The organism is Pseudomonas sp. GM55, assembly GCF_000282395.1.
Taxonomy (GTDB): Bacteria; Pseudomonadota; Gammaproteobacteria; order Pseudomonadales; family Pseudomonadaceae; genus Aquipseudomonas; species Aquipseudomonas fluorescens_CC.
On sequence record NZ_AKJJ01000009.1, the window covers coordinates 1 to 55,956 of the forward strand.

General features: G+C 59.1%; 59 protein-coding genes, 3 tRNA genes and 1 pseudogene (1 of these 63 only partly in view). 26 read left to right on the plus strand and 37 right to left on the minus strand.

What is annotated here, in order from left to right; genetic code table 11:
- From PMI31_RS01855 to merR, 6 genes are all read right to left on the minus strand, one after another.
- Positions 1-188 (minus strand): hypothetical protein (locus tag PMI31_RS01855; RefSeq protein ID WP_008015852.1); only part of this gene is annotated, 188 nt, incomplete at its 3' end.
- Positions 179-2,260 (minus strand): phage terminase large subunit family protein, encoded by a 2,082-nt coding sequence (locus tag PMI31_RS01860; RefSeq protein ID WP_008015853.1) that lies wholly within the window; start codon positions 2,258-2,260, stop codon positions 179-181. The genes PMI31_RS01855 and PMI31_RS01860, both read right to left, overlap by 10 nt.
- Positions 2,223-2,777 carry a terminase small subunit gene (locus PMI31_RS01865; protein ID WP_008015854.1) on the minus strand — a complete coding sequence of 185 codons (555 nt, stop codon included), beginning with the start codon at positions 2,775-2,777 and terminating at the stop codon, positions 2,223-2,225. The genes PMI31_RS01860 and PMI31_RS01865 overlap by 38 nt, the downstream gene beginning before the upstream one ends.
- Positions 2,778-2,938: 161 nt before the next feature.
- Positions 2,939-3,679, minus strand: a complete 741-nt coding sequence (locus PMI31_RS01870; RefSeq protein WP_008015855.1) for a hypothetical protein — start codon at positions 3,677-3,679, stop codon at positions 2,939-2,941.
- Between the two features lie 70 nt (positions 3,680-3,749).
- Positions 3,750-4,073, minus strand: a complete 324-nt coding sequence (locus PMI31_RS01875; protein ID WP_008015856.1) for a phage holin family protein — start codon at positions 4,071-4,073, stop codon at positions 3,750-3,752.
- 465 nt (positions 4,074-4,538) lie between these two features.
- Positions 4,539-4,937 carry an Hg(II)-responsive transcriptional regulator gene (gene merR / locus PMI31_RS01880; RefSeq protein WP_008015857.1) on the minus strand — a complete coding sequence of 133 codons (399 nt, stop codon included), beginning with the start codon at positions 4,935-4,937 and terminating at the stop codon, positions 4,539-4,541.
- Between the two features lie 165 nt (positions 4,938-5,102).
- Between merR and PMI31_RS01885 the strand changes: the two genes are divergently transcribed.
- Both PMI31_RS01885 and PMI31_RS29625 read left to right on the plus strand, forming a co-directional pair.
- Entirely contained in the window at positions 5,103-5,321 is a 219-nt protein-coding gene (locus tag PMI31_RS01885; protein ID WP_008015858.1) for a GDCCVxC domain-containing (seleno)protein, read from the plus strand.
- A 435-nt stretch (positions 5,322-5,756) separates the two neighbouring features.
- Complete coding sequence (locus PMI31_RS29625) at positions 5,757-6,119, plus strand: NUDIX hydrolase (protein WP_081500269.1); 363 nt, start codon at positions 5,757-5,759, stop codon at positions 6,117-6,119.
- 201 nt (positions 6,120-6,320) lie between these two features.
- On the opposite strand, the gene PMI31_RS01895 is transcribed toward PMI31_RS29625, so the two are convergent.
- The 10 genes from PMI31_RS01895 to PMI31_RS29635 form a co-directional block, all read right to left on the minus strand.
- Positions 6,321-6,686, minus strand: coding sequence for a histone-like nucleoid-structuring protein, MvaT/MvaU family (locus PMI31_RS01895; protein ID WP_008015862.1), 366 nt, complete (start codon positions 6,684-6,686; stop codon positions 6,321-6,323).
- Between the two features lie 198 nt (positions 6,687-6,884).
- Entirely contained in the window at positions 6,885-7,274 is a 390-nt protein-coding gene (locus tag PMI31_RS01900) for an antiterminator Q family protein (RefSeq protein ID WP_177323545.1), read from the minus strand.
- A gap of 4 nt (positions 7,275-7,278) precedes the next feature.
- Positions 7,279-7,599 (minus strand): hypothetical protein, encoded by a 321-nt coding sequence (locus tag PMI31_RS01905; RefSeq protein ID WP_008015863.1) that lies wholly within the window; start codon positions 7,597-7,599, stop codon positions 7,279-7,281.
- 39 nt (positions 7,600-7,638) lie between these two features.
- Positions 7,639-8,916, minus strand: a complete 1,278-nt coding sequence (locus PMI31_RS01910; RefSeq protein ID WP_008015865.1) for a tyrosine-type recombinase/integrase — start codon at positions 8,914-8,916, stop codon at positions 7,639-7,641.
- Positions 8,913-9,122 carry a hypothetical protein gene (locus PMI31_RS01915; RefSeq protein ID WP_043302143.1) on the minus strand — a complete coding sequence of 70 codons (210 nt, stop codon included), beginning with the start codon at positions 9,120-9,122 and terminating at the stop codon, positions 8,913-8,915. The genes PMI31_RS01910 and PMI31_RS01915 overlap by 4 nt, the downstream gene beginning before the upstream one ends.
- A 29-nt stretch (positions 9,123-9,151) precedes the next feature.
- Positions 9,152-9,652 (minus strand): hypothetical protein, encoded by a 501-nt coding sequence (locus PMI31_RS01920; protein ID WP_008015867.1) that lies wholly within the window; start codon positions 9,650-9,652, stop codon positions 9,152-9,154.
- On the minus strand, positions 9,652-10,434 hold the full coding sequence (locus PMI31_RS01925) for an ATP-binding protein (RefSeq protein ID WP_008015869.1): 783 nt from the start codon (positions 10,432-10,434) through the stop codon (positions 9,652-9,654). Before PMI31_RS01925 ends, PMI31_RS01920 begins: the two co-directional genes overlap by 1 nt.
- Positions 10,415-11,266 carry a hypothetical protein gene (locus PMI31_RS31200; RefSeq protein WP_008015870.1) on the minus strand — a complete coding sequence of 284 codons (852 nt, stop codon included), beginning with the start codon at positions 11,264-11,266 and terminating at the stop codon, positions 10,415-10,417. The genes PMI31_RS01925 and PMI31_RS31200 overlap by 20 nt, the downstream gene beginning before the upstream one ends.
- 1 nt (position 11,267) lies before the next feature.
- A complete protein-coding gene (locus PMI31_RS01935; protein WP_008015871.1) occupies positions 11,268-11,765 on the minus strand; it encodes a YmfL family putative regulatory protein in 498 nt (165 codons plus the stop codon).
- A gap of 40 nt (positions 11,766-11,805) precedes the next feature.
- A complete protein-coding gene (locus PMI31_RS29635) occupies positions 11,806-12,027 on the minus strand; it encodes a Cro/CI family transcriptional regulator (protein ID WP_081500267.1) in 222 nt (73 codons plus the stop codon).
- Positions 12,028-12,105: 78 nt separating this feature from the next.
- Between PMI31_RS29635 and PMI31_RS01940 the strand changes: the two genes are divergently transcribed.
- The 6 genes from PMI31_RS01940 (at position 12,106) to PMI31_RS01970 (ending at position 15,414) form a co-directional block, all read left to right on the plus strand.
- Positions 12,106-12,888, plus strand: coding sequence for a LexA family transcriptional regulator (locus PMI31_RS01940; protein ID WP_008015872.1), 783 nt, complete (start codon positions 12,106-12,108; stop codon positions 12,886-12,888).
- A 160-nt stretch (positions 12,889-13,048) separates the two neighbouring features.
- Positions 13,049-13,297, plus strand: a complete 249-nt coding sequence (locus PMI31_RS01945; RefSeq protein ID WP_008015873.1) for a DUF1654 domain-containing protein — start codon at positions 13,049-13,051, stop codon at positions 13,295-13,297.
- 322 nt (positions 13,298-13,619) lie between these two features.
- Complete coding sequence (locus PMI31_RS01950; protein ID WP_008015874.1) at positions 13,620-14,069, plus strand: tellurite resistance TerB family protein; 450 nt, start codon at positions 13,620-13,622, stop codon at positions 14,067-14,069.
- 265 nt (positions 14,070-14,334) lie between these two features.
- Positions 14,335-14,535, plus strand: coding sequence for a carbon storage regulator CsrA (csrA, locus tag PMI31_RS01960; RefSeq protein WP_008015875.1), 201 nt, complete (start codon positions 14,335-14,337; stop codon positions 14,533-14,535).
- A 295-nt stretch (positions 14,536-14,830) separates the two neighbouring features.
- Entirely contained in the window at positions 14,831-14,956 is a 126-nt protein-coding gene (locus PMI31_RS31600; RefSeq protein WP_274517734.1) for a hypothetical protein, read from the plus strand.
- Positions 14,953-15,414 carry a hypothetical protein gene (locus tag PMI31_RS01970; protein WP_008015877.1) on the plus strand — a complete coding sequence of 154 codons (462 nt, stop codon included), beginning with the start codon at positions 14,953-14,955 and terminating at the stop codon, positions 15,412-15,414. The genes PMI31_RS31600 and PMI31_RS01970 overlap by 4 nt, the downstream gene beginning before the upstream one ends.
- A 251-nt stretch (positions 15,415-15,665) precedes the next feature.
- Here the strand turns inward: PMI31_RS01970 and PMI31_RS01975 are convergent, their stop codons facing one another.
- Complete coding sequence (locus PMI31_RS01975) at positions 15,666-15,923, minus strand: hypothetical protein (RefSeq protein WP_043302136.1); 258 nt, start codon at positions 15,921-15,923, stop codon at positions 15,666-15,668.
- A 338-nt stretch (positions 15,924-16,261) separates the two neighbouring features.
- On the opposite strand from PMI31_RS01975, the gene PMI31_RS31205 reads away from it, so the two are divergent.
- From PMI31_RS31205 to PMI31_RS01995, 4 genes are all read left to right on the plus strand, one after another.
- A complete protein-coding gene (locus PMI31_RS31205; protein WP_238539263.1) occupies positions 16,262-16,432 on the plus strand; it encodes a hypothetical protein in 171 nt (56 codons plus the stop codon).
- Positions 16,433-16,809: 377 nt separating this feature from the next.
- Positions 16,810-17,055, plus strand: coding sequence for a hypothetical protein (locus PMI31_RS01985; RefSeq protein ID WP_008015879.1), 246 nt, complete (start codon positions 16,810-16,812; stop codon positions 17,053-17,055).
- A gap of 36 nt (positions 17,056-17,091) precedes the next feature.
- Entirely contained in the window at positions 17,092-17,298 is a 207-nt protein-coding gene (locus PMI31_RS01990; RefSeq protein WP_008015880.1) for a DUF4224 domain-containing protein, read from the plus strand.
- A 1-nt stretch (position 17,299) separates the two neighbouring features.
- Positions 17,300-18,331 (plus strand): site-specific integrase, encoded by a 1,032-nt coding sequence (locus tag PMI31_RS01995; protein WP_008015881.1) that lies wholly within the window; start codon positions 17,300-17,302, stop codon positions 18,329-18,331.
- Between the two features lie 80 nt (positions 18,332-18,411).
- Here the strand turns inward: PMI31_RS01995 and PMI31_RS02000 are convergent.
- From PMI31_RS02000 to PMI31_RS02030, 7 genes are all read right to left on the minus strand, one after another.
- Positions 18,412-18,498, minus strand: a tRNA-Leu gene (locus tag PMI31_RS02000).
- Between the two features lie 195 nt (positions 18,499-18,693).
- Positions 18,694-18,767, minus strand: a tRNA-Cys gene (locus PMI31_RS02005).
- A gap of 47 nt (positions 18,768-18,814) precedes the next feature.
- Positions 18,815-18,890, minus strand: a tRNA-Gly gene (locus PMI31_RS02010).
- Between the two features lie 63 nt (positions 18,891-18,953).
- Positions 18,954-19,514 (minus strand): CDP-diacylglycerol--glycerol-3-phosphate 3-phosphatidyltransferase, encoded by a 561-nt coding sequence (gene pgsA, locus PMI31_RS02015; protein WP_008015882.1) that lies wholly within the window; start codon positions 19,512-19,514, stop codon positions 18,954-18,956.
- A 32-nt stretch (positions 19,515-19,546) separates the two neighbouring features.
- Positions 19,547-21,370 carry an excinuclease ABC subunit UvrC gene (gene uvrC / locus PMI31_RS02020; protein ID WP_008015883.1) on the minus strand — a complete coding sequence of 608 codons (1,824 nt, stop codon included), beginning with the start codon at positions 21,368-21,370 and terminating at the stop codon, positions 19,547-19,549.
- A 2-nt stretch (positions 21,371-21,372) separates the two neighbouring features.
- Entirely contained in the window at positions 21,373-22,014 is a 642-nt protein-coding gene (gacA, locus tag PMI31_RS02025; RefSeq protein ID WP_008015884.1) for a response regulator transcription factor GacA, read from the minus strand.
- A gap of 127 nt (positions 22,015-22,141) precedes the next feature.
- Positions 22,142-22,585 (minus strand): GNAT family N-acetyltransferase, encoded by a 444-nt coding sequence (locus PMI31_RS02030; RefSeq protein WP_043302138.1) that lies wholly within the window; start codon positions 22,583-22,585, stop codon positions 22,142-22,144.
- Positions 22,586-23,248: 663 nt separating this feature from the next.
- On the opposite strand from PMI31_RS02030, the gene PMI31_RS02035 reads away from it, so the two are divergent.
- The gene (locus PMI31_RS02035) at positions 23,249-24,328 is read left to right on the plus strand and encodes a 3-deoxy-7-phosphoheptulonate synthase (RefSeq protein ID WP_008015889.1); all 1,080 of its coding nucleotides are present in this window, start codon (positions 23,249-23,251) and stop codon (positions 24,326-24,328) included.
- Positions 24,329-24,385: 57 nt separating this feature from the next.
- On the opposite strand, the gene PMI31_RS02040 is transcribed toward PMI31_RS02035, so the two are convergent.
- Positions 24,386-25,450, minus strand: a complete 1,065-nt coding sequence (locus PMI31_RS02040) for a hypothetical protein (protein ID WP_008015890.1) — start codon at positions 25,448-25,450, stop codon at positions 24,386-24,388.
- Between the two features lie 338 nt (positions 25,451-25,788).
- Here PMI31_RS02040 and PMI31_RS02045 point away from each other — a divergent pair, with 338 nt between their 5' ends.
- From PMI31_RS02045 to PMI31_RS02100, 12 genes are all read left to right on the plus strand, one after another.
- Positions 25,789-26,670, plus strand: a complete 882-nt coding sequence (locus PMI31_RS02045; RefSeq protein WP_008015891.1) for an esterase/lipase family protein — start codon at positions 25,789-25,791, stop codon at positions 26,668-26,670.
- A gap of 107 nt (positions 26,671-26,777) precedes the next feature.
- A complete protein-coding gene (locus PMI31_RS02050; protein ID WP_007984657.1) occupies positions 26,778-27,059 on the plus strand; it encodes a peptidylprolyl isomerase in 282 nt (93 codons plus the stop codon).
- A gap of 135 nt (positions 27,060-27,194) precedes the next feature.
- Positions 27,195-29,063 carry an extracellular solute-binding protein gene (locus tag PMI31_RS02055; protein WP_008015892.1) on the plus strand — a complete coding sequence of 623 codons (1,869 nt, stop codon included), beginning with the start codon at positions 27,195-27,197 and terminating at the stop codon, positions 29,061-29,063.
- Entirely contained in the window at positions 29,063-30,124 is a 1,062-nt protein-coding gene (locus tag PMI31_RS02060) for a microcin C ABC transporter permease YejB (RefSeq protein WP_008015893.1), read from the plus strand. The genes PMI31_RS02055 and PMI31_RS02060 overlap by 1 nt, the downstream gene beginning before the upstream one ends.
- On the plus strand, positions 30,124-31,146 hold the full coding sequence (locus tag PMI31_RS02065; protein ID WP_008015894.1) for an ABC transporter permease: 1,023 nt from the start codon (positions 30,124-30,126) through the stop codon (positions 31,144-31,146). Before PMI31_RS02060 ends, PMI31_RS02065 begins: the two co-directional genes overlap by 1 nt.
- 13 nt (positions 31,147-31,159) lie before the next feature.
- Positions 31,160-32,737 carry an ABC transporter ATP-binding protein gene (locus PMI31_RS02070; protein ID WP_008015895.1) on the plus strand — a complete coding sequence of 526 codons (1,578 nt, stop codon included), beginning with the start codon at positions 31,160-31,162 and terminating at the stop codon, positions 32,735-32,737.
- Between the two features lie 84 nt (positions 32,738-32,821).
- Entirely contained in the window at positions 32,822-34,237 is a 1,416-nt protein-coding gene (locus PMI31_RS02075) for a sigma-54 interaction domain-containing protein (RefSeq protein WP_008015897.1), read from the plus strand.
- 285 nt (positions 34,238-34,522) lie between these two features.
- Complete coding sequence (locus PMI31_RS02080; RefSeq protein WP_008015898.1) at positions 34,523-35,914, plus strand: GntP family permease; 1,392 nt, start codon at positions 34,523-34,525, stop codon at positions 35,912-35,914.
- Positions 35,915-35,921: 7 nt separating this feature from the next.
- Entirely contained in the window at positions 35,922-36,695 is a 774-nt protein-coding gene (locus PMI31_RS02085) for a 3-hydroxybutyrate dehydrogenase (RefSeq protein WP_008015899.1), read from the plus strand.
- A gap of 104 nt (positions 36,696-36,799) precedes the next feature.
- Positions 36,800-38,755, plus strand: a complete 1,956-nt coding sequence (locus PMI31_RS02090; protein ID WP_008015900.1) for an acetoacetate--CoA ligase — start codon at positions 36,800-36,802, stop codon at positions 38,753-38,755.
- Between the two features lie 181 nt (positions 38,756-38,936).
- Positions 38,937-41,474, plus strand: coding sequence for a PAS domain-containing hybrid sensor histidine kinase/response regulator (locus PMI31_RS02095; RefSeq protein ID WP_008015901.1), 2,538 nt, complete (start codon positions 38,937-38,939; stop codon positions 41,472-41,474).
- A gap of 66 nt (positions 41,475-41,540) precedes the next feature.
- Positions 41,541-41,816 (plus strand): peptidylprolyl isomerase, encoded by a 276-nt coding sequence (locus tag PMI31_RS02100; protein ID WP_007933743.1) that lies wholly within the window; start codon positions 41,541-41,543, stop codon positions 41,814-41,816.
- A 141-nt stretch (positions 41,817-41,957) separates the two neighbouring features.
- Here PMI31_RS02100 and PMI31_RS02105 read toward each other — a convergent pair whose 3' ends face one another.
- From PMI31_RS02105 to PMI31_RS02140, 8 genes are all read right to left on the minus strand, one after another.
- The gene (locus PMI31_RS02105; protein WP_008015902.1) at positions 41,958-42,890 is read right to left on the minus strand and encodes a sugar kinase; all 933 of its coding nucleotides are present in this window, start codon (positions 42,888-42,890) and stop codon (positions 41,958-41,960) included.
- A 73-nt stretch (positions 42,891-42,963) separates the two neighbouring features.
- The gene (locus tag PMI31_RS02110; protein ID WP_008015903.1) at positions 42,964-44,181 is read right to left on the minus strand and encodes an amino acid deaminase; all 1,218 of its coding nucleotides are present in this window, start codon (positions 44,179-44,181) and stop codon (positions 42,964-42,966) included.
- A gap of 39 nt (positions 44,182-44,220) precedes the next feature.
- Positions 44,221-44,985, minus strand: a complete 765-nt coding sequence (locus PMI31_RS02115; RefSeq protein ID WP_008015904.1) for an IclR family transcriptional regulator — start codon at positions 44,983-44,985, stop codon at positions 44,221-44,223.
- Between the two features lie 144 nt (positions 44,986-45,129).
- On the minus strand, positions 45,130-45,519 hold the full coding sequence (locus PMI31_RS02120) for a RidA family protein (RefSeq protein ID WP_008015905.1): 390 nt from the start codon (positions 45,517-45,519) through the stop codon (positions 45,130-45,132).
- A 30-nt stretch (positions 45,520-45,549) separates the two neighbouring features.
- Positions 45,550-46,344 carry an amino acid ABC transporter ATP-binding protein gene (locus PMI31_RS02125; protein WP_008015906.1) on the minus strand — a complete coding sequence of 265 codons (795 nt, stop codon included), beginning with the start codon at positions 46,342-46,344 and terminating at the stop codon, positions 45,550-45,552.
- Positions 46,341-47,003 (minus strand): amino acid ABC transporter permease, encoded by a 663-nt coding sequence (locus PMI31_RS02130; protein ID WP_008015907.1) that lies wholly within the window; start codon positions 47,001-47,003, stop codon positions 46,341-46,343. Before PMI31_RS02130 ends, PMI31_RS02125 begins: the two co-directional genes overlap by 4 nt.
- Before the next feature lie 8 nt (positions 47,004-47,011).
- Entirely contained in the window at positions 47,012-47,674 is a 663-nt protein-coding gene (locus PMI31_RS02135; protein WP_008015908.1) for an amino acid ABC transporter permease, read from the minus strand.
- 52 nt (positions 47,675-47,726) lie between these two features.
- Positions 47,727-48,575 carry a transporter substrate-binding domain-containing protein gene (locus tag PMI31_RS02140; protein WP_008015910.1) on the minus strand — a complete coding sequence of 283 codons (849 nt, stop codon included), beginning with the start codon at positions 48,573-48,575 and terminating at the stop codon, positions 47,727-47,729.
- A gap of 317 nt (positions 48,576-48,892) precedes the next feature.
- On the opposite strand from PMI31_RS02140, the pseudogene PMI31_RS29640 reads away from it, so the two are divergent.
- Positions 48,893-49,198: pseudogene (locus PMI31_RS29640) on the plus strand (2,4-dienoyl-CoA reductase); the annotation flags it as partial.
- Positions 49,199-49,295: 97 nt separating this feature from the next.
- Here the strand turns inward: PMI31_RS29640 and PMI31_RS02150 are convergent.
- The 4 genes from PMI31_RS02150 to cobW form a co-directional block, all read right to left on the minus strand.
- On the minus strand, positions 49,296-49,841 hold the full coding sequence (locus tag PMI31_RS02150; RefSeq protein ID WP_008015912.1) for a vWA domain-containing protein: 546 nt from the start codon (positions 49,839-49,841) through the stop codon (positions 49,296-49,298).
- Between the two features lie 119 nt (positions 49,842-49,960).
- Positions 49,961-50,968: an ATP-binding protein gene (locus PMI31_RS02155; RefSeq protein WP_008015913.1), complete on the minus strand. Its 1,008-nt coding sequence runs from the start codon at positions 50,966-50,968 to the stop codon at positions 49,961-49,963.
- Positions 50,969-51,120: 152 nt separating this feature from the next.
- Entirely contained in the window at positions 51,121-54,963 is a 3,843-nt protein-coding gene (gene cobN, locus PMI31_RS02160; RefSeq protein ID WP_008015914.1) for a cobaltochelatase subunit CobN, read from the minus strand.
- 3 nt (positions 54,964-54,966) lie between these two features.
- Positions 54,967-55,956, minus strand: the 3' portion of a protein-coding gene (cobW, locus tag PMI31_RS02165; protein WP_008015916.1) for a cobalamin biosynthesis protein CobW. It continues 81 nt past the right edge of the window; only the last 990 of its 1,071 coding nucleotides appear in the window; its start codon lies off the right edge, out of view — the gene reads right to left on this strand; its stop codon occupies positions 54,967-54,969.

Below are 55,956 nucleotides of genomic sequence, written 5' to 3' on the forward strand. Positions count from 1 at the left end.
GGCGGCTGCCCCGCCGCTGCTGCCTGTTGTGCTCGCAGCCGGCGCTCCCATTCCAATCGGCCGGCGCGGATTTCTTCCAGATCATCCATGATCAGTTTGCGACCATTGAAGAGGATTTCTTTGCCCTGCAGGATGGCCAGTTCGGCCTCCAGATAACGGTCCACCATGTCTTGAGCGGTTATAGCCATGCGCCTTGCCCTGTATTAAGCCAGCCACCCGACTCGGCGGGCTGGTCGGATGATTGTTCCGGCTCTACCTGAGACACCGGGGCTGGGGCCGATTTCGGTGCGGCAACGGTGGCCGGTTTGCTTTCCAGCTCGATACTCACCGGCACAACCCAGGTGCCTGACGGCAACTGCTGTGCGAGCAGGTCGAGATTCATGCCAAAGCGCTGCTGCGTTATGCGTAACGCCGCCAAGGCGTACACCAGGCAATCGAGCGCTTCGTTTCGTCGCCCGCCTGCGTCCCAACGCTGGACGCGCTGGTGTTTGACGATCACCCATTTGCGGCGCTCGGCAGTCAGTTGCCGCAACTCGTCCTCGCCGCAAATCATCTCGTTGGCCGGCAAGTGGATACAGCCAGGCACAGGCGCACCCGAACCGTCCGGCTGCATCTTGAGGCGGCCATAAATCAGCTCTTTGGCATTGTCGGTACCCACTTCAACCAGGTACGCACGTCCGCCTTTGACCTTGGTTTTCTTACGCGGCCAAGTCGCTATTGGCTTACCGTAGGTCGAAGCACCAAATACAGGGATCACCCACTGGGTGCCGTGCTTGATGCACTCCTCACGTACTTCGTCGCAGTAGTGACCACCTTGGTCCCAACACCAACGCTCCACACCCATCACCGTGCCATCCGCCCGGGTGAAGGTCTTGTGGATTTCGATGCCGACCTTGGCCCGTAGCTCGATGCTGCCCGGGTCACCTTGAAGCACGAACTTATGGACCAGCCACGCTTCCTCACCCGCGCCAAACGCCCAAACCCGGCCCTCATAGCGGTCATCCTGAGTATCAATACCTCCGAACAGGGCAACCGCTTTAGCCGGCACTTGCGGGTATATCTCCCGGCGCGCATGCAACTGCTGCCACTCCAACTGCTCGCCTTGGTCCTCTTCCCACGCTTCGCCCAGCGTGGTGTTGACGAAAGTTTTGAGCTTGCCCCGATCCTTCTTGATCTTGAGCCATTCCGTGACGACTTCAGCCCAGGTTACAAACTCCGAGTACACCGTCCAGATATGGAAAGTCACCGAACGCGGCGACGGCATTGAAGTGTCCACATCGGTGAACCAGTCCATGCCGTCACGCGTCCAGATACCGGTCCGCTCACAGATGTAACGACCGTTCACCGATGCAGCGACCATTTCGTGGTACTCGAAGGTGCAGCCATGGCCGGACTCGCACAGGTACCAGGCCTTAATCACCTGCCCCAGTTCATCCACGGCCCACTTGATACCGAACGGCGTAGCCGGGTCACCCCACTTCAGGTATTGCTCGGTCCCGCAGCACGGGCACTTGATGTTGAAACGCAGAAAGTGCGGGGAATCGTTGGCCGCCCGCGTGATCTGGCAGCCCTCCCCCGAGGTTTCCTCATTGTCGTCAGCGACAACCACTGTCGTCGGGGTCGATCCGCGTATGGACTTTTTGAACGTGGCACCTTCCAGGCGCTTGTCGCCAAGAATGGTCGGAGCCCCCTCGCCCTCGATGTCCGCATTGAACTTCGATAGCTCGTCATAGATCACTTCATCCGGGCTTTTCTCCCGGTAGTTTTTTGCCGCCGTGCCACCCAGGCACCACAGCATCTTGGCGTTATCGAACCGTTTTTCATCCAGTGTGTTATCGCGATGCTTCACCCCATACCAAGGCGCCAAGGCGCGCACCACCGGACTGTCACGAATCATCGTTTCGATGTGCCGCTTCATCATCCCGTCAGCGTCGCCATCGGTTGGGCACCAGACGATGACGTTGCGTTTCTTGTGCTGGACCTTGTAACCCATGTTGGCTACCAGCATTTTGGTGTAGCCAACCCGCGCCGATTTCAGCACGTTGACTTCACGGATCAGGTCGTTACCCATCGCGTTGAGAATCGCGACCTGAAAAGGCGCCGTCGTCCAATCGCCCTCTTGATAGGACGATTCAGACGACAGATAGAAATGCTCATCAGCCCACTCAACCGCTGTACGCGGCGGCTCTTTGTAGAGCCCGGCGAGTCCCTTGCGGACACCCTCAACCAGCGCCCTCATCCAAGGTGTCGACAAACTCATCAAGCAACTCCGGCAAAAGATCAGCCAAGCCGACCGCATCATTACGCGTCACGGCGACTTCGCGCTGGATCGCCTCAAGGTGGCGCACCTCGATGTCGGGACACTTGCGTTTAACCTTCAAATGCACGGTGTCGAGGGTTGACCCGAGCTTTGCGCTCAGGCGAGACAATGCGAATAAACAAAAATCAACCGGCACCAGCTTCTTGGCCTTCACCTTGTTGCGCATTTCCTGAGCGTCCGCCTGCTCAGTTGTCAGCCGCAATTTTTGCTGCGCCTGTTTGTATTCAATGAGCGGATCGATCGGATCACCGTTGTCGTCGACAGGTTGGTCTTTTGTCACCTGATGCTTGAGCCGGTTATCCAGCACCGACCGGACGTCGTAGAAGACGTCGCGGCCGATCTTCGCAACAGGCTGCACGCCCCATTTATCAAAGGCCTGAGTCGTGATGCCGAGGCTGGTAGCCATGCGCGACTTGTTCAGCCAATGAGGCTCGCGGGAGATGGTCGGATTGGCCATGGACTAAACAACAACCTCGATTCAAAAATGGGTCATATATAGCGAAGCAGCGGGGCCCGAATTACCCCCTAGCCCCCACCCCCTCGGGAGGACCCGTTAAATTCGTGCCGGGCAAACAAGTCAAGCAATACAGGCACAGAAACAGCCTTTCTTGCTCTCTGTCAGGGCTTGGCGGTGGCCATCGCATCCGCAAATGCACCGCGGAACTCGGTGCTGTAGTTGGCCTTGACGATGTTGTTAGCGATCTTGAAGAACGGGAAGATCGTGCGGTACATCGGCGCGCTCCGGCTGAAGACAAACATCGGTCTTATCGCATCACCGAACGCCGTCTCTTTGCGTTCCCACACACCGGCTGTTCCACCGACAATGCCGGAGAAATAGCTCTTGGCGTTACCCTTGCGTTGACTGCGCTTGCTGTTCGAAGCATTGGCCTGATACCCACGCGACGTTTCGGCAGCGCCAAGGCCCGACAAGATCCGGGTCATCGTTCCTCGGGAAACGTTGCCATGCTTGTCGAGCACATTGGGATTAGGGATCGCGAACTGGCTGGACTTCATAAAGCCACGCGCGATCAGAGCCTTTTCAAAGCGCTTATGCGGACGTGGCCCGCCCCTGACAGTCTGCTGAAGGTAGGTATCAGCGGGAATACCAGAGGTCCAAGAGTCCTTGAAATACACTTCGGCCGGCTTGCTTTTGGTGGCCATTTTGACGAACAAGCTGTTCATCGTGGTTCGGGTTGGCCGGTCCAAGCGCTGCGCCATGACGGCCAGTTCACCCTTCTTCACCCGCTGAGCCAAGCGTGTAGCGGTCAAGGAAAGCACATACGGAATGTGCTTTTTCTCCAGTTCCAGCAGCGCTTCAGACACGGGCAGCATGTTGGGCGTGACCTTGACTTTGACCATTTAGTTTTCCGCGATAACCGGGAAGTAGCTGTCTGGCGCTCCGTTGAGCGGGCTAGGCTGCTATACCACGCTATGAATTATGCGATCTGATACCAGCTTTCCTGGCCAGGAACTGGGTGTACAAACCGCCGGTTACATCGGCACCTATGACCGCGATTACGATGCCTAGACCGGCGGCAAGATAGAAGCTGCTCCACAGCGCCATCGCGAGCAACAGCGTCGCCATGCCCAACAGGCCAGACGCAAGAAAACGCAGCGCTACACGCTGGAGGATCTGCCGAAGACCAAGGTCAGTACCTGATGCTCTCAACATCTCCCCAGACAAACCGGCCATGCTCAACAATACCAATAGCCAAAGGGGCACATCGGCGAGCGCCTGATGCTCTGTGTTCATCTGTAGTCCTCGAATAGGTCCGGCCTCTATGTCACTGTCATCCGCTCGGAGCAAAGAGCCAGGCGTAGGGCCGAAAACGAAAAAGCCCCGCTCGATGGCAGGGCTTATAAAAGGGTACAAAAAACCCGACTCAATGGTCGGGTTCTTGAAAGGCGTCTCGCTGCGTTCACAGCAACACACGCTGCTATAAAAGCAGGTCTATTCCGTGCGGAAAAGGTCTTTCCGCAGCGTATGCGAAATTACCCCCAACTTGACCACCGCGTTTGTATTCGACCTAACCATCGGATGCATGGAATTTGCCCATTATGTTTTAACCATGATGGGCAGAAAATAACGCACGTCAGGCCTACGCGACAGGCGGCAATCGGCTGAAGCGGTCATTTCTGACCGCTAGCAAGCAGCCTTATGTTTACACGGTGCGGGGTGTTGGCCTGACACCTACGCAGGATGCCCCGCAACCAGGCATCACTCCTCGTTCAGTGCATCGATGATCGGGCAAGCGGCCCCGCCGTCGCCTGCATCGCATTTCTGCACCAGTCCGCCCAGCACCTGCCGCATGGCGGCAAGGTCGGCCATCTTTTGCTCGATCATGGCCAGCTTGCGCACGGCCAGTGCCCGAGTCTCGCGACAAGTGCAGGCCGCATCCAGTGTCAGCAGTGCGCCCACCTCATCCAGCGTGAACCCCAGCGCCTGCGCCCTCTTGATGAAGCGCAACCGTTTGACCTGCTCCGGTAGATAGCACCGATAACCGCTGAGCGGTTTTAGCGGCTCATCCAGCAAGCCGCGTCGCTGGTAATAGCGAATGGTCTCGATGTTCACCCCGGCAGCTTCCGCCAACTTGCCGATACTCAGCCCTGTTGTCATCACATGCCCCTTGATTCTGTACCCGGGTACGGGGTGTAGAGTGACTCTAGGTTAGATCGATTTAATGGAGAAAACGATGACTCAACAGATCGGCGGATCCTGAGGCGTTAACCAAAGCGACGACGAAGGCGGATTATCCCTCCACCGTGCACAAACGAGGCAACTATGAGCACCGTCATCTTCGAATCCGTATTGACCTGCCCGCATTGTGGTTTCGCCAAGCAGGAAGCCATGCCCACGGATGCCTGCCAGTTCTTCTACGAGTGTGGCAATTGCAAAACCCTGCTACGCCCGAACCCCGGAGACTGCTGTGTGTTCTGTTCGTTTGGCACGGTGAAGTGCCCGCCGATTCAGGAGCAGCGCGAATGCTGTAGTACGGATTGACTTGTGTTTATTCGGTTTGTCCGACGCCCCTGAAGCGCCTCAAACCGTGGTTATGGGAGGTCAGTGTCATGTGGAATCATGCTCTGATGCTCGTGGTGATCTACCTGATCATCACCCTTTTCATCGGCTGGTTGTATACCATTGCGCTGCTGCATTGGATTTGATCCAATGGGTGACGTTCGGTCGGTCCGCAATGGGTGCCGTTTTCGGCAGGTAGCTTTGTCCCGATCACAGTCGTTGGGGAGTAGCTGCAATGATCGATTGCAGCCCTTATAAAGCGGTCATTCGCTAAGACACCATCAAAATTACTCACTCCTAAGGCAATCTGGCACTTTTTTGAGTTTGGCTGGCTCTAAACTCTGCGTTCGTCGATAAACGCGCCTTGAAGATGACATTTTTTATTACAATTTGATGACATGCCTTCCGGGTCAAAAGATGAAAGTCAGAGCTACAGTTATATGCGAGAGAGATAGGCATATCTTGCTCGTTCGCAAACCGAAGTCAAAATGGGCTTTGCCTGGTGGCAAGGTAGAAACTGGCGAAGCTATCGCTGGAGCTGCGGCTCGAGAACTCCAAGAAGAAACCGGGCTGAATGTTGATCATCTCCTGTACATTTTTGAGTTCGATGCAGGCAACACACGCCACCATGTTTTTGAAGCCTCTGTCCCAGATGCCGAAAACGCTACGCCTCAAAACGAGATCATCGAGTGCATTTGGCATTCTCTGAACACGTTTCATGACTCAGACACCAGCGATGCTACGAAATCGATTGTCAGATCATTTCTACGTCGCCTTTAACCCCCCCCCTAGATCGTTCTGGATCGCACAAAGGTAAATCGCCTCTTCGCATCATTCTGAGTGTCCATATAGGGTCGGTTTCAGCCGGTCGTGGAAGGCAGAAATCGGCCAAAAAGGACGTCCACCCCTGTTTACAGAACCGCCGTCAACCACAGCAACAAAAAAGGCCCTTCTTGGGCCGTTTTTTTATTCAAAACAAAATCATTTGGTCAACCAAGACTCAACAGTCGTGGAGCCGTACTCAGCCTTCCAGTTTTTAAGCGTTTTGTGATTACCACTTTTGGTATGTACGAAAATGCCAGTGTGCGGATTTTTGTAGACCTTCATTTGGTGAGGTTTACGAGTACCGGCTTTGTGCTCGGGAGCACGTTCACGTCGACCAGCCTGTGGATCAAGAAGTTTGATCACGTTTGGCAAGCTGTAGCCGTACTCAGCTAGCAGAGAGCGGAGCTTCGCTTCGAACTCAATTTCTTTCTCTAAACCAGCATCACCTTTCAGCGCCTCGAGTGCTTGAAGCTGCTCGGCGAGGTTCTTTTCAAGCTGACGGATCTCTGCGAGTTTGGACATAGCAGATCTCTTTAGATAGTTTCCTAGCCGTGACTGAAAATCGGCTGACGCAATAGATATAGATGGTGAATAACGTCAACGCTATGAACCGTCCCTGATTTCGTAGATGTTTCTGGCCGTGAACTCTTGGATCTATTTGCGCATTATTTCATTTCCAGCGACAGTTTCTGCTGAGTTCTGCCCTTGCTGACCCATAGCTTAAGCAGCTTGCCGCATTGCATCGACAGCACAATCGATCCATGCCGCACCCGCTCTCGCCAACTCCCGCGCCTTCCCTTCACTTATGCCGTAGTGCTTCCCAACCCGTACCATGGGCCATTTGGCACCGTAGTAAAGCCAAATAATGTCCCCCATTTGTCGATCTCGGTGTGAGAGCCGCGCAACTGCGTTATCAATAGCTCCGGCCCATTCATCTGTAATGCAATAGTTTTTGCTCGCCGACACTTGCGGCATGGCCTGACGCATTAGCGCAAAAGTCGGTGAGATATAAATGGGGACACCGGCTCCATCCATCCGCCACCAGCCCCACTGCTCCAGCAAGTATTCGGTATCGCCCAAAGGTCGGCCTGCCGGCTTTCGAATCATCATGCTCTCAATCCCCTGTGTAATTCGTTCCGCCGGCACCGCGACGGTTGTTCATTTGGTAGTACTCGGCCTGGCCAGATGTCGACGAACCCTGCTGGAGCAGTTCAATTTCGCGCTGAACCTGCTGCAATTTGAAGCTTAACTGGGTGACTAACTCGTCGGAAGAAAGCACCAACCTACTCCCTCGAATAACCCAACCAGAGCCGTTGCAAGCAGTACAAATCAGCTCATAAAACAGCCCGTTCACTACCGCTTTGCCCTTGCAGGTTGGGCAAGGCTCTAGCTCGATCCGCCGCCTCTTAAATCCATACCCCTGCCCTTTCTGCATGTTTGAATCCTCTTGTAAGATTAATTTCTGTTTTCGGCTTCAGGCCAACCAGCCCGAGGGGTCCAGGGCAACCGGCTTACTCGCGCGTCTTGCTCCTGTCTTGTCCTGCAATGCATCAAAACCCTGTGCGTCGAGCCAGCCATGCCACCTCTCCAGGGCGTTGCGCTTTACCACCTCACCCATCGCCTGAAAGTAGGTGCGCTCCAATTCGGTCAGGGCGTGGTTGAGTAGCAGTTTTCCCACCAGTGAATCGACACCGAGGTTGGCCCAGATGGAAGGCGCCAGTTTGCGCAGGTCGTGACTGGTCCACTCGCCCGCTCCCAATCGGGCAAAAATGGCAAAGGCCTGGCTGCGTGACATCGGGCGCCCCGGACGTGAAGTCGCCGGAAACAGGTACGCCCCGTCGTAACCTTGGGCCCGCTGCTGCGCACGGTAACGTTCCAGAAAAGCCACAGCCTGCGTGGTCAACGGCAACAGGTGGTCGCGCTTGGATTTGGTGTCATCGGCCGGGATGAACCACTCCCCCGCCTCCAGGTGGATGTTTTTCCACTTGGCCAGACGGGTTTCGGTGATCCGCGTGGCATGGGTCAGCATCAACACCAGCAGCGTCACGGCCGCCGGTTCCGTGGTGAACGCTTCACCCCATTCGGCCAGCAGGTCCACCACGGCGACGTGTCGCAAACGCGCGCCCTTGGGCTTGATTTTGGCCTTGGTGAAGTGACTGAACGACACCCCAAGCAGTGGATTCACGGTGATCTTTTTCAGCGTTAAGGCGGCGCCAAACACCACCTTAAGTACGTCCAACACCGACTTGACGTAGGACAGGCTGTACTCGGCCTGCATGTGCCAGACCAAGTGTCGGTCCAAGGTATCGGCATTGAGTTTGCACAAGGGCAAATCACCCAGCGCGGGGAACAACTGGCAGCGGATCGCCGACAACGACGATCCCCGGCGGCTTTTGGACAAACTGTTATCGGTGTTCAGGCGCGCGGCATACCACTCCAACACCTGCCCGACCCGCTCCCAGCCATCCACCGTGGCAGCAGCCGACGGATCGGCCAACAACCGGGCCTGCACGACCGGCAAGCTGTCGAGCATGACCCGCGCCGGCACATCGGGCCAGTTGGCAGCCTTTTTCCATTTGGCGCCCTTGTCGAAACGCACCAGGTGCCAACTGCCTTTGCTACGGTCGTGACGGTAACGAAAGCGCAGCGGGTGCCGAGGATCCTTCAGCTCGGTAATGGTCGGGTCGACGGCATGCTGTTTGATGACGGCATCAGACAGTTTCACAGTCAGGGTTTTCAAAGGAGCAGTCATTGGTCATCGCCCCTTTTGCCAAGCAGGTCGACCACTTCAAATGTCGAGGGCCACATCCAGGCGCCGTAGCGCTCGGCCATTGCCTGGTCAACGAACAGCGCCAATGCGTGATCGGGGGTGCTGCCCAAGTCCACCTTGTACGAACAGCAGAACACGGCAAACCGATATTTTGCCGAATCCGGAATTGCCAGGCGGCGATCAGGCATCTCCAAGCTGATCCCCATGCGCTTGCCCATTACCCCCCCTTCAGCAGAGATTGCAGGAGCTTGAATTTGTCGAGTGCTTCAGCATTGACCTCGCGCTCTGCCTCAACGGACAACGCCACTTCCTCGATACGCGCGGCGAGCTTTTTCATGCGCTGACCGACCTCCTCGGCAAAGCTGATTACCTCGCCAGACAGCACCGCCAATGTATCCAGAGCGCTACCCTCGGGTTTCTTGGTGATAGCCACGGCCGGCTTGGTTTCTTTCGACATGCTCTGTTCTCTCTGGGGCGTGATGGTGATGGCGGCGCGCTGGAAGTGTCCGTTAACGGGTTCGCGAATGAGACCTGCGTCCTTCAACTCGCCCAAGCCGCGACGTACGGCCGGAAACTGGGCACCCGTGGTTTCGGCAACCATCAACGAATTGAAAATATCGTGAGCACTCCAGCGCTCCTGGATTGGCACGACTTGAAATACTTTGCGGGCGAGCGACGATTGCCCGGCGAGCATGTTTTGTTGCTTGGCGGCGTTCATCAGAAGAGCTCCTTACCGCGTTGAGATTCCCACTCGAATGCCACACCAATGCAGCCATTTTCGCGGATGCGGTCGACACAGCGCGCACCAATGGCGTCGTTCAGTTCGGTGGGAGACAGGTTGCTGACGATGATCGTCGGACGGCATTGCTCGTAACGACCATTGATGATGCTGAACAAAGTGGCCAGTTCGAACTCGCTCTGCTTGGTTGCACCAACTTCATCGAGCACCAGCAGGTCCGCGCCAATCACCTCACGCAAGATGTGCGCCTCGGATTCGCCTGAGCGATCATTGAACGTCGCCCGAATCTCGCCGATGAGCGTGCCCACCGTGCGGTAAATCGCCCTGACCATGCATTCGTTGATCAGGTGACTGGCCGAAGCAATGGCCAGGTGGGTCTTGCCGGTACCGACCTTCCCCAACAGCAACATGCAGCGACCTTCCCGGCGATGCTTCGAAAAGTTGTCGACGTAGTCGGTACACGCATCCAGGGCAATCTGCTGGGCCGGATTCGATACGACGAAATCGGCGAATGTCTTTTCCGCGAAACGCTTCGGAATCCGGGCGCATGAGTGCTGAACTATCCGAAACTGACAGCGCTTGCGCTCGAGCTCTTGCATGTCGCGCTTGTTGCTCGCGCATATGGGACACCCAGACAGGTTGCCACCCTTGAGGATGACCGCCGAGTATTCGCCATGATCGAAGCAGCTCGCTGGCTGACGGCCGATGACACCGAATTTGCGGTCCACATGAGCGCCGAAGTTAGAGACGGAAGGTGCCATTGGCGTTCTCCTTGGTGCCGGCCTTGTAATCGCGAGTGTCAAAGCCGGAATGGCGACTGGTCGGAAGTGGTGCGGGGATGACTGCTTTGTCGGGGAAGATCCCCGTCCATCCGTTGCTGATCGAAAGGGCCAGAACGGAATCGGGGGCTGGATGGTTCGCCAAGGCCTTGGCCTGTTGTTCGCAGCTCTTGGCGGTGAGGGGTTTGTGGATTTCCTTGCGGTGCTGGCACCAATCGGCCCAAACCTCGATGCTGACGTTTTCTGGTTTGGCGGACAGCGGGTCGAATTTTGATGATTTGCCTGGCGCGTTAGCGCCCTGATTTTCCTGATTACTGGTTACCTGATTGGTACCCTGATTACTGGTACCCTGATTTGTCGGAAATTTTTCCGACCCTCGTCGGATTTTTTTCCGACCCTGTTCGGATATTTTTCCGACCTTGCTCGGAGATTTTTCCGAGGTAGATCGGATTTTTTTCCGACCCTCAAACGCCTCAGAGGTCGGATATTTTTCCGACCCGTCCAACTTGCGATTCCACTCTTTGGCCTTTTCGGTCAAACGAAACAAACTGATGTTGGAAGTGTGGGATAGCTCGATCAGCCCGGCGGTCTCGAGCCCTTTGAGAAGTCGGTACGCTGTATCTGGTTTGTCGGTGAGCAAGGGCAATTCCTCCACGATCTTTGCCTTGCTCAAGGCAAAAAAAATCCCGTTATCGGTCTTGATTGGCCTTGCCCAGCTAGGACACTCGTAGACAAACGAAAACAGCAGCGCCTGTTGGGAGTTCAACCCCCACTCCAGCGCTTTCACTTGGTTGATCGCGATCGTGAACTGCATGTCAGCCCTTCCCGCTTGGCGTTCGGGCTGGGCGTTTCGACTTGTGCAACTCAATCAGTGCGGTCACCTCCTCGTGCCGGGCAGCCAAGTGTTTCGCGTGCAAGGCCAGAATCTCTGCGGCTTCCGCTGCAGTGATTTCTCCGTCCTCCAGTGCTAGGGCAAGAAACTGGTCAACGCGGCCGCGCTTCACAGAAGTACGTAAAGAGCGCTGGTGCATGTCTACGTTGTCCAGCTCACCAACCTCAGGCAGACGAACAAATACGCCGCCGTACATAGCGCAGATGTAGTCCGGCAAGAAGGTGGTTTTGGCTTCAGTCTCAAGCGTGCAGACCTCATCGTCGGTGAGGGGCCTGACACCTGCCGACTCGTAAATCCGGTTTTTGAAGCGCTTGAGATTCTCTTCGCCAAGAAAGTCAGAGGCGTATGCAAGCCCGCCAGGGAATGCATTGGCAGAGGCAATGACTGCTTTGCGACGGGTGTCTAGCACTGGCGATTTCATCGTCTAGTTTTCTCTCGGCGCCGTTGCGCTCAAAGTTTGCTCATGAAATGGGCAGCATCCGGCGACGCGACCTTTTTGCGCTTTGGACCGGGAATGGTCTGAGCTCTTCAGCTGTGAAAGAGCCATCTGCGTGCTCCGTAACAAAAACGTCACGCCCTGCCTGCAGAGCTTTATTTACTGAACTTTGGGTCATGCCTAACAAATTTCCGGCCTTGGTCTGCCCCTTCTCGGTAGCAAATTGGCTGAGGGTGATTTGACGCACTATCCGATCTCCGGTGGTGTATCTGAGGCGATAATATCTCCCATGGAGCTTTTTTAATCAACTCCAAAGGAGATGGCAATGTATCTCCACCGGGAATACTCTTCGGAAATGAAAAATGACAGACGACCATTACTTGACTGGGAAAAGACGGAGTGCGCCGCATTAAAAGCGGAGCTGGCTTCTTACAATTCGCGAGCCCCTAAAGGCGAGAAGCTGACTCAAGAAGAGATCGCGCTCTCCGTAGGCATGAGCCAAGGCACGCTTAGCAGTCACTTGAATGGTAACCGTGCGCTGAACAAGGAAATGGCAGCTGAGATAGCTAAGATGCTTGGCATACCCGTAGAGCGGTTTAGCCCCCGGATCGCAAAAGAAATCTCTGATTTAGCGATTGCTGCCAATGCTGTTCCATCAGTCGAATCATTGCAGTCAAACGTCGAGCCAGGCCCGCCAATTACCAGCTCTCCTCGTCGTATCGATATTGTTGGAACAGCGCAACTCGGTCACGAAGGCTACTGGACAAGTCTTGACCAGGCTGCTGGCTGGGTTGAGACCTACTCCAGAGATGAGGACGCCTATGCACTCCGTCTTAAGGGTGACTCGATGGCTCCGGCAATTCGTAGTGGCTGGATCGCCGTTTGCGAGCCCAATCACCGCCTAGTGCCAGGTGAGTATGTGATGATCACCACTACCGATGGCCAGAGCATGGTCAAAGAACTTCTCTTCGAAACCGATGAAGACGTCAGCCTCATGTCGATAAACACGGCATACGGTGAACGACTGACGATCGCTCGGCCTGATATCGAGAATATTCATTACGTAGGGGCAATTCTTGCCCCCAGCAAGGTGCTGGGCAGAATCTAAATTTGAGCCCTTCGATTTGTCTCTAATCCCCTTGGACACCTCCCTCCTGAAGCCCGCCAACAGCGGGCTTTTTTATTAAATGATTGTTTTTAATCATTAATATTTAGCGTTAACAAGGCAAACCGCTCAGTGTATATCCATACACAAATGGAGCAGTGCTATGGCAAAACCACAAAACAAACCAACATTGCCGGACTCATTTGAGCTTCTCGGTCTCCGCATCCAAAAAATCATTAGCGCCCCAACCGCCCAGAAACGAAAGACAGCCGTCATTCGTAAAACCTCAGATGAATGCCCACGAGATTGGAAGCGACTCCTTGAGGACATTGCCGAAACCGAAGACGTAACGTTGAGCCCAGAAGAAGACGACGCCATCCGTGTCTCCTGGAGCCTGCCAGCCAATATTTGATCGCCATAAAAACTCGCGCAATGCGGGTTTTTTTATGGCCATCGGAATATTTATCTCCTGTGGAGTTGACTTGTATAGCTCCAAGGGAGATATTTAACTCGTTGCCACGAAATAGACCGGCGATGCGGGATCTCCCGCTGCTCTTTAACAACTCTATCGATTCAAAGCTGTCAGCCGCAAAAAGGCTAACGCACCCGGCGTGGGCGACTCCCACCTAAGTGCGCCGTATCTGAGTCCCGCTGACAGTCCAAACAGATTTCACTGCATGTCCTTGTCAACAGGGCCATGTGGGAAATCCCTTCCCCCTGTATGAGGAAACAACATGTTCGGAATGAAAAAACTCTTCGGAAAACAAGTCGGCAACGCCCAGGCCGAAATGAAGAAGGTCGTTAACCGCGACTTGATGCAGGCCATTGTCGGTGGCGGCCTATTGGTCGCTGCGGCTGATGGTGAGATTGAAGCCAGCGAGGTTTCCAAGCTGGATGAGTTGATTCGCTCCAACCCGAACTTGACGCACTTCGGCAGCGAGATCACCGAAACCATCAATCGTTTTACAGGCCAGTTGAACGCCAACTTTCAAGTAGGTCGATTGGCGATCAAGCGCGAACTGGCCGACATCAAAAACGTTCCGGCCGACGCGGAGGAAGCCTTCGTCAACATTCTTGCCGTTGCCCAGGCTGACGGCCAGATCGAGCCTGCGGAGATGGTGGTGCTGAAGGAGATTGGCATGCACTTCGGCCTGCGCCTGACTGACTACGGTATCGAGGCGTGAAGTACGCGACAAAGGTTCTATTAATTCTGCTGGCACTGATCTTGGGTGGCATGTTGCTGAGTAGTCTTGCCTCTCGGGCCACTTGCTCTTACTACGGCTTCCAGACTGACCGAGAGACTCGCTACGCCGCCTTTGTTGGCTGCATGGTGAAGCTCGACGGTGGGTGGTTCCCTCGCTCTGAAATCCGCGTAATGCAGTGACGTTTCACTGATGCCGCTTCTTGCAAGGCGGCATTGGGAAACCCACTCACGCAAGGAAATGGACAATGCTGATTTTGACTCGCAAAGAAGGCGAAAGCATCAACATAGGCAACAACATCACGATCACAGTGCTGGGGGTTAGCGGCAAACAGGTACGTATCGGAACTAGCGCACCAAAGGATGTCCAGGTGCATCGAGAAGAAATCACGCAGCGCATTCAGGCGGGTCTGTCGAGGCCCACGATGGCAACACCTGCGATCACTTAAGCAGGTCTTTGTGACGCAAACAATGGCCCGGTTCCGATCGGGCTTTTTTACGCCTGCAATTTATCAATCCCCCCTTCCCTGCCCAATGGCCACCAGCAGGTGGTCGGAGTGCTGATGAATACACCAAACCTATTCCGAGGGATCAACCATGCATCCATCATTTCTAGAGCGCATCGATGAAGTCAGTGTGCTACTGCAACGAACAAAGGCCACCTGCTCCGGGTTCTACAGTCGTATTGATCGACGAGCCCCAGCCAAACCGGTGCGCTACCAAGTCGCCGGCGGAAGCCTCGGCATGTACCAGATTAAAGACCTCACCACCGGCAAGACTCGCGCCTTCCGTGACGCCTACAAGGCTGCTCACGACCTTGCCATGCAGTTCGAAGCAAAAGCCAATCGCCAGATTGCGGTGACGCTATGAAAAAGCGAAAGCCCAATAACATGCGTACCCGGTTAGAGCGAGCGAGCCGGGCACTGCTCAATGCCAATCACGTCGCGGTGGTCCACATCGACCCCAGCGGACGCCAAGGGATGATCAACAGGAAGAGCTGCAAGAGCATCCCGCCAGGGCAGCGCATGGCAGAAGCAGTCTGCGACATTGCCCACCGCTGGACGATCTATGTCAGCGTCCAGTGTCGCGATCAACAAGGGCACCGCTACACTAAATCAGTAGAGGTTGCTCCCCAAGGCAACTATCTGGCCGCGCACCTCGAAGACGTGATTGAGGACACCTACAAAGACCTGGTCGCCGAGAGCAATCCGAATCATCGGGTTGCTTCGGGCTGGATCGCCATTCCCGCCGAAATATCGCTGACTGAAGAGCAAGCCGCCCAGGTGTTCGACGCCGTGGGTGTCTGGAATCAGCAGAGGGCAGCATGAGAAACATCAGCAACCAGGTACGCCAGCGCCGACGACAGACATGGCTGGATCTACCTGCTCACGGAATTGAAGAGGTAGTCCATTGCCAAGAGCAACACGGATGTTCAGAGCGACAAACGCGCCAAGGAGCAGGCCTTGCTCGACCGCATAGGCCGAGAAGCGCACGCTGATTGTGTCGAGCGCGCGGACTGATGCACTCCAGGTGCTGGGCGAGCGCCACGACTTCGAGGAGTGGCAAGAGACGGCTTCCACTACGTGACTTGATCATATGCATCATTCATCACTTTAATGGCGTTTGATACATGCGGATGTTCAGCCCAGCGGTATGAAGCATTTCCAAGTAAGCCGGCTGTCGCGTTGTCAATCAGGCTTTTTACATCAAGCCCGCTGGCGATGGCCGCTCCAATAATTGCTACAAGCGCTTGCTCAAGTGCAATTTCGCGATCGCTGACCATTTCATCCCCTTGAACCGAATCCATGCCGACCTGAAAGATTAATAGCTCACCCACAACAAAAGCACCACTACACCCTATCGCATCTGGTCACGGAGTGCGGCGCCTGATTGGGATATGTGGCGGCCAGCGGCACGACTTTGAGGAATGGCAAGCCCCGGCATAGGACGCCCCATGCCCACAGAAAACAAACCGACCGAACCGCTGAAGGTTGAGTGCTCGACGGTCACGAAGCTGGTGATCACTGGCGCACCGCGGCTTGACCCGATCACCGTGCTCCTCGAGGACTTCGGCCGGCGCGACTGCCCTACCGAATCAAATCCGAATACCAGACCGCCCAGGGCAAGATCACGATCAACTGCTGGGACAAGAGCTGGAACGCTTACTGGGGCGGCATGGGGCCGCACAAATTCGCGGAGTTCGTCACCGATTGCGGTTGGGATTACGTGCTTAACTGCTTGGACCGCGGTATCAGTTCCACCGTCATCAACGGTGACGCGCTGCACAAGCTTGCCAAGAAGTGCATCATCCAGCGCCGTCGGCAACAGCAACAGGTGGCCGCATGATCCTCCGACCGATGGCAGCGCCGCTCTACATGCTCTGGCTCATCTACAAGGGACCACGGTGAAAGAAAGAGTTCACCCCGCCGGTTGCCCGAGGGAAGGGAGCAGCATGCGAACGTCGCCCCCCCCAACGGGGTGAACTATTAGACATTAACGCATACGCCAAAATATAGCATCCCAGCTTCAAACTTCGCCGGTTCGAAGCCACGGTATTGAAGTAAGGGTCCACCCCACCAGTCACCTCAGGGGAGAGAGCGTGTACGCAACTGGCGAGATGAACCAATAAACCGTAGCTCACCCGTTCAGCTCGCCTGACGCCCCTCATCTGATTTCACAATCCACCTACCAGCCTGCCGATGAACGGCGGGCGAGGAACTCTCATGCCTCTCGAAAACATGTCCGTCATGAAGTGCACCAACAACAAATCAATCCCCATGCGCTTGTTCATGCCTTACGAAAAGCAGGCACTACGCAATCACAGCCAATCTCTGCAGCGCCTTGCCAAGCGCGACGGTATGGCCGCCTGCGAAATTCTCGGGATCATTCGAGGATTGCATTGGAGCCAGCTAAAGGTCACACCAGACGACGAAGCAGAGCTGATCAAGTGGGTCGCCAGCAAATCCTAACCACCTTCTGCCGCCACGCGCGGCATGGAAACGCTCATGAGCATCCAGTTTCTATCCCACGAGGAGGTTTGCGAGCTCACCGGCGCGCGGACCAAGACAGGCCAGATCCTCAACCTGAAGAAGAACGGCATCAGGCACACCATCAAGGTGAATGGCTGGCCAAGCGTCACGGCGATGGCCGTGACTGCGGTCGGTATGTTTGAGCCAGAGAAACCCGCATGGACACCACGCAAGGCTAGTTGACATGGGACGACGACCAAGCAAACCCGGATCAATCGCCCGGCTGAGAGAGCGCAAGAAAGCCAGCGGCCGGGTTTTCTACTACTACGATACCGGCGGCAAGGACCGTAAAGAAATTCCGCTGGGCAGCGATTACGGTCTGGCGATCATGGAGTACGCAAAACTCGAGCGTGATCGCACCGCCACCGATCTGGTGGCCAAAGTGATCACCTTCCGTTATGTGGCCGAGAAGTATTTGGTCGACGTGGTGCCATCAAAGAAACCAGCAACACAAAAGGACAACGTCAGGGAGTTGAAAAACCTGATGTCATTCTTCGACGACCCGCCGGCCCCGCTTGAAACAATCCAGCCCCTACACGTCCGCCAATACCTGACCTGGCGCAAGGCCGCGCCGGTGCGCGCCAACAGGGAGAAGGCCCTGCTCAGTGCAATCTGGAACTTCGCCCGGGATATCGGCTATACCGCGCTCGCCAACCCTTGCGCAGGAATCAAGGGAAACAAGGAGACGGGGCGGGACATCTACATCGAGGACGCACTGTTCAAGCGCGTGTACGAGAAAGCAGATGTGGGTCTTCGGGATGCGATGGACCTTGCATATTTGACTGGTCAACGGGTGACAGACACACGATTGATGGATGAGCGAGACGTCCGCGAAGGGCTGATATGGGTCCTCCAGGGCAAGACAAACGCCAAGCGGCGAATTGAAATCACTGGTGAGTTGAAGGTTTTGATTGATCGAATTATGTCCCGGAAGTCAGGACACAAGGTCCGTTCGACGCGGCTGATCGTTACAGAGGATGGCACACCAATGTCAGTGGCGATGTTGCGGGGAAGATTTGACTTAGCCAGAGAAGCGGCCGGAGTCGCAAAGTCCGAGTTCCAAATGCGCGACTTACGCGCTAAAGCTGGCACTGACAAGGCCGAATCAAGCGGCGACATTTTGCAGGCCAGAGATCAACTTGGGCATACGACCGTCGTAATGACTGAGCAGTACATCCGAAACCGTAAGGGGAAGAAAGTCTCACCAACCAAGTGAATTGCGGACCAATTCAATAATTGCGGACCAGAAACGAACAAGGGCTTGCCTAGCTTTCGCTCGCAAACCCTTGATTTATATGGTGCCCGAAGCCGGAATCGAACCGGCACGCCCTTACGAGCGGGGGATTTTAAGTCCCATGCGTCTACCAGTTTCGCCATTCGGGCGGTAGCGCGGTGAAGCGTCCGGTTACTGCCAAATAACGATCTGGCAATTCTGACGCCTGTGCAGCAGAGGTGGAAATATATACATCCCGCCCCGGTGAAGCAAGTTCGCAAATACCCTTTTCAAGACTAAATCTTGCAGGCTACTGCAAATAAAAAAGCTCCGTAAATCATAGATCTACGGAGCTTGTTTATTAGTGGAGGCCGAGGTCGGAATCGAACCGGCGTAGGCGGATTTGCAATCCGCTGCATAACCATTTTGCTACTCGGCCTCAAAACATTTGGCGTCTAGTAGCGCGACATCAAATGCGTACAAACTTGGAGCGGGAAACGAGACTCGAACTCGCGACCCCGACCTTGGCAAGGTCGTGCTCTACCAACTGAGCTATTCCCGCGTCTTGGTGTGGCGCATTCTATAGAATCCAGAAGCCCCGTCAACCCTTTGATTCAAAAAAGTTTTATTTCTTTTCAACGTCGGTCTTCAGATGTGGCCAGGCAGCCCGCAGGTACTGGACCATCGACCACAAAGTCAGGCCAGCCGACACCATCAGCAAGGTGTAGCCCAGCAAGACCCAGAAACTGAAATCCTTGGAATTGGCCAGCAGGATCACCAGCGCCAGCATTTGCGCGGCGGTTTTCCATTTGCCCAGGTTCGACACGGCAACGTGGGCACGAGCGCCCAGTTCGGCCATCCATTCGCGCAGTGCCGAGACGACAATCTCGCGACCGATGATCACGGCAGCAGGCAGTGTGAGCCACAGGTTTCCGTGTTCCTGCACCAACAGTACCAGTGCAACCGCCACCATCAGCTTGTCGGCAACCGGATCGAGAAAAGCCCCGAACGGTGTGCTTTGTTCCAGGCGGCGGGCCAGGTACCCGTCCAGCCAGTCGGTGGCGGCAGCGAATGCGAAGACCGAGGCGGATGCCAGGTAGCTCCATTGGTAAGGCAGGTAGAACAGCAAAATGAAGATTGGTATGAGCAGAACGCGTAGAACGGTAATCAGATTAGGGATATTCATCGGCACAACTGGCTACGAGGTGAGGGGGCATTCTACTCGCTGTGCAGATTTGCATAAATCAACTCTGCGAGCTTTTTACTGATCCCGGGGGCTTTGGCAATTTCTTCGATGCTTGCACGAGACAGCTCCTGCAATCCACCAAAATGTTTCAACAAATCCCGCCGACGTGTGGGTCCGACACCGGCGACGCCTTCCAGTGTAGACGTCCGACGGGTTTTTCCACGTCGGGCGCGGTGCCCGGTAATGGCAAATCGGTGGGCTTCGTCGCGAATCTGCTGGATCAGGTGCAACGCGGGCGAATCGCCGCGCAACGTGAATTCATGTGCAGCGTCGTTCAGGTACAGGGTTTCGAAACCGGCCTTGCGCGTCGCGCCTTTTGCCACGCCCAGCAGAATCAGATCAGGTACGGCCAATTCATCGAGCACGTCGCGGGCCATGGACAACTGGCCTTTACCGCCATCCACCAGCAGGATATCCGGCAACTTGCCCTCCCCGTCCTTCAGTTTGCTGAAGCGTCGGGTCAACGCCTGATGCATCGCCGCGTAATCATCGCCGGCCGTAACGCCCTCGATGTTGTACCGACGGTAATCGGCCTTGATCGGACCTTCGGGGCCGAAGACCACACAGGACGCCACCGTCGCCTCGCCACTGGAATGGCTGATGTCGTAGCACTCAAGTCGTTGCGGTGGCTCATCCAGCTTCAGCACCTCTGCCAGCGCATCGAAGCGTGCCGTGATGTGCTGACGATTCGCCAGACGCGCACTCAGTGCCTGCTCGGCATTGGTCACCGCCAATTGCTGCCAGCGCGCTCGCGTACCACGCACGCGATGGCTGATGGTCAATTCACGACCACGCAGCTCGTCGATGGCGGCGATCAGTGTTGGAAAGTCATCGTGAACCACATTGACGATCAGTTCGCTCGGCAAGTCGCGCTCAGGACTGCTGATGTAGTACTGGCCGAGAAATGCGGCCATGACTTCGGAAACGTCTTCTTCAATTCCAACCTGAGGGAAGAAGTTCTTGCTGCCCAGTACCCGCCCGCCCCGCACGCTGATCAAGTGAACACAGGCGCCGCCCGGGTTGACGAAGGCGGCAATCACATCGACGTCTCCGGTCCCGCCTTCCATGCTCTGTTGATCCTGAACCCGGCGCAGCAACGCAATCTGGTCCCGCAACTCGGCTGCTCGTTCGAACTCGAGATTGATTGCCGCCTCTTCCATCCCGGCGGACAACTCGTCAGTCAACGCATTGCTGCGCCCCTCAAGAAACATCACCGAGTGGCGCACGTCTTCGGCATACACCTGGGGCTCCACCAGCCCGACGCAGGGCGCCTTGCAACGCTTGATCTGGTATTGCAGGCAAGGACGGGTGCGGTTCTTGTAAAAACTGTCTTCGCATTGCCGAACGAAAAACGTCTTTTGCAGCAGGCTCAGGCTTTCGCGGATCGCACCGGCGCTCGGGTAAGGACCGAAATACTTGCCCTTGGCCTTTTTCGCGCCGCGATGAATGCTCAGGCGCGGAAACTCTCCGTCGGAGAGATAGACGTAGGGGTAGGATTTATCGTCGCGCAGCAGGATGTTGTAGGGCGGGCGCCATTCCTTGATCAGCGTCTGCTCAAGCAGCAAGGCTTCGGTTTCGTTGGCCGTGATCGTGGTTTCGACCTGGGCGATTCGCGCTACCAGTGCGGCGGTCTTGGGGGCAAGCCCGGTCTTGCGAAAGTAACTCGACAGGCGATTTTTGAGGTTTTTCGCCTTGCCGACGTAGAGCAACCGCGCTTCGCTGTCGAACATGCGGTACACGCCGGGGCGCCCGCTAACGGTCGACAGAAAGGCGCTCGGATCAAAGGTTTCGGTCATTTTCAGAGGCTGGCGTCGACCATGCCATGTCGAACCGCCAACAGCGTCAACTCGACATCACTGCTGATCGAAAGCTTTTCGAAGATGCGGTAACGGTAGGTGTTCACGGTTTTCGGGGACAGGCACAACTTGTCGGAAATGATCTGTACTTTCTGGCAACCGACGATCATCAGCGCGATCTGGATTTCCCGCTCCGACAATGCATCGAAAGGCGAATCGTTGGTAGGCTGGAAGGACTTGATCGCCAGCTGCTGGGCAATCTGCGGACTGATGTAGCGTTGCCCGGCGAACACCAGGCGGATGGCCTGGACCATTTCCGGCAAACCTGCCCCTTTGGTCAGGTACCCTGCCGCACCGGCCTGCAACAGCCGCGTAGGAAACGGGTCCTCTTCACACACGGTCACCGCGACGACCTTGATATCCGGATGGCTGCGCAGCAATTTGCGAGTGGCTTCGAGCCCGCCGATACCTGGCATCTTGACGTCCATCAACACCACATCGGGTTTCAGTTCACGCGCCTTGAGCAGGGATTCCTCCCCCGACTCGGCCTGGCCGACTACTTGCAGGCCATCGATGTCAGCCAGCATTCGTGTAATGCCCGTACGAACGAGATCATGGTCATCGACTACTAGCACCCTAATCAAGCAGACACCTCGCGATATGGTCTTATTGGGTTGCCAGACACCTTAGCAAAAAGCATCTGGCAGACCTAGCGGAAAGCGTCAGATTAAAAGTTTCAATTCATCTTGAAAGGCTTGTTGCAAGCGTGCTTCAGCAATGCGGGCCCGGGATCTCCAGCTGCATCCTCAGGAAACATTCGTCCTTGCCTACCACCCTCAATCCCTTGCGCTCGTACAGCGCTTGCGCCGGGTTGTTTTGGAAAACCGTCAGGCGCAACGCCGGGCGCCGCTCCTTGCGCGCGAGAGCCAGTACCTGATCGATCACCCAGGATCCTGTGCCCTGCCCACGAAACGCTTCGACGATATGCAATTCGCGGATATACAAGGCTCTGGCATCACGACTCAGGCTGACATAACCCAGGACATTGTCGCCCCTTGCAATCAATCGGTTGTCTCGTCCTGCCCAGGCCACGTCGAACGCTTCGTCCTGCCACAACAGATCATGCTCGATGTAGTAATGCAGCATGCCTCTACAGGTCAGTTCGCGGGCGAATTCCAGGTCATCCGGTGTTGCCGGACGCCATTGGCGCCCCATCATTCCAGCTCCACGGCGAGGGTCAGTGCCATCATGGTGCGTCCTTGTGACGGTATGTTTGTTGTTGAGGTGCAGAGTGTGCCACAACGTTCGGGGCACTCAAGCGATAGAAAGCGCCGTCGTTGGCCGATAGCATTTTCTGATTGAATCTGCGTACCGGCCTCTAGTAAGCTCGGCCCATCCATCGGAGACAGACCATGTTCAACACCCTTTCACAGCCTCGTACCGCCAGCGCCCTGCGCTCGGTTGCGGCTGCCCGGGTGAACGACGGTTGTGCTCCGGTCAGCTTTTATTTTGGGTATTGGTTTAGCCACTGGCGCGCCTGATACCCACACGGCGCCCACTTCAAACGGGTCGCCACCAGAGAATTCTCAACCCCCGGTCGGCCTCCCGACCGGGGGTTTTGTTTTTTCAGCCCCAAGACTTTTAGCGACACATCAGACATTCAGAGGATTCAGAACATGAACTACGCCACTTATTACCGTTACGACAGTTTTACCGCCTGGCGATTTACCACCCTCCGCTCGGGACAGCCTGCCGCCTCCGATCGGTCACCCAAAGGTGGCAAGCACACACACGCAGCCAATCCGGCCAATTGTCGAACACCCCAGTAGGGCCGAGTGCGCGGGCACGAACCCGCCACCAGCCCAGGAAGCCTTGAATATGAACTCGTCCGTCTCTGCACTGCCACTGTCCACCTTGAGCCCTGCCAATGAAGCGCTGACCCTGCGCCTGCCCAGTTCATTGCAACTCAAACAGCAATTGCCCCTCAGCAACGCCCTGACCCGGCAAGTCGCCGCCCACCGCCAGGCGGTTCGCGCGATCCTCAACGGTGAAGATTCCCGCCTGCTGGTCATCGTCGGCCCCTGCTCGATACACGATCCGAAATCAGCCCTCGAATACGCTGAAAACCTTGCTCGCCTCGCCGCCGAAGTCAGCGACCAAATGCTGCTGGTGATGCGCGCCTACGTCGAAAAACCCCGGACCACGGTTGGCTGGAAAGGCCTGGCCTACGACCCGCACCTCGATGGCAGCGATGACATGGCCGCCGGCCTGACGTTGTCCCGCGAGCTGATGCGCGAAATGCTCCGCCTGGGCCTGCCGGTTGCCACTGAACTGCTGCAACCGATGGCCGCCGGCTACTTCGACGATCTGTTGAGCTGGGTGGCGATCGGCGCCCGGACCACGGAGTCGCAGATACACCGGGAAATGGCCAGCGGCCTGGGTATGCCTGTAGGTTTCAAGAACGGGACTGACGGAGGTGTCGCTGTCGCCAGTGATGCCATGCGCTCCGCGGCCCATCCCCATCGTCACTTCGGTGTCGATAGCCAGGGACATCCGGCGATCATTCAAACCCCGGGTAATGCGGACACCCACCTGGTATTGCGCGGTGGCCATCGCGGGCCGAACTACGACAGCACCAGCGTCGCCCAGGTGAATAGCGACCTGACCAGACTCAGGATTCCGGCTCGAATCATGGTCGATTGCAGTCACGCCAACAGCGGCAAAGACCCGCTGCGCCAGCCAGCCGTGCTCAAGGATGTACTTGAACAACGCCTGCGAGGTGACCGTTCGCTGATCGGCATGATGATCGAGAGTCATTTGTTCGAAGGCTGCCAACCGTTGAGCGCGTCATTGCAATACGGTGTCTCAGTGACCGATGGCTGCCTCGGTTGGGCAGGAACAGAACAACTGCTGCTTGAAGCGGCAGATCGGTTGCGAGCGCAAGACAACACTCAATAGTCAGCATCATCCGTCCGCCCTCCGGCCTTCATGCGAAGACTGGAGGGCAAATGGCAATCAATGCCCCATCAGGGACTGCACTTGAACCAGTGTCACCCCGGATTGCTGGCAAGTGTCATCAAGGCGCTCGACGGAATAGGAAACACGGATGGCAGAATCTCGATGCTCGCTCCAGAAGCGGTAGGGAACTATGAACACCAATGGTTCGCCGGCGGTGTCTCTGGTTATTTCGCGGTCGTCACAATGATTGAATTTCTCCCCCTCGCATTTCAGGTAAATCAGCTCGCCTTTTTCAGCCCTGGCGTTTTCGATGACGACGGTCACGCCATCCTGCGCATCAAGCAGATCCAAGCAACCTTCGTCTGCTTCCAACACAGTGGGTACTGGCAGTGCCCCCCGTTCCAGCTTGCCAATCATCAGTGTCGTTAATTCAGAGTAACGGGGACCATGGCCTGCCTGCTTGACGCAATAATCGACGGAAACGGAGGAACCCAGGTTGGTCGCAATGCACTCCGGGCTGACCCAAAACGACAGTTCGCCCCCCACAGCAAAGGACTCGACCTTGAGTGCATCGCTGAAACTTCCTTCGATCGAAACGCCAGCCCAGGACAGCAACACCCAGTCGCCTGCAGCCATGCGCGCATAGGGTTTGATCGTAACGATCGCCCCTTCTTCGACCCGCCCTGGGTCAAGTGTTTTACCCATCGCATCGTTCACGGTCGCAGGCAACAGGTCGGATTGCACATCACCTACACTCAGTTGCAAACGATGGGAATTCACAGGCCCGGCAAAACAGGTGCTCATGAGTGAGTAACCGATTTCGAGTGAGCCACCGTCAAGCGCCGCGATATGTGCGCTGCCCACGGTGAAGATTATGTCCTCGCCGACCCGGTCCTCACTGACAAAGCGCGCCACCTGGTGATTGCAGGCGAAGCCGTCGGCATCCAGCCCCACCCAACTCAATAGCAATTTGTCGCCGCAGGTCATGCCTGGATAAGGCAAGACCCTGATGACGGCTTTTCTGTCAACGGGGTTCAGAACGCCATTTTCCGCCTGTTCAAGTACGGGAGGTGGTAAGGGTTGCTGCGCGAGACTCAAGGTGTCGGGTTCGTAAACAGTCATTCATTCACTCCTGTCCCTGGAATAAACACCGTACGGGTGGCCGGTTTTGGATGACGACTATTTAATCCCACGGCAAACAGCCGTGATGTCGGCCTCTCGCTCAGGCTCGCTCGGAAAATGGATATTCACGAAGTAGTTCTTTGATCAGTAGCACCCTGATTGTCGTGAAAAATCGTCAAACTATACCGACTATAGCCTCAGCCATTCTTGAATACTCGTACCTGTTCTATTCCGTTTTCCGCAAGCTTCGGCGGACTTTTCATACATCGCGCCAACCTCGAGTGCTTTAGAGTGAAGCGCCATGCAGTCCCAATGAACTTCTGCGTAAAGGTATGAACATGCAAAGGAATGCAAACACCTGTTATCCAATACTGCTGGTCCACGGTCTTTTCGGTTTCGAAAGAATCGGCAAGTTCGAGCTCTTTCACGACATCAGGCAGGCGCTGAGGAACGCCGGAGCAAGGGTGTTCGTTCCCCACTTGTCGGCCCTCCATGACAACGAAGTACGCGGAGACCAATTGCTCACGCAGATCGAGCGGGTACTGAAAGGAACCGGTGCACGCAAAGTCAACCTCATAGGGCATAGCCAGGGCGCACTGACCGCACGTTATGCCGCAGCGATTGCGCCACACAGTGTGGCGTCGGTGACTTCCGTCAGCGGGCCGAATCATGGCTCGGAACTGGCCGATTTCCTGTGCAAGGCTTTGATACCGGACTACCTCCCGGAACATGTGGCGGAGACGGTCGTGACCCTCTTCGCCGACTTCCTCGCGACATTAAGCGACAATCAGTACCAACCACAGAGCGCCATTGCGGCCCTCAATGCGCTGACCACAGAAGGCGTAGGCGCATTCAACGACAAATACCCGCAAGGACTGCCCGCCACCTGGGGTGGCAAGGGGCGCGAACAGGTCAACGGTGTTCATTACTACTCGTGGAGCGGCGTGCTGCAGTCGAATGTTCTCGAAGAAGGGCTCAATGCGCTTGATCCGTTCCACGCCTTCTGCAGGGCCCTTTCCGGTTACTTCGTCACGGAAAGCGAGCAGAACGACGGTTTGGTCGGTCGCTTCAGTTCCCATCTGGGTACGGTTATCCGGTCCGACTATGCGCTGGATCATCTGGACACCATTGGTCAGCCGGCCGGTCAACTGCGCACAGGTATCGACCCGATTGAACTGTATGTTCAGCATGCCGAGCGCTTGAAAGACGCGGGGCTTTGAGGCGTCGCCCACCGAGGATCCCGCGTGGAACGGAACTTTGAGGAGAAATAGCTCACTGAATCCGGTAGGCTCAGCACTTTATCGAGTATTGAAAGGAGTATTTTCCCATGGCTAAAGCCACTGCCCGTCACATCCTTGTTGCCTCGGAAGCCAAGTGCAACGAACTCAAGGCTCAAATCGAGGCCGGCGCCGATTTCGCCGAGGTTGCCAAGGCAAACTCCACCTGCCCTTCCAGCCGTCAGGGCGGTGACCTGGGTTCGTTCGGTCCGGGCCAGATGGTCAAGGAGTTCGACACCGTGGTCTTCAGCGCGCCGATCAACGTGGTCCAGGGCCCGGTCAAGACCCAGTTCGGTTACCACCTGCTGGAAGTGACCAGCCGTCAGGACTGATCGACGCTTGAGCTATTCACACAACGGCCCGCCTTTTGGTGGGCCGTTGTGCTTGCGACACGTAATTCGGCTGGCGAGGGACGCGCTGCTAGCGTACAAATTGGCGTTAACGACCACCCGGCTCTAAGGCTGACAATGCGATTGGCTTTCCCTACCTTGTTGTTCACGACCGTGGCCCTGCTGTCGGGTGCCGCGGGTGTGAATGCGGCACCGCAACCGGCAATGACCGTGTACGGCGAACCGGCAAAATACCCTGCCGGCTTCAGTCATTTCGCCTACACCAACCCGCAGGCCCCCAAGGGCGGCACGATGCGGCGCTCGGCGATCGAAATCGGTCAGTTCGACCATGTCTTGCCTTACATCGACAAAGGCATAGGCGTCACACAGATCGACGGCTTGCTCTATTCGCCGCTGGCCCAGCGCTCGCTGGACGAGCCGTACACCGTGTACGGCCTGGTGGCAGAGAAGATGGAACGCTCCGAGGACGGCCTGTCGCTGCGCTTCTACCTCAACCCCAAGGCACGCTTTGCCGATGGCAAACCGATTACCGCTGAAGACGTGCGCTACACCTTCGACCTGCTGATGACCCAGGGCAGCCTGCGTTACCGTACCCAGTTCGCCGACGTCAAAGGCGTCGAAGTGGAATCGCCACTGATCATCCGCTTTGATTTCAGGAACAACGAAAATCGCACCCTGCCGCTGGATATCGCGACCTTGCCAGTGTTTCCCGAACACTGGTGGAAAACCCGCGATTTCGCCGGTGGCGGCGGCTATGAAGCGCCGTTGGGCAGCGGCCCCTATAAAGTCGGCAAGATCGATTCCGGACGCAGCATCACCTTCGAGCGCAATCCCGACTGGTGGGGCAAGGACTTGCCGGTCAGCCGTGGCCTGTACAACTTCGATCATTTCAGCATCGAGTACTTCGGCGATACCGACGTGGCGCGCCAGGTCCTGCGCGGCGGCGCCTTTGACTACAATCGCGAGTTTTCCGCCACCGGCTATTCCATCGGCTACGACAGCCCGGCCCTGAGCGACGGTCGCCTGCAAAAGGCCCACCTCGCCACCGAGGCGCCGCAGCCGGCCCAGGGTTTTGTGTTCAATCTGCAAAAGCCCATGTTCCAGGACCGTCGCGTGCGCCAGGCCCTGGTGATGCTGTGGGACTTCGAGTGGAGCAACCGGCAGATGATGCGCGACATGTACATCCGCCAGCAGAGCTTTTTCTCCAATACCGATCTCGCGGCCCGGCAACTGCCGGATGCGGGTGAGCTGGCGATTCTCGAACCGTTGCGCGGGCAGATTCCCGACGAAGTCTTCACTAAAGTGTTCGAGGCGCCGAAGACCGATGGCAGCGGTGTGATTCGCGACAAGCAGTTGCAGGCCCTGGACCTGCTCGAACAGGCCGGCTGGAAGCCTGATGGCGACCAACTGGTGAATGCCGACGGCGAACCGTTGAGCTTTACGTTCCTGGTCAGTCAGAACGGCATGGACCGCCTGCTGTTGCCCTATAAACGCACGTTGAAACAGATCGGCATCGACCTCAACATCCGCCGCATCGACTCGTCCCAGTATGTCAATCGCCTGATGAGCCGCGACTACGACATGATCGTCACCGGCTACCCGGTCACCACTTCCCCGGGAAACGAACTGCTCAATTATTTCAGTTCCGCGGCGGCCACCGACCCGGGATCAAACAACTACATGGTGTTGAAGAACCCGGCAGTGGACACCCTGATCACCGGGCTGATCCGCGCCAATACCAAGGCCGACATGCTGCATTACGCCCATGCCCTGGACCGGGTGCTGCAATGGAACTACTACTGGATTCCCAACTACTACCCGCCGGGAACCTCTACAGTGTGGTGGAACCGCTTCGGCATTCCGAACGTGCAAGCGAGCAATGACGAAGCCATCGAAAGCTGGTGGGAAATGAGCACCACGCCATTGACCAACCAACAGATGACTGCCGAGCGTATCAGCCGTGGCAGACCCGGAGGGCCGCACTGATGTGGGCTTACATAGTGCGGCGCCTGCTGCTGATCATTCCGACGCTGGTGATCATTCTTCTGGTCAACTTTGTCATCGTCCAGGCCGCGCCGGGCGGACCGGTCGAACAGGCCATCGCGCACCTCCAAGGCATTGGCGGTGCCACGGTTGGAGGTAGCTCCAGCGAATCCATGAGCGGCAAGTCCCGGGCCAGTCGCGGCCTTGATCCGCAGTTGATCAAGGACATTGAAAAACAGTACGGTTTCGATAAACCGGCACACGAACGCCTCTGGCTGATGCTCACCAGCTATGCGCGCCTGGACTTCGGCAAGAGCTTCTTCCGCGGCGCCACCGTCACCGACCTGATCCTCGAAAAAATGCCCGTGACCATTTCCCTCGGACTCTGGGCGACGCTGATCACCTACCTGGTGTCGATTCCCCTGGGCATCCGCAAGGCCGTGCACCATGGCAGCCAATTCGACATCTGGAGCAGTACCGCGATCATCATCGGCTATGCCATGCCGGCGTTCCTGTTTGCGATGTTCCTGATCGTGGTCTTTGCCGGTGGCACTTCGCTGAACTGGTTTCCCGTCCGCGGGCTGGTCTCGGACAACTTCGAATCGCTGTCGACCCTTGGCAAAGTCGCCGACTACTTCTGGCATCTGGTGCTGCCGGTGACCGCGCTGGTGATTGGCGGTTTCGCCACACTGACCATCCTGACCAAGAACTCGTTCCTCAATGAAATCACCCGCCAGTACGTGGTCACCGCCCGGGCCAAGGGTTTGAGTGAACGACGGGTGCTCTATGGACACGTATTCCGCAACGCCATGCTGTTGGTGGTGTCGGGCATTCCCCAAGCCTTCATCAGTGTATTTTTTGCCGGCTCCCTGCTGATCGAAGTGATCTTCTCCCTCGACGGCCTGGGCCGCATGAGCTACGAGGCGGCGGTATCGCGGGACTATCCGGTGGTGTTCGGCTCGCTGTTCATCTTCACCCTGTTCGGCCTTCTGATAAAACTGGTCGGCGACCTCTGCTACACCCTGGTCGACCCGCGTATCGACTTCGCCGCGAGGAGCGCCTGATGCTCAAACTTTCACCGCTGGCGCGTCGCCGCTTCGAGCGATTCAAGAAAAACCGTCGGGGCTGGTGGTCGCTCTGGCTGTTTGTCGGCCTGTTCCTGATGACCCTGGGCGGCGAACTGATCGCCAACGACAAACCGCTGGTGGTCAGTTATCAAGGCCAGTGGTACTTCCCGGTCTTCAAGCGCCACACCGAACAGGAGTTCGGCGGACAACTGCCGTTTCAGGCCGACTACCGCAGTGACTACGTGCAGAAGCTGATCAAGCAGGACGGAGGCTGGTTGCTGTTTCCGCCGATTCCGTTCAGTGACGACACGCCCAACTATGACCTGAACACACCCGCCCCCAGCCCGCCCTCCAGCGTCAATTGGCTGGGCACCGACGACCAGGCACGGGACGTTCTGGCCCGGGTGATCTTCGGTGCCCGGGTGTCGATCCTGTTTGCCTTGATGCTGACGTTTGTCAGTGCCCTGATCGGCATCGCGGCCGGAGCGCTGCAAGGCTATTACGGCGGCTGGGTGGATTTGCTCGGCCAACGTCTGCTGGAGGTGTGGTCCGGATTGCCGGTGCTGTACCTGCTGATCATTCTGTCGGGCTTCGTCGAGCCGAATTTCTGGTGGCTGCTGGGAATCATGGCGCTGTTTTCATGGCTGGCTTTGGTGGACGTGGTGCGCGCCGAGTTCCTGCGCGGGCGCAACCTGGAATACGTCAAGGCCGCACGGGCGCTGGGCCTGACTGACCGCAAGGTCATCGTGCGGCACATTCTGCCCAACGCCATGAACGCGACCTTGAGCTACTTGCCGTTCATTCTCACCGGGGCGATTTCCACCCTGACGGCACTGGATTTCCTCGGCTTCGGCATGCCTGCCGGCAGCGCTTCCCTGGGTGAACTGATCGGCCAGGGCAAGCAAAACCTGCAAGCGCCCTGGCTGGGCCTGACGGCGTTCTTCACCCTGGCGCTGATTCTTTCTTTACTGGTGTTCATTGGCGAAGCATTGCGCGACGCTTTTGATCCCCGGTCTTGATGCGGATGTTGATATGACCAACCTGATCGAAATCCGTGACCTCAGCGTGGCCTTCAGCGGCCAGACCGTGGTGCGCAATCTGTGCCTGGACATCCGCCCCGGCGAATGTCTGGCGCTGGTGGGCGAATCGGGCTCGGGCAAGTCGGTGACGGCCCACTCGATCCTGCAATTGCTGCCGCAAACCGATACCCGGACAACCGGCAGCATTCGCTATCGCGGCCAGGAACTGGTGGGCGCCGATACCGGCAAGTTGCGCCAACTGCGCGGCAATCGCATTGCGATGATCTTCCAGGAGCCGATGACCTCCCTCAACCCGCTGCACAGCATCGAAAAGCAGATCGGTGAAACCTTGCTGGTGCACAAAGGCCTGGCGGGCAAAGCGGCGCAAGCGCGGATCCTTGAGTTGCTGCACCTGGTGGGCATCCAGAAACCCGAAGAACGCCTCAAGGCCTATCCCCATCAATTGTCCGGCGGCCAGCGCCAGCGGGTAATGATCGCCATGGCCCTGGCGTGCGAACCCGAACTGCTGATTGCCGACGAACCGACCACCGCGCTGGATGTGACGGTGCAGCGCAAGATCCTGCTGCTGCTCAAGTCCCTGCAACAGCGGCTGGGCATGTCGCTGCTGCTGATCAGCCATGACCTCAATCTGGTGCGCAGCATCGCCCAGCGCGTGTGCGTGATGAAGGCCGGGGAAATCGTCGAGCAGGCGCCTTGCGAAATCCTTTTCACCGAACCGAAGCACCCTTACAGCTGCGTATTGCTGCACGCCGAACCCGAGGGCGAAGCCTTGCCCCGGGACGCGCGCGAAAACGTGCTGGAGGTGGACAACCTGCAGGTACGGTTTCCCGTCGGTGGTGGCCTGTTTCAGCGCAAGACCTGGCTGCGCGCCGTCGATGGCATCAGCCTGAACATTCAGCGCGGCAAGACCCTGGGCATCGTCGGCGAGTCCGGTTCCGGCAAGTCCACCCTTGGCCAGGCGATCCTGCGTTTGCTCGAGTCCGAAGGCAGCATCCGCTTTCAAGGCCAGGCGCTGGACGGCCTGACGCAAAAACAGCTACGACCCTGGCGCAAGACGATGCAGGTGGTGTTCCAGGACCCCTTCGGCAGCCTCAGCCCGCGCATGTCGGTCGCGCAGATCATCAGCGAGGGCCTGGAAGTGCACAGCCAGCTGAGCCCTGAAGAGTGCAATGCCGAAGTGATCCGGGCACTGAGCGAAGTCGGCCTCGACCCGCAAAGCCGCCATCGCTATCCCCACGAGTTCTCCGGAGGACAGCGCCAGCGCATCGCCATCGCTCGGGCGCTGGTGCTGAAGCCGGCGCTGATCCTGCTCGACGAACCGACCTCGGCGCTGGACCGCACGGTGCAGAAACAAGTGGTCGCCCTGCTCCGCCAGCTTCAGGAAAAACACGGTTTGACCTATCTGTTCATCAGCCATGACCTGGCGGTGGTGCGCGCCCTGGCTCACGACATGATCGTGATCAAGGACGGCAAAGTGGTGGAACGCGGCGCCAGTCATGAGGTGTTTGCCTCACCGCAGCATCCGTACACCAAGGAGCTGTTGGCGGCGGCGTTGTTGGGGCAGGCATAATCCCTGGCAACCCCGAACCCTGTGGGAGCGGGCTTGCCCGCGATGGGGCCGGAACAGGCAGCAAATACATCAGGACCAATACCCATGAACACCACCGAAAGCCTCAAGGACTACCAGCGCGTTCGCTTGCTGGCAATCCGCTCGTTGTTCGAGATCATCGAGCAATCCAGCGAGGGCACGGTGATTGTCGACCGCGACGCCAACATCGTCTGGATGAATGAGCGCTATGCCCGGCGCTTCGGCCTGCAATCGGCGCAAGTGGCGATTGGCAAGCCCTGCGAAAGCGTGATCCCCGGCAGCCTGTTGCGTGAGGTGGTGCGCACCGGCCGGCCGATTTTGCTGGACATGCAAGACACCCCCAAAGAGCCGCTGGTGGTCATGCGCCTGCCGATTCACGACGATGCCGGCGTGGTGATCGGTGCCATCGGCTTCGCCCTGTTCGACGAATTGCGCAGCCTGTCGCCGATGCTCAAGCGCTACATGAGCATGCAAGAAGAACTGGCTTCCACCCGCTCGCTGCTGCGGGCGCGACAGACCAAATACAACTTCGCCCACTTTATCGGCACCAGTGCCGCCAGCCTGGAAGTCAAACGCCGCGCCCGGCGCAGTGCGAGTACCGAATCGCCGGTACTGCTGCTCGGCGAGACCGGCACCGGCAAGGAGTTGCTGGCCCAAGCCATCCACAATGCCTCGCCCCGTGCGCACAAGGCGTTCGTGAGCATCAACAGCGCGGCGATTCCTGAATCGTTGCTGGAAGCCGAATTCTTCGGCACCGCCCCCGGTGCGTTTACCGGTGCCGACCGCAAGGGCCGCGCCGGCAAACTGCAGATCGCCCAGGGCGGCACGTTGTTCCTCGACGAAATCGGCGACATGCCGCTGCCCCTGCAAAGCAAACTGCTGCGGGTGTTGCAGGAAAAGGAATTCGAACCGGTGGGCTCAAACGAGGTGATCCAGAGCGATGTGCGGGTGATCGCCGCGACCTCTACGGACCTCGAAGCGGCCATCAAGCGCGGCGAATTCCGCGCCGATCTGTATTACCGGCTGAACGTGTTGCCGATCCAGGTTCCACCCCTGCGCGATCGCCTCGATGACGTGCCGGCGCTCAGCGAGGCGATTCTTGAGGAGCTGCGCAGCCAGCATGAACTGCACCACGAAGCCCTGGAACTGTTGGGGCAACACGCCTGGCCGGGGAATATCCGGGAACTGCGCAATGTGCTGGAACGGGCCGCATTGCTCAGTGATGACCTGCGCCTGACGGTGGCGGACATCCGCGCAGCGATCGGTACGTTCACCCCGGTGGAGCGCGTGGCGCCCTTAGCCATCGAACCGATTGCCCACGAGACGTTCAGTGCGGCGCGGGAGCGATTTGACCGGCAACTGATCGAAACGACCCTCGCGCAATGCGCGGGCAAGGTGCCTGATGCAGCGGCGCGGCTGGGGCTTGGGCGGTCGACGCTGTACAAGAAAATGGCGGCGCTGGGGATTGTCGAGTCTCGATAAAGAGACATGAATCTCCATTATTAGACAGACCTTCGCGAGCAGGCTCGCTCCCACAGGAGACCTTGCTCTACTGACCCACTCGATCAACTGTAGGAGCGGGCTTGCCCGCGAAGAGGCCGGCACCACCGATAAAAGTCTCCGCATAGAGACAATACTTCCTTACAACATCGGTAAAATCAACATATCTCCTTATATTTCAACAGCTTAAACATCTGGCACAAAACTCGCTATATGCCTCTCCTGTCAAGTTTCACCCTACAAAAATAACAAACCAGGAGACACACCATGAGTGTGATCATTGCCTTGGCAGCCCTCGCGCTGCTGATGCTGGCTGCCTACCGTGGCTACAGCGTTATCCTTTTTGCCCCGATTGCCGCCCTCGGCGCTGTCCTGCTGACTGACCCGTCTGCCGTCGCCCCCGCTTTCACCGGGGTGTTCATGGAAAAAATGGTCGGTTTCATCAAGCTGTATTTCCCGGTGTTCCTGCTCGGCGCGGTGTTCGGCAAGTTGATCGAACTGTCCGGCTTCTCGCGCTCCATCGTCGCGGCCGCGATTCGCCTGCTCGGCACCCGCCAGGCGATGCTGGTGATCGTGCTGGTCTGCGCCTTGCTGACCTACGGCGGCGTATCGTTGTTTGTGGTGGTGTTCGCGGTCTATCCGTTTGCCGCTGAAATGTTCCGCCAGAGCAACATCCCCAAGCGGCTGATCCCGGCGACCATTGCCCTGGGCGCCTTCTCGTTCACCATGGACGCCCTGCCCGGCACGCCGCAGATCCAGAACATCATCCCCAGCACCTTCTTCAACACCACTGCCTGGGCAGCGCCGTGGCTGGGCGTGATCGGCACGATCTTCGTGTTCTGCGCCGGCATGCTGTTTCTCCAGCGCCAACGCAACAAGGCCCAGCGTACCGGCGAGGGCTATGGGTCGGACCTGCGCAACGAGCCGGAAACCGCCGCCGACATCAAACTGCCCAATCCCTGGGTCGCCCTGTCTCCGCTGCTGGCAGTGGGCATCATGAACCTGCTGTTCACCCAGTGGATTCCCCAGTGGTACGGCAAGACCCACAGCCTCGCGCTGCCGGGCATGGCCGCGCCGGTCACCACTGAAATCGCCAAGCTCACGGCGATCTGGGCGGTCCAGGCCGCGCTGTTGGTGGGCATCCTCATGGTGCTGGCGTTCGGCTACAAGGCGATCAGCCGCAAGCTGGCCGAAGGCAGTAAAAGCGCAGTCAGTGGTGCGCTGCTGGCGGCCATGAACACCGCCTCGGAATATGGTTTCGGTGCCGTGATCGCGTCCCTGCCCGGATTTCTGGTGTTGGCCGACTGGCTCAAGAGCATTCCCAACCCACTGGTCAACGAAGCGATTACCGTGACCCTGCTGGCCGGCATCACCGGTTCCGCCTCGGGTGGCATGAGCATCGCGCTGGCGGCGATGTCCGAGCAGTTCATCAGCGCCGCCCATGCCGCGAACATTCCGCTGGAAGTGCTGCACCGGGTCGCAGCGATGGCCAGCGGCGGCATGGACACCCTGCCGCACAACGGCGCGGTGATTACCCTGTTGGCCGTGACCGGGCTGACCCACCGCGAGGCTTATAAAGACATTTTCTGTATTACGCTGATCAAGACCCTGGCGGTTTTCGTGGTGATCGGCACCTTCTACGCCACTGGCATTGTGTGAGGTATTCATGACGACTCTTTCGGGCAAGACCGCACTGGTCACCGGTTCCACCAGCGGCATCGGCCTGGGGATCGCCCTCAGCCTGGCCAAGGCCGGGGCCAACCTGATCCTCAACGGCTTCGGAGATGCCTCCAATGTGATCGCCGAGGTGCAACGGTTCGGCGGCAAGGTCGGCCATCACCCGGCCGATGTCAGCGATCCGGCGCAAATTGCCGACATGATCGCCTACGCCGAGCGCGAGTTCGGCGGCGTCGACATTCTGGTCAATAATGCAGGTATTCAACACGTCGCAGTGGTGGATGAGTTTCCGGTGGAGCGCTGGGATTCGATCATCGCCATCAACCTGTCGTCGGTGTTCCACAGCACCCGTTTAAGTCTGCCGGGCATGCGCGCCAAGGGTTGGGGCCGGGTGATCAACATTGCCTCGGTGCATGGCCTGGTCGGCTCGGTGGGCAAGTCAGCCTATGTCGCCGCCAAGCATGGGGTAATCGGCCTGACCAAAGTGGTCGCGTTGGAAACCGCGACCACCCAGATCACCTGCAACGCGATCTGCCCAGGCTGGGTACTGACGCCGCTGGTGCAGAAACAGATCGATGATCGTGCCGCCAGTGGGGTTGATCCGCAGCAGGCGCAGCATGATTTGCTCGCCGAGAAGCAGCCATCGCTGGAGTTCGTGACGCCGCTGCAACTGGGTGAACTGGTGCTATTCCTGTGCAGCGATGCCGGCAGCCAAGTGCGTGGCGCGGCGTGGAATGTGGATGGTGGGTGGTTGGCGCAGTGACTGGCCGATAGACCGCGTTATCGTTCTTCGCGGGCAAGCCCGCTCCCACAGTTTCTGTGGCGCCTGCTTGCGAATGGGTTTGAAAATAGAAGAAGAGGCAAACCATGTCCGACATCCTCTGGCAACCCGACGCCAAACGCATTGGCAAGACCCGCATGGAGGCCTTCCGGCGCTTCGTCAATCAACGGTATCACCTCAAGATTGACGACTACCCTGCCCTGCACCAATGGTCCATCGAGCAACGTCCCGACTTCTGGCAGGCGATCGTCGATTTCTTCGACATTCGCTTCCATGAACAACCCGACGCCGTACTGCTCGAAGGCCCGCAGATGCCCAGCGCCCAGTGGTTCCCCGGCGCTACCCTGAACTTCGCCGAACACTTGCTGCTTCGCCGCGACGACGCTGTGGCGGTGGTCGCCATCGGCGAAAACGGTCAACGCGAACACCTGACCTGGGCCGAACTGGCAGAACAGGTCGCCGGTTTTCAGAACGGCTTGATAGCCGCTGGCATCAATGTGGGTGACCGGGTCGCCGCGTGCATGCCCAACACCTGGCAAACCCTGGTGGCCATGCTCGCCACTACCAGCCTTGGCGCTGTGTGGTCCTGTTCTTCGCCGGACTTCGGCACTCACGGGGTGGTTGACCGTTTCGGCCAGATCGAACCGAAAGTGCTGGTGACCTGCGCCGGTTATCGCTATGCCGGCAAGGAGATCGACCAGACCGCCAAGGTCAACGAAATCCTCGAACGCCTGCCGTCGTTGCAGCAGTTGATCATTCTGCCGTATGGGCGGCCGCATACGCGGATCGAGCATTTCCGCACCCCGGCCAACGTGACGCTGTGGGACGATTTCTACGAGCCCGGCGGCGAACCGGATTTCGTCCCGGTGCCCTTCGCCCATCCGCTGTACATCCTCTACTCCAGCGGCACCACCGGCGTGCCCAAATGCATCATCCACAGCACCGGTGGCGTGCTCCTGCAACACGTCAAGGAACACGGTTTGCATTGTGATCTCGGCCCCGGCGAACGCCTGTTCTACTACACCACCTGCGGCTGGATGATGTGGAACTGGCTGGTGTCGGCGTTGGCGACAGGCAGCTCTGTGGTGTTGTATGACGGCTCGCCGTTCCAGCCCGACCCGCAGCGCTTGATCGACCTGATCGACGACGAGTCCATCAGTGTCTTTGGCACCAGCCCGAAATTTCTCGCGACCCTGGAAAGCAGCGGCATCAAGCCGCGTGAAAGTCATGACCTGGGCAGCCTCAAGACCTTGCTTTGCACCGGCTCGGCGCTTTCACCGCAGAGTTATGACTTCGTCTATCGCGACTTCAAGGCTGACGTGTGCCTGGCCTCGATGTCCGGTGGTACTGACATCGTCTCGTGCTTCGTCAACGGCAACCCTGTGTCGCAGGTAAGGCGTGGCGAAATCATGGGCAAGAGCCTGGGCATGGCCGTCGAAGTGTGGAACGACGCCGGCCAGCCGGTGATCGGCGAAAAAGGCGAACTGGTCTGCACCCGCCACTTCCCGGCAATGCCCGTGGGCCTGTGGAACGATGCCGATGGCGAAAAGCTGCGCAAATCCTATTTCAGCCTGTTCCCCGGCGTCTGGGCCCAGGGTGACTATGCCGAACAGTTGCCCCATGGCGGGATGATGATCCACGGTCGCTCGGATGCCGTGCTCAACCCCGGCGGCGTGCGCATCGGCACGGCGGAAATCTATCGCCAGGTGGAAAAAATCCCGCAGGTGCTCGACAGCGTCGCCATCGGTCAGCAATGGCAGGATGACGTGCGGGTGGTGCTGTTCGTACAGCTGCGCGAAGGGCTGGAACTGGACGAGGCGTTGCAACAGCAGATCCGCCAGACGATTCGCGCCAACACCACGCCGCGTCATGTGCCGGCGAAAATTATCGAGGTCACCGACATTCCCCGGACCATCAGCGGCAAGGTCGTTGAGCTGGCGGTGCGCAATGTGGTGCATGGGCAGAAGGTGAAAAACACCGATGCGCTGGCCAATCCCGAAGCGCTGGAACAATACCGGAACAGGCCCGAACTCATGCATTGAAACATGGTTACCTGTAGGAGCGAGCTTGCTCGCGATAAACCCGAGAGCGCCGCGGGGCACCTGCCAACCAGCATTATCGTTGGCGTCCATCGCGAGCGAGCTCGCTCCTACAGTCAACCCGGGCCTGTCACCTGTGCAAGAATAGATGCCAGTTAAAGCGACTCAGGCGCAGGACTCCTTGATGAACGCAATACCCACCGGCAGTGATGCCCAGGCCCTGATAGCCCGGCTCGACTGGGCAAACAGTCCGCTGGGCGCTGCCAGCACCTGGCCACAAAGCCTGCGAACCGCCGTGGACATCGTCATACACTCACCGATGCCGATGTTACTGCTATGGGGCCCGCAGCTGACGCAGATCTACAACGACGGCTTCGCCCTGCTCGCCGGAAGCAAACATCCACATGCGTTCGGACAACCGGCACACCTGATCTGGCCCGAGTTGAAAGACTTTACCGACCCGATATACTGCGCCGTCCTGCAAGGTCAGGTGCGAACCTACAGCGAGCAGCGCTTTACCCTGCAGCGTGACGGTCGGGAGTCCGACTTCTGGCTCGACCTGACCTACAGCCCGATCCGCGACGAAAGTGCCGAGGTGGCCGGAATTCTGGTCACCGCCATCGAAACCAACGAACGCCGGCGCATCGCCCTCGAACTCGAACAGCGCTCGGCGGCCAGTCTCAAGGCCCAGCGTGAAACCGAGGAGCGCTTGCAACTGGCCCTTGCCGCCACCGATGCGGTCGGTACCTGGGACTGGGACATCAGCGAGGACCGTTTCATCGCCGATGCGCATTTCGCCCAGTTGCACGGCATCGACCCGGCCATGGCCAACCAGTTGCCGATCAGTGAGTACCTCCACGGCGTACACCCGCAAGACCGTGCCCTGATCGCCCGCAGCATCAAGCATTGCATTACCCACGGCACTGAATACGCCGAGGAATATCGCCTGCTGCAAACCGACGGCGAGATACGCTGGGTGTTTGCCCGCGGTCGCTGTTACAAGGACCACCATGGCCGGCCGACCCGTTTCCTCGGCGCCGCCCTGGACCTGACCGAACGCAAACACACCGAACAGGCTCTACGCCAAAGCCAGACCGAGCTGCAACTGATCATCAACGCCATGCCGATCCTGATCAGCTACGTCGACCGCGAAGAACGCTTTCGCCTGAACAATGCGGCGTACCTCGACTGGTACGGGCTGACGCCGCAAGAGCTGTACGGGCGGACCATTCTTGAAGTGCTCGGCGAAGAAGCCTATGCGCTGCGCGCGCCGTACATCACCGAGGCGCTGTCCGGCCGGCCCTGCTGTTTCAGCATCAGCACGCCACACCGCGACGGCAGCATCCGCCAGGCCTTGATGAATTACCTGCCACGCCACGGTGCGGACGGCGCGGTGAACGGCTTCTACATCTTCGTGATCGACGAAACCGAACGCAAAAAGACCGAAGAAGCCCTGCGCATCCTGAACGAAACCCTTGAGGAGCGGGTTGCCGCCCGCACCCGGCAACTGGCCGAGGCCAACGAGCGTTTGCAAAACGAGATGTTCGAGCGTGAGCGTGCCGAAGACGCCTTGCGCCATGCCCAGAAAATGGAAGCGGTCGGCCAGCTTACCGGCGGCATCGCCCATGACTTCAACAACATGCTCACCGGCATCATCGGCAGCCTCGACCTGATGCAACGCTACATCGCCGACGGACGCGTCAGCGAGATCAGCCGATTCACTGAGGCAGCAGTGTCTTCGGCCAACCGTGCCGCCGCCCTCACCCATCGCTTGCTGGCGTTCTCCCGGCGTCAGTCGCTCAACCGCAAGCCGCTGGCCCCCAACGAGTTGATTCATTCGCTCGCAGACCTGCTCAGTCGCACCACGGGCGACCACATCGAACTCAAACTGCAACTGGCCGAGAACATCTGGCGGGTCAACACCGATGTCAGCCAGCTGGAAAATGCCTTGCTCAACCTGGTGATCAACGCCCGGGACGCCATGCCCGAGGGTGGCGAACTGCAGATCGAAACAGCCAACGTGTACCTCGACGGCAGTGACCTCACGACCCTGGAACCGGTCAAGGCCGGCGACTACGTGATGATTGCCGTCAGCGACAACGGCACCGGCATGACGCCCACGGTGCTGGCCAAGGCATTCGACCCGTTCTTCACCACCAAACCCATCGGCCAGGGCACTGGTTTGGGTTTGTCGATGATTTACGGCTTCGCCCAGCAATCGGGGGGCCACGTCAGTCTGTTCAGCCTGCCCGGCCGGGGCACCAGCGTACGCTTGTACCTGCCGCGACTGCACTCGACCGAGCCGGAAAAGGTCCTGTCACCCGTCGTCGGCGAAGCACCGGCGGCGATTGCCGGCGAAACCGTGATGCTGGTCGAGGACGATGCGGCGGTGCGCATGCTGGTACTGGACCTGCTCAATGAGCTCGGTTATCGCGCCCATGAAGCCGAAGATGCCAGGGGCGCCCTGCCGGTGCTGGAGTCGGACCTGCGGGTGGACCTGCTGGTGACCGACGTGGGGCTGCCGGGCATGAACGGCCGACAATTGGCAGAAATCGCCCGCCAGCATCGTCCCGGACTGAAAGTGCTGTTCATGACCGGTTACGCGGAGATCGCCGCCGAGCGCCAGGGTTTCCTCGAAGAAGGCATGGACATGGTGAGCAAACCCTTTTCCATCGACCTGCTGGCCAACAAGATTCGCACGATGATCGGTCAACCGGACTGAGTTGAGGCATAATCGCGCGCCCCCCACTGCCACCCACATAGCCACCACCGTTGCAAGGTACCGCCCATGAAAGCTCAAGCCCGCCATATTCTGGTGAAAACCTCGGAAGAAGCCGAGCAGCTCAAACAACGCATCGCCAAGGGTGAAGCGTTTGATGTGCTGGCCAAGAAGTATTCGACCTGCCCATCGGGCAAGCGCGGCGGTGACCTCGGCGAAGTACGGCCGGGGCAGATGGTCGGCGCGATCGACGCGGTGATCTTCAAGAAACCGCTGCGGGTGGTGCATGGGCCGATCAAGAGCAAGTTCGGGTATCACCTGGTGCAGGTGTTTTACCGGGATTGATGCAGTTGGCTTGAGGGCCCTATCGCTGGCAAGCCAGCTCCCACAGGACCGGTGCCATGGCCGCAATCTATGGCAACTTGCAATCCCTGTGGGAGCTGGCTTGCCAGCGATCCGATGGCTCAGCCAGCGGCCCTTCAACGCTTACTTGGGAATCAACGCCCCCGGCACCTGAATCACCCGGCTCGCCAACCGATGCCCGGCCTCGGCGGCTTCCCCGGGGCTACCGCCCTTGAGCCGCGACGCCAGATACGCCGCACTGAACGAATCCCCCGCCGCCGTGGTGTCCACCACCCGCTCGACCTTCTGCGCCGGCACTTCGAACGACTCGCCCGTACAACGAATCAGGCAGGCTTGAGCGCCGCGCTTGAGCACCACCTCCGGCGTCCCGATCTGCTCATACGCGGCAAACACCGCGTCACAATCGGCATAACCGAACAGCGCCTGCTCGTCATCCACTGTCAACAACGCCAGGTCGACATACGGCAGCACACGGCGATACGCCGCCCGGGCGTCCTCGAGCGAGACCCACAGCCGTGGCCGGTAGTTGTTGTCGAACACGATTCGCGCATCACGCTGGCGGGCTTCGATCAGTGTTTCCAGCAGTTTTTCCCGGCCTTGCTCGCCGAGTACCGCCAGGGTGATGCCGCTGAAGTACAGCACGTCGTAATCCGGCAGCGCCGCCAGGATCGGCTCGGCGGCCGGCGTCGTGAAGCAATCGCGAACCGCTGCTTCATTGCGCCAGTACAGAAAGCGCCGCTCGCCCGCCGCGTCAGTCTGGATGCAATACAAACCCGGCAGACGTCCGGGCAGGCGCTGAACCATGCCGAGCCCGATGTTTTCCGCAGCCCAACTCTGGCACATCGCATCGCTGAAACTGTCATCGCCCAGGGCGGTGACGTAGTCCACGGTGCCGCTCGCCCCCAGTTCCCGGGACAGATACACCGCCGTGTTCAAGGTGTCGCCACCGAAGCTCTGTTGCAGGCTGCCGTCGGCGCGATGCTGCAACTCGATCATGCACTCGCCGATCAGGGCGATGCGTGGGGTGTCGGGGCCGAGGGTGTTGATGGTGTTCATTGTTGTGGAGTCTCTGGTATTGCGATGTTGTCTGGATGGCCTGCTCGCGAAGGCCACGCCCCGGTCCTGAACCTTAGAAACAGGTTTCCATGGTCTCGATGACATTCAGTTGCTCGTCCACCAGACAGCCGATGCGCCACTTGTCGAACGTCAGGCACGGGTGCGATGTGCCGAACGAAATGATGTCGCCCACCCGCAGCTCAACCCCTGGCGCCACGGTCATGAACGCATGCTGGTCCATCACCGCAGTGACTTTGCAGGCACTCACATCATCGCCGCTGGCCGGCACCACGCCAGCCTTGTAACGCAGCAACGGCACCGGCAAACCGGCGTCGTAGGCCACGTCGCGTTTGCCCAGGGCAATCACCGCAAACCCTGGCTCCGGCAACGACTGCACATGCGCCCACACCTCCAGCGCCGGACGCAGGCCTTCGTGCAGGTCGCTGCGCCGGTCGAGCACGCAGCACTGCGCTTCCTTGTAGATGCCATGGTCGTGAGCCACATAGCTGCCGGGACGCAACACGCTGAGGAAACGTCCAGCGGCGTTCTGCGCTTCGAAGGACTCGGCAATCAGGTCATACCAGGCCGAACCCGATGCGGTGATGATCGGCTTGGCAATGGCAAACGCGCCGCTGTCCTGCAACTGCACCGCCAGACGCACCAGTGACGCAGCGAAATCGCGAATGCCGGTTACGGCGTGATCGCCATGGATCACCCCTTCATAACCTTCGATCCCGGTCAGGGCCAGAGCCGGTTGCGCGGCAATGGCCTTGGCAAGATCAAGCACCTCCTGCTCACTGCGGCAACCGCATCGACCACCCACCACGCCGTATTCGATCATGACGTTCAGGCGCACGCCGCGGGAGGCGAAATAGGCGCCGAGGTCGGCGACGTTGTCCGGGTGATCGACCATGCAATAGAAATCGAACGCCGGATCAGCCAACAGGTCGGCGATCAGCGCCATGTTCGGCGTGCCGACCAACTGGTTGGCCATCAGCACACGGCGCACGCCATGGGCGTAGGCCGCACGGGTTTGTGTGGCACTGGCCAGGGTGATGCCCCAGGCACCGGCGGCCAGTTGGCGACGGAACAACGCCGGGGTCATGCTGGTCTTGCCATGGGGCGCCAGCTCTGCACCGCTGTGACTGACGAACGCCTGCATCCAGCGGATGTTGTGCTCCAGCGCCTCGCGGTGCAGGACCAGCGCAGGCAGGCTGACGTCGCGCACCAGGCTGGCACCGATCGGGGCTGCGCCTTTATCCACGTTGGCAGTATTAGGGGCAGTAGGCATGGTCGAACTCCTCGTTCACGCGGCCGCAGGCAGCCGCTGTTATTCGTTGATGCGACGGGCCAGGCTGTTGGCGCTTTCGATCAGCACCCGGCGGTAGTCGTTGTAGTTGTTCTTGGCATCGGCCCGTGGGGCGACGATGCACAGCGTCGCGATGGCCACGCCGCCAGGGTCTTTGACCGGCGCGGCGAAGCAATGGGTAAAGGTGTCGGCGACGCTATCGAAAGAAAAGAAACCATCGATACCGGCCTGACGAATTTCCTTGAGGAACTGCTCCAGAGGCAAGCGTTCGCCATCGGGCAGGATGAAGTCGTCGTGATCGATCAAGTCGACGATTTCCTGGTCGCTCAAGTGCGCCAGCAACAGGCGCCCGGATGCGGTCCAGGGGATGGGCGCGTTTTCGCCGATGTCCGAGGAAATGCGGAAATGCCGTTCCCCCTCCTTCATCAGCGCAACGGTGTATTTGCGCCCGTTGAGCAGGCACATCTGCGCCGTTTCACGGGTCTGGCTGACGATTTCCTGCAAGGCGTGATCGGCCTCGCGGGTGAGATCGAAATGGCGCAAATGCGCCTGCCCGAGAAAGTACAACTGACGACCGAGGTAGACATGACCGTCCTTGCCCACCGGCTCCAGGATCCGCCGTTCCAGCAGCGAGGCCACCAGTTCGTAGACCGTGGATTTGGGGCTGCCGATGCCGTTGGCGATGTCGTTCGGGCGCAGGGGCTGGCCGATCTCCTTGAGGAAATCGAGGATATCGAACGCCCGGTCCAGACCGCGTGCCCGGCGCTTGATGGTGTCTTCGGTCATTTCAGTGGTTCCCATTCAAAGTGCCGGGAGTTTACCGAGTGTGCGGTGGTGACTGTTAGGCCGCCTTCGCTGGCAAGCCAGCTCCTACATGGGAACGCGGTCACCTGTAGGAGCCGGCTTGCTGGCGATGCAATCACCGCGGCCTCAGGCCTTGTTCTTGTACGCAATGCAGTCGATCTCGACCTTGCAGTCGACCATCATATTCGCCTGAACACAGGCCCGCGCCGGTGCATGTTCAGGTTTGAAGTACTCGGAAAACACCTTGTTGAAACTCGTGAAATCCCGCGGATCCTCCAGCCACACCCCGGCACGCACCACATCTTCCAGGCTAAAACCCGCCTCTTCGAGAATCGCGATCAGGTTCTTCATGGTCTGGTGGGTCTGTTCGACGATGCCGCCAGTAATGATCTCGCCATCCACCGCAGGCACCTGCCCGGAAACGTGCAGCCAGCCATCGGCTTCAACGGCGCGGGCGAAAGGGCGAGGCGCACCGCCAGCGGCGGTGCTGCCGGTGCCGTAACGAGTAATGCTCATGGGTGTTTCTCCTGGTTGAAAATTGAGTGTTTAAAACCGCGTGCTTTTGAGAAATTCAGCGAGACGCGGCGACTGCGGGCGCTCGAACAGTTCCTTGGGTGGTCCCTGCTCTTCGATGCGACCCTGATTCATGAAAACGATCTTGTCCGAGACCTCGAAAGCGAAACGCATTTCGTGGGTCACCAGCAGCATGGTCATGCCGTCTTCGGCCAGGCCCTTGATCACGCTGAGCACTTCGCCCACCAGTTCCGGGTCCAGCGCCGAAGTGACTTCGTCGAACAGCATCAGGCTCGGGTTCATCGCAATCGCCCGGGCTATCGCCACGCGCTGCTGCTGACCGCCAGACAACTGACCGGGAAAGTGATCGCGCCGTTCCAGCAGGCCGACACGCTCCAGCCATTTCTCGGCCAGGGCCACGGCTTCGTCCTTGTGCAGTTTCTTGACCTTGAGCAGGCCCAGGGTGACGTTCTGCAATGCCGTCAGGTGCGGAAACAGGTTGAACTGCTGGAACGCCATGCCGGTCATGGCGCGATGACGGGCAATGACTTTTTCCGGGTGGCGAATGCGTTTGCCGTTGACCTCGTCATAGCCGATGGATTCGCCGTCAAGCAGGATCTGCCCGCCCTGGAATTCTTCAAGCATGTTCACGCAGCGCAGCAGCGTGGTCTTGCCCGAGCCACTGGAGCCGATCAGCGTCACCACGTTGCCGCGCTGCAGGGTCAGGTCGACGCCCTTGAGCACTTCGAGGTGGTCGTAACGCTTGTGCAGGCCGCGAATGTCCAGCAGCGGTTGGCCGTTTTGTGCATTGGATTGAGTCTGAGTCATGGCAAAGCCACCCGCTTTTCAATGTGCCGGCCGAGTAACTCGATGCCGTAGTTGATGACGAAGAACAGGAAACCGGCGAACAGGTAAAACTCCAGGGTCATGAAGGTCCGGGCAATGATCTGCTGGGTACTGAGCAGCAATTCCGCCACACCGATCACCGACAACAGGGTCGAGGCCTTGACGATCTCGGTAGACGAGTTGACCCAGGTCGGCAGGATCTGCCGCAACGCCTGGGGCAACAGCACGTACCCGAGGGCCTGGTAGAACGTCAGGCCGATGGCCTTGCTCGCTTCCATTTGCCCGCGCGGCAAGGCCTGCAACGCACCGCGCACGATCTCGGCGACGTGGGAGCCGCAGAACAGCGTCAAACCCAGCGCACCGGCCTGGAACGCACCGATCTGCCAGCCCAGTGCCGGCGCCATGTAGAAGCACGCCAACACCAGCACGAACACTGGCGTGCCGCGAATCACATCGACATAAAAACGAAACGGCGCGCGCATCCAGAACTTGCCGTAGGTCAGTACCAGACCGGCGACGACGCCAACCAGCGTGCCGAGCAAAATCGCCAGCACCGATACCTGGACACTGGTCAAGAAACCTTGCCACAGCACTTCGCGCGCCACCCACAACTCATGCAACCAACTGGGGGATTCGTACATGGGGCCTCCTATCGGCGAATCGCCAGACGCTGCTCGAGGTAACGCAGCATCATGGCAATGAGGTAACAGGCCGCCACATAGAGCGCCGTGGTCACCAGCCAGGTTTCAATCACCCGGTAGCTCTCGACATTGATCTTGCGCGCGTAATAAGTCAGCTCCGGTACGGCAATCGCCGCCGCCAGCGAGGTGTCCTTGAACAGCGAGATGAAGTTGTTCGACAAGGCCGGCAGCACATTGCGCAGCATCACCGGCACGGTGACGTAGGCCTTGACCTGCCACTCGCCCAGGCCAATGGCCAGGCCGGCTTCACGCTGCCCCTTGGGAATGCTCAGCAGGCCGCCGCGGAACACCTCGGTCAGGTAGGCCCCGGCATACAGCGACAGGGTGATGATGAACGAAGGGATCTTGTCCAGACGAATGCCCAGGCTCGGCAACGCAAAGTAGATCAACAGAATCAACACCAGGATCGGCGTGTTACGGATCACCGTGACATACACCGACGCCAGCACCCGCAATGCGCGATGCTTCGACAGCAAGGCAAACGCCATCATCAGGCCGATCACGCAGCCGATGGCGATCGACACCAGCGCCAGCTCCAGGCCCAGGCCGAGCCCCGCCAGCAGTGTGTCGAAATCGCGCCAGACGGCGGCAAAGTTCAACTGATAGTTCATGGTCGGCAGTACCTTGAACGGGGCGATTCATAACCGCCCCGCTCTCACGGGATCATTGAAATTCGACGGGAAAACCAATTTTTGGCGACGGCAGATCGACACCGAACCACTGCTTGAACGAAGCCGCGTAAGTCGGGAACTCAACGCCGGTCATGGCCTCATGCAGGGTGGTGTTGACGAAATTCAGCCAGTCCTGATCGCCGCGCTTGACCGCACACGCATAGGTCTGCGGGCTCCAGGCGTAGACCGGGCTGCGATAACGGCCAGGGTTTTGCACCATCAGGTATTTCACCGAAGACTGGTCGGTGGCCGCCGCGTCGGCGCGGCCGGAGTTCACGGCCTGGTACATCAGGTCCACGCTGTCGTACTGATCGACCTTGGCCTTGGGCAGCGCCTGATGCACCAGTTCTTCGGCATAGACGTTTTGCAGCACCGCCACGGTCAGGCCATCGCCGGCGGCTTGCATGTCGTCGATTTCCTTGTACTTGCTGTTGGCCGGCAACAGCAGGCCAACGCCTTCGCGGTAGTACGGCAGGGTGAACGCCACTTGCTGGGCACGGCTGGCCGTCACAGTGATGAACTGGCAGCTCATGTCGACCTTGTCGGTCAGCAGGTTGGGGATACGCGCGTCGGACGACTGCACCACGAACTCGACTTTGCTCGGGTCGTTGAACAGCCCCTTGGCCACCATGCGCCCGATATCGATATCAAAGCCTTGCAACTTGCCATCCGCGCCCTGGAAGTGCCAAGGCGCATTGGTGCTGCCGGTGCCTACAATCAGTTTGCCGCGGGCCAGAACGCTGTCGAGCTTACTGTCCGCCGCCTGAGCCACGCCCATGGCAGCGGCGGATGCCGCGAAAAGAAAAACACACGCTTTGAACAACGAAGGTCGGCGATGCATGGCAAGCACTCCAGGGTGATGTTTATTCCGCTATACCGGAACATGGTATGTAACAACGGAATAGACAGCAGAAAGTGTGCCACAGGATGTGGAGGGAATGTCAGGGGGATTGAAATTTGTTTTGAATCAGAGGGATGCGTAAAAACAAAAAAAAAACGTTACCAAACCCACGAAACCCAGACCGCTACCGTTGGCTACAAAGGGCGGGTATCTGCTTCACAACCGGGCGTTTGGAGGGCCGGTACGCTGATGAGCAATCCGTTCTGACCTAGTGCTTGAATGACGCCATCACCCGTTCAGCATTTTCATCGCAGCTCATGCCTTCGGGCCGGGCCGGGCCTGGCATCGGCACCGCCCTGGCCGTGGAAGCGCAATTGGTCAAGCACTGGCGCGAAGGCCAGGACAGCCATCCGCAACTGCCGCCGATCCGCTGGAAGCACAACCCCCTGGCAGCACTGGCGAGCATGGCGGTGGTGAAATTCCAGCTGCATCGCTTGAGCCGTGGGCGCAAAACCTGACCTGAAGTCTCGGCGCTATGGGCGTTGATTCTCGACCAGCTGTACATTGGCAAGCGTACCCGGCAGTACCGGCAGGCGATGGGCACTCGTGGCAACCTCCTGTAGGAGCCGGCTTGCCGGCGAAGGCGTTTTCAATGTTGACGCATGGCTCAAGACCGCTTTCGCTGGCAAGCCAGCTCCTACAGGGATCTTCTGTGCAAACTCAGCCCGGAAGCAGCTCGTCGATATGCCGATATTCCGCCTGCAACTGCGCAGCCAACACCCTGCTGCGCCCAAGCCGGATCGGCCCGCGCTCGATGTCGATCAATAACCCCGAACACTCCAGCGCCGGCAGCAGCGGCCAGTCCTTCAGCCGGCCATCGGTCACCAACAACAACCGCTGCTGCTCTGCCGGAAAGCGCTTTTGCCGTGCGGCAAGCCATCGCCCCGCTTCGCTCAATGCCGCCAGCAACGGCGTGCCGCCGCCCGCACCAAGGCCATCGAGCCACTGACGCAGCCCTGTGGAAGCCTTCAATCCCTGCACCTGCCACTTGGGTGCAGAACCGCTGGCCGTGAGCAGGGCCAGGCGTGCACGCTGGCGATAGGCATCGTCGAACAACTGCGCCAGCAAGCCCTTGGCATCGCTCAATGCCTGATGACGGCGGGTCGATGCAGAGGCATCAACGATCACCAGCCACAGTTCATGGGGCGAGCGAGTACGCAGGTGAAACAACAGATCGTCGCGCTGGCGCGGCCGGCCATTGAGCAATGTGCCGGGCCAGTTGACTGAGCCACTGCGGGTTGCGTGGCGCTTGCCCAGTTTGCCGTGGTCCAGCCGTCCGGCTCGGGGTCTGGCATTCGCCCCCGCGTCAGAGCGAGGGCGAATGCCTATGGCTTTTTTGGCCAGCTCGGCACTTCACGACGTGCGCCGACCGGCAGCACCTGGGCGGGCATGTCGCCCCATTGGCCCTGGCCTTCGCTCGGGTTGGAATGTTGGGTGGATGGCTGCTGCGGTGCCTGGGAAGGTTGCGATGCAGGTGGCGAATGTAAGCGACGACGATGGCGCAAGGCGAACTCGGCGACTGCGTCGATATCTTCCTCGGCGATGGCGTTTGCCCCGCGCCAGGCGGCGTGAGCCCGTGCGGCCCGCAGCCAGACCAGATCGGCGCGCAAGCCATCGACACCGGCGGCAAAGCAGCGTTCGGTGATGCATGCCAGTGCCTGGTCGTCGAGGGGAATGCTTGCCAGTGCATTACGTGCGTTCTGACAACGTTCGCGCAGAGACGCCTGCGCCGATTCCCATTCGGCGCAGAAACGTTGCGGATCGCTGTCGAAATCCAGTCGCCGACGGATGATCTGCCCGCGCTCGGCCGGCGCCGTGTTACCACTGAGGGCGACGTTCAGGCCGAAGCGGTCGAGCAATTGCGGGCGCAGTTCACCCTCTTCCGGGTTCATGGTGCCAATCAGCACAAACTTCGCCGAGTGCCGATGGGAAATGCCGTCACGCTCGACCAGGTTGGTGCCGCTGGCAGCCACATCGAGCAGCAGATCTACCAGGTGATCAGGCAACAGATTGACCTCGTCGACGTAGAGCACGCCGCCGTCAGCCCTGGCCAGTACGCCGGGAGAAAACTGCGCGCGACCTTCGCCCAGCGCCACGTCGAGATCGAGGGTGCCGACCAGGCGCTCCTCGGTGGCACCCAATGGCAATGTGACGAACTGACCACTGGCCAGCAGGTCCGCCAGACCGCGGGCCAGTGTCGACTTGGCCATGCCCCGCGGGCCTTCGATCAGTACCCCGCCGATTTTCGGGTCGATGGCAGTCAGGTACAGGGCCAGCTTCAAATCGTCGGCGCCGACCACGGCGCAGAGCGGGAAATGCGGGGTGTCGGTCATTGTTGAATCTCGGTCATGGTCGGTGATCTCACAGGCGCCCCAATCCCTGTGGGAGCGCGCTTGCCCGCGAAAGCGGTGTTCCAGCCAATAAAGCTGCATCGAATGTGCTGGCCTCTTCGCGGGCAAGCCCGCTCCTACAGGAATTGCGGTGATTAGCCGTCTTCTTCTATATCCAGCAACAAATTCTCCAGGGCCTCGCGGTACTCGCCCGGGTCCTTCCACATCCCGCGTTGTTGAGCCTCGAGCATGCGTTCAGTCATGTCGCGCAAGGCATGGGGATTGTGTTCGCGAACAAAATCCCGGGTGTCCGGGTCGAGCAAATAGGCATCGGCCAACAACGCGTACTGGTAGTCATCGATCAACTGCGTGGTGGCATCGAAGGCGAACAGGTTGTCGACTGTCGCGGCCATTTCGAACGCACCTTTGTAGCCGTGACGTTTAACGCCTTCGAGCCATTTCGGATTGGCGGCCCGGGAGCGGATCACCCGGTTCAGCTCTTCCTTCAGGGTGCGAATCTTCGGCAGGTCCGGCTGACTGTGATCGCCATGATAACTGGCCGCCGCCTCGCCTTTCAGGCTTTCCACCGCCGCGAGCATGCCACCCTGGAACTGGTAGTAATCGTTGGAGTCGAGCAGGTCGTGCTCGCGGTTATCCTGGTTTTGCAGCACCGCCTGTACCTGGCGCAAACGCTGGGTGAACTGTTCACGAGCGGCGGTGCCCTCGTCAGCCCCCCCGTAAGCGTAGCCACCCCAGTTGAGGTAAACCTCGGCCAGGTCTTCGCGGGTCTGCCACAGCCGACCGTCGATGGCGCCCTGCACGCCTGCGCCGTAGGCACCGGGCTTGGCCCCGAAAATCCGCCAGCCGGCCTGACGTCGCGCAGCGTCTTCATCGAGCCCTGTCTGCAACAAGGCTGCACGCTCGGCGCGCACCTTGGCCGCCAACGGGTTGAGGTCGTCCGGCTCATCCAGGTCGGCGACCGCTTGCACCGCCGCGTCGAACAAACGAATCAGATTGGCGAAGGCATCACGGAAGAAACCGGACACACGCAAGGTCACGTCCACCCGCGGACGGTCAAGCAAACTCAGGGGCAGAATCTCGAAATCATCGACCCGCTGACTGCCGGTCGCCCAGACCGGACGCACCCCCATCAACGCCATCGCCTGGGCGATGTCATCGCCGCCGGTGCGCATGGTCGCGGTGCCCCATACCGACAGGCCGAGCTGGCGCAAATGATCGCCGTGGTCTTGCAGGTGCCGTTCGAGAATCAGGTTGGCCGACTGGAAACCGATGCGCCACGCCGTGGTGGTCGGCAGGTTGCGCACGTCCACCGAGTAAAAGTTGCGCCCGGTGGGCAGCACGTCCAGACGACCGCGACTCGGCGCACCGCTTGGGCCAGCCGGAACGAAACGCCCGCTCAGGGCATCGAGCAAACCGCGCATTTCCGCCGGGCCGCAGGCGTCCAGCCTTGGCGCGACCACTTCGCGCAGGCTGTCGAGGATGGCTTGCACCTCAGACCAACCTGCCCCCTGTAGGAGCGAGCTTGCTCGCGATGGTGTGTCAGCCACATTGGTGTCGACTGACACTCCATCGCGAGCAAGCTCGCTCCTACAAGGGCTATTCAACACGTCCGAAATCAACTGCGCGGCAAACAGTTCCAGACGTTCGCGGGTATCCCCCGCCGTGCGCCAAGTCTCGTCGCTGACAAACAAAAGTGATTCGGGACGCGGCCCGCTCCAAGGCTCGGCCAATGCACAATCGAGCGGATCGAACACCAGCTCGAAAGCCTTGGACAACGCCCGCAGCAGACTCGACTGCGCACCACGGCCATCGCCCCTTGGAATGCGCAACAGCGCCAGCAAGGTGTCGATACGCAAACGGCCGGTGGGCGATTCGCCGAACACATGCAGGCCGTCGCGGATCTGCGACTCTTTCAAATCGCACAGGTAAGTGTCGAGGCGCGGCAACCAGATCGCTGCGTCGGCATCGCTGTCGAGTTGCTCGTCCAGTTGCAGTTCACGGTCGATGTGCGTGTCGCGCACCAGTTGCAGGATGTCGCGCTGCAACTCTCGGGCGCGGCGTGGATCGAGCATCTGCGCTTCGTAATATTCGTCCGCCAGCAGTTCGAGGTTGCGCAACGGGCCGTAGGTTTCGGCGCGGGTCAGCGGTGGCATCAAGTGATCGATGATCACGGCCTGAGTGCGACGTTTGGCCTGGGCGCCCTCACCCGGGTCGTTGACGATGAACGGATAGATGTTCGGCAGCGGCCCGAGCAGCGCATCCGGCCAGCAGTTTTCCGAGAGCCCGACGCCTTTGCCCGGCAGCCATTCGAGGTTGCCGTGTTTGCCGACGTGGATCACACCGTGGGCGCCATAGGTGTTGCGCAGCCAGAAGTAGAACGCCAGATAGCCGTGGGGCGGTACCAGGTCCGGGTCGTGGTACACCGCGCTCGGATCGACCTGATAACCCCGGGCCGGTTGAATGCCGACGAAGGTCAGGCCGAAACGCAGGCCGGCGATCATCATTCGCCCGCCACGGAACATCGGATCGTTTTCGGGCGAGCCCCAACGTTCTCGTACCGCCGCGCGGTTGGCTTCGGGCAGTGCGTTGAACATCGTCAGGTAGTCGTCCATGGCCAGGCTTTGTTGGCATGGACGCTGATCGATCGTGTCGAGATCGTTGCTGACCCCGCCCAGCAACTGCTGGATCAGGGTGGTGCCGCTGTCCGGCAGCTCAGCCGGCAACGGATAACCTTCGCCATGCAGTGCCCGCAGGATATTCAGCGCAGCGGCCGGGGTGTCGAGGCCAACGCCATTACCGATGCGACCGTCGCGGGTCGGGTAATTGGCGAGAATCAGGGCAATGCGCTTCTGGGCGTTTGGCACCCGCGCCAGATCGACCCAGCGCCGCGCCAGTTCGGCGACGAAATCCATGCGCTCCGGTTGCGGGCGGTAGCAGACCACGTCGGACTGACTGCGCTCGCTACGCCAGGCCAGGTCCTTGAAGCTGATGGGCCGGCTGATGATCCGCCCGTCCAGTTCCGGCAGTGCGATGTGCATCGCCAGATCGCGCGGGCCGAGGCCCTGTTCACTGGCACGCCAACCTGGTTCGTTGTCCTGGGCGCAAATCGCCTGGATCACCGGAATATTGCGGCGGAACGGCCGCAGGTGCGGTGCTTCCGGGCTGGACTGGGCAAAGCCGGTGGTGTTCAGAATCACCGAGACGCAGGCCTCGTCGAGCCAGTCCTCGACCACGCAAAGGCAGCCGGGTTCTTTCAAACTCGCCAGCGCAATCGGCAACGGATTCAATCCCGCTGCCTGCAAACGTTGGCAAAAAATATCAATGAAAGCGGTGTTCGCCGCCTGCAAATGCGAACGGTAAAACAGCACCGCTGCCACGGGTTGATCGGCGTGCCAGTCGGCCTGCCAGTCGCTCAGTGCGGCAGAATGTTTGTGCGGATGGTAAATCGCCGTGCGTGGCAGGGTTTGCGGTTCGCCCCAGGTGTAATCACGCGCCAGCCAGCGGTTGGCCAGGCAGCGGAAGAAATCCAGGGCGTTGCCCATGCCCCCCTGACGCAGGAACTGCCAGAGCCGGTCGCGATCCTCGGCGCCGACGGTGCTCAGGTCGCTGAGCTCCGGGTCCGGGCGATCATCGCCCGGTACCAGAATGACCTGCACGCCGCGCTGTGACAGCTCGACCAGACGCTCGATGCCGTAACGCCAATAGGCGATGCCGCCGTGCAGTGAAATCAGGATCACCTTGGCGTGATGCAGCACTTCGTCGACGTACAAATCGACCGAGGCATGGTTCTGCACCTGCATCGGGTTGGCCAGGCGCACGCTCGGGTAATCGTCAGGCAACTGCTGCGCCGCTTCGGCGAGCAGCGCCAGGCTGGAATCGCCGCTGCACAGGACCACCAGCTCGGCGGGGGTTTGTCCAAGGTCGGCGATGTTGTCATCCGACACGAAACCGCCGGGCTGGGTCCTGAGCAGGTGCATGGCTTACACGCTGAGCGCGGCGCGCAGTTGCGCTTCGAGCACGGCGGCGTCCAGCGCCTGGCCGATCAGCACCAGGCGGGTGTTGCGCGCTTCTTCTGCGCCCCACTGGCGGTCGAAGTGCTTGTCGAAACGCGTGCCCACGCCCTGGATCAGCAGGCGCATCGGTTTGTTCGGAACGGCGGCGAAACCTTTGACGCGCAGGATGCCGTGCTGGACCACCAGTTGGGTCAGCGCGTCCATCAGCAGGCTTTCGTCGGCTTGCGGCAGTTCGATGGAGATCGAGTCGAAGGCGTCGTGATCGTGGTCATCATGATCGTCGTCGCCATCGTGATGATGGTCGTGGTGGCTGTGGCGGCTGTCGATGTGTTCTTCGGAGCCGGCACCAAGGCCGATCAGCACGTCCAGCGGCAGGCGACCGCTGCTGGCTTCGACGATTTTCACCGCTGGCGGCAATTCTTCGGCGACTTCCAGGCGCACGCGGGCCAGGTCTGCCGGGGCGATCAGGTCGGTTTTGTTGAGGATCACCAGGTCGGCGCTGGCCAGTTGGTCAGCGAACAGTTCGTGCAGCGGCGATTCGTGGTCCAGGTTCGGGTCGAGTTTGCGCTGGGCGTCGACCTGGTCCGGGAACGCAGCGAAGGTGCCGGCGGCCACGGCCGGGCTGTCGACCACGGTGATCACCGCATCCACTGTGCAGGCGCTGCGGATTTCCGGCCACTGGAAGGCTTGCACCAGCGGCTTGGGCAGGGCCAGGCCGGAGGTTTCGATGAGGATGTGGTCGAGATCGCCGCGACGGGCCACCAGCTCGCGCATCACCGGGAAGAATTCTTCCTGGACGGTGCAGCACAGGCAGCCGTTGGCCAGCTCATAGACACGGCCGTTGGCTTCTTCTTCGGTGCAGCCGATCGAGCACTGCTTGAGGATTTCGCCATCAATGCCCAATTCACCGAATTCGTTGACGATCACCGCGATGCGGCGACCCTGGGCGTTGTCGAG

Coding starts and splice junctions, on each gene's coding strand:
- PMI31_RS01860 (WP_008015853.1), bottom strand. CDS start 2,260: ATGAGTTTGTCGACACCTTGGATGAGGGCGCTGGTTGAGGGTGTCCGC.
- csrA (WP_008015875.1), top strand. CDS start 14,335: ATGCTGATTTTGACTCGCAAAGAAGGCGAAAGCATCAACATAGGCAAC.
- PMI31_RS01895 (WP_008015862.1), bottom strand. CDS start 6,686: ATGTCCAAACTCGCAGAGATCCGTCAGCTTGAAAAGAACCTCGCCGAG.
- PMI31_RS02105 (WP_008015902.1), bottom strand. CDS start 42,890: ATGAACACCATCAACACCCTCGGCCCCGACACCCCACGCATCGCCCTG.
- PMI31_RS01995 (WP_008015881.1), top strand. CDS start 17,300: ATGGGACGACGACCAAGCAAACCCGGATCAATCGCCCGGCTGAGAGAG.
- PMI31_RS31205 (WP_238539263.1), top strand. CDS start 16,262: ATGGGGCCGCACAAATTCGCGGAGTTCGTCACCGATTGCGGTTGGGAT.
- PMI31_RS02115 (WP_008015904.1), bottom strand. CDS start 44,985: ATGACCGAAGACACCATCAAGCGCCGGGCACGCGGTCTGGACCGGGCG.
- PMI31_RS01940 (WP_008015872.1), top strand. CDS start 12,106: ATGTATCTCCACCGGGAATACTCTTCGGAAATGAAAAATGACAGACGA.
- PMI31_RS01950 (WP_008015874.1), top strand. CDS start 13,620: ATGTTCGGAATGAAAAAACTCTTCGGAAAACAAGTCGGCAACGCCCAG.
- PMI31_RS01885 (WP_008015858.1), top strand. CDS start 5,103: ATGAGCACCGTCATCTTCGAATCCGTATTGACCTGCCCGCATTGTGGT.
- PMI31_RS01875 (WP_008015856.1), bottom strand. CDS start 4,073: ATGAACACAGAGCATCAGGCGCTCGCCGATGTGCCCCTTTGGCTATTG.
- PMI31_RS01905 (WP_008015863.1), bottom strand. CDS start 7,599: ATGCAGAAAGGGCAGGGGTATGGATTTAAGAGGCGGCGGATCGAGCTA.
- PMI31_RS01990 (WP_008015880.1), top strand. CDS start 17,092: ATGAGCATCCAGTTTCTATCCCACGAGGAGGTTTGCGAGCTCACCGGC.
- PMI31_RS02155 (WP_008015913.1), bottom strand. CDS start 50,968: ATGACCGACACCCCGCATTTCCCGCTCTGCGCCGTGGTCGGCGCCGAC.
- PMI31_RS01985 (WP_008015879.1), top strand. CDS start 16,810: ATGCCTCTCGAAAACATGTCCGTCATGAAGTGCACCAACAACAAATCA.
- PMI31_RS01915 (WP_043302143.1), bottom strand. CDS start 9,122: ATGCCTGATCGCCGCCTGGCAATTCCGGATTCGGCAAAATATCGGTTT.
- PMI31_RS02045 (WP_008015891.1), top strand. CDS start 25,789: ATGCAAAGGAATGCAAACACCTGTTATCCAATACTGCTGGTCCACGGT.
- PMI31_RS02035 (WP_008015889.1), top strand. CDS start 23,249: ATGAACTCGTCCGTCTCTGCACTGCCACTGTCCACCTTGAGCCCTGCC.
- PMI31_RS02075 (WP_008015897.1), top strand. CDS start 32,822: ATGAACACCACCGAAAGCCTCAAGGACTACCAGCGCGTTCGCTTGCTG.
- PMI31_RS01945 (WP_008015873.1), top strand. CDS start 13,049: ATGGCAAAACCACAAAACAAACCAACATTGCCGGACTCATTTGAGCTT.
- PMI31_RS01925 (WP_008015869.1), bottom strand. CDS start 10,434: ATGGCACCTTCCGTCTCTAACTTCGGCGCTCATGTGGACCGCAAATTC.
- PMI31_RS02135 (WP_008015908.1), bottom strand. CDS start 47,674: ATGAACTATCAGTTGAACTTTGCCGCCGTCTGGCGCGATTTCGACACA.
- PMI31_RS01970 (WP_008015877.1), top strand. CDS start 14,953: ATGAAAAAGCGAAAGCCCAATAACATGCGTACCCGGTTAGAGCGAGCG.
- PMI31_RS02095 (WP_008015901.1), top strand. CDS start 38,937: ATGAACGCAATACCCACCGGCAGTGATGCCCAGGCCCTGATAGCCCGG.
- PMI31_RS01870 (WP_008015855.1), bottom strand. CDS start 3,679: ATGGTCAAAGTCAAGGTCACGCCCAACATGCTGCCCGTGTCTGAAGCG.
- PMI31_RS02085 (WP_008015899.1), top strand. CDS start 35,922: ATGACGACTCTTTCGGGCAAGACCGCACTGGTCACCGGTTCCACCAGC.
- PMI31_RS02050 (WP_007984657.1), top strand. CDS start 26,778: ATGGCTAAAGCCACTGCCCGTCACATCCTTGTTGCCTCGGAAGCCAAG.
- PMI31_RS29625 (WP_081500269.1), top strand. CDS start 5,757: ATGAAAGTCAGAGCTACAGTTATATGCGAGAGAGATAGGCATATCTTG.
- PMI31_RS02060 (WP_008015893.1), top strand. CDS start 29,063: ATGTGGGCTTACATAGTGCGGCGCCTGCTGCTGATCATTCCGACGCTG.
- PMI31_RS31600 (WP_274517734.1), top strand. CDS start 14,831: ATGTACCAGATTAAAGACCTCACCACCGGCAAGACTCGCGCCTTCCGT.
- merR (WP_008015857.1), bottom strand. CDS start 4,937: ATGACAACAGGGCTGAGTATCGGCAAGTTGGCGGAAGCTGCCGGGGTG.
- PMI31_RS02080 (WP_008015898.1), top strand. CDS start 34,523: ATGAGTGTGATCATTGCCTTGGCAGCCCTCGCGCTGCTGATGCTGGCT.
- uvrC (WP_008015883.1), bottom strand. CDS start 21,370: ATGACCGAAACCTTTGATCCGAGCGCCTTTCTGTCGACCGTTAGCGGG.
- PMI31_RS01935 (WP_008015871.1), bottom strand. CDS start 11,765: ATGAAATCGCCAGTGCTAGACACCCGTCGCAAAGCAGTCATTGCCTCT.
- PMI31_RS01900 (WP_177323545.1), bottom strand. CDS start 7,274: ATGATGATTCGAAAGCCGGCAGGCCGACCTTTGGGCGATACCGAATAC.
- cobN (WP_008015914.1), bottom strand. CDS start 54,963: ATGCACCTGCTCAGGACCCAGCCCGGCGGTTTCGTGTCGGATGACAAC.
- PMI31_RS01920 (WP_008015867.1), bottom strand. CDS start 9,652: ATGAACGCCGCCAAGCAACAAAACATGCTCGCCGGGCAATCGTCGCTC.
- PMI31_RS31200 (WP_008015870.1), bottom strand. CDS start 11,266: ATGCAGTTCACGATCGCGATCAACCAAGTGAAAGCGCTGGAGTGGGGG.
- PMI31_RS01865 (WP_008015854.1), bottom strand. CDS start 2,777: ATGGCCAATCCGACCATCTCCCGCGAGCCTCATTGGCTGAACAAGTCG.
- PMI31_RS02070 (WP_008015895.1), top strand. CDS start 31,160: ATGACCAACCTGATCGAAATCCGTGACCTCAGCGTGGCCTTCAGCGGC.
- PMI31_RS01910 (WP_008015865.1), bottom strand. CDS start 8,916: ATGACTGCTCCTTTGAAAACCCTGACTGTGAAACTGTCTGATGCCGTC.
- PMI31_RS02125 (WP_008015906.1), bottom strand. CDS start 46,344: ATGACTCAGACTCAATCCAATGCACAAAACGGCCAACCGCTGCTGGAC.
- PMI31_RS02130 (WP_008015907.1), bottom strand. CDS start 47,003: ATGTACGAATCCCCCAGTTGGTTGCATGAGTTGTGGGTGGCGCGCGAA.
- PMI31_RS02110 (WP_008015903.1), bottom strand. CDS start 44,181: ATGCCTACTGCCCCTAATACTGCCAACGTGGATAAAGGCGCAGCCCCG.
- PMI31_RS02100 (WP_007933743.1), top strand. CDS start 41,541: ATGAAAGCTCAAGCCCGCCATATTCTGGTGAAAACCTCGGAAGAAGCC.
- PMI31_RS02090 (WP_008015900.1), top strand. CDS start 36,800: ATGTCCGACATCCTCTGGCAACCCGACGCCAAACGCATTGGCAAGACC.
- PMI31_RS02040 (WP_008015890.1), bottom strand. CDS start 25,450: ATGACTGTTTACGAACCCGACACCTTGAGTCTCGCGCAGCAACCCTTA.
- PMI31_RS02120 (WP_008015905.1), bottom strand. CDS start 45,519: ATGAGCATTACTCGTTACGGCACCGGCAGCACCGCCGCTGGCGGTGCG.
- PMI31_RS02055 (WP_008015892.1), top strand. CDS start 27,195: ATGCGATTGGCTTTCCCTACCTTGTTGTTCACGACCGTGGCCCTGCTG.
- pgsA (WP_008015882.1), bottom strand. CDS start 19,514: ATGAATATCCCTAATCTGATTACCGTTCTACGCGTTCTGCTCATACCA.
- PMI31_RS02030 (WP_043302138.1), bottom strand. CDS start 22,585: ATGGGGCGCCAATGGCGTCCGGCAACACCGGATGACCTGGAATTCGCC.
- PMI31_RS02065 (WP_008015894.1), top strand. CDS start 30,124: ATGCTCAAACTTTCACCGCTGGCGCGTCGCCGCTTCGAGCGATTCAAG.
- PMI31_RS02140 (WP_008015910.1), bottom strand. CDS start 48,575: ATGCATCGCCGACCTTCGTTGTTCAAAGCGTGTGTTTTTCTTTTCGCG.